Origin of the sequence: Corallococcus sp. AB032C (assembly GCF_003668935.1) — a bacterium.
GTDB lineage: Bacteria > Myxococcota > Myxococcia > Myxococcales > Myxococcaceae > Corallococcus > Corallococcus exiguus.
The window spans coordinates 1-54,860 of the sequence record NZ_RAWP01000032.1 but is presented as its reverse complement, the minus strand read 5'-3'; the positions used below and the strand labels follow the sequence as shown (position 1 = coordinate 54,860).

Sequence of the window (54,860 nt, the reverse complement as noted above, 5' to 3'; positions counted from 1 at the left end):
GTGCATGGCGGAGCCCATGACGGGGGTGAACGACAACTACTCGCCGGCGCTGCCCCTGGACGAGGTCCGCCGCTTCGTGGACGCCTGCCGTCCCATCTTCGCCTCGGTGAAGAAGCGCCCCCACCAGACAAGCGCCCCGGCCTCCAAGGAGCGCCCCAGCGACGAGGACCGGGAGGGGGAGGTGACGCTGGGAAGCGCCCTGCCCACCCAGGTCCGCGGCGCGGAGGGCATTCCCTTCCCGACCCGTCCGGCCCCCAACGAACCCCCTCCGGACGGGGCGCCAGGGCCCTCGCCGGAAGCGAACGCGGCGCCTGTCCCGGGGGACCCCGAGGGTTCCTCTTCCGGGAGCCCGTAGGCTTCTGATAGGTAAGCACCCCTTTGCTCCATTCCGGAGACCAGGAGCCACCCACATGGCCAACAGCAAGAGCAAGCACCGCCGCGTGCAGATGAAGATCCGTCAGCACTGGAAGAAGCGGATCAAGAAGCAGAAGGAAGCCGCCAAGACCGCAGCCGCCGAAGGCAAGAAGAAGTAGTTCTGCCGCCCTGGCGCCGCTCCCGGCGGCCCTGGCTTCACTGCCGGGTCGCCGTGAAGGGGCGCGCCACGTTGCATCTTTGGGCGCTGGTCCCCTGGACGCGTGAGAACTGGCCGCTGAAGTTCCCGGTCAGGTTGCTCTGGCCCAGGCCTCCGTCCTCGGCTCCGCCGGTGTGGGTCGCGGTGAGGGTGTAGGTGGCGCTCACCCCGCCGTCGCCGCTGGGCAGCGGCGTGCCGATCAGCGTCAGGTCGCCGGTCGCGTACACCTGACCCGTCAGCGCCACCCCCGCCAGTGAGGCCGTGAGCGCGTTGCCCCCGGTGCGCTGGATGTTCAGCACCTCGCCGTCCGCCAGCGGCTGGACGTTCAGGTTCACGCACTCGGCGGACAGGCCCGCGTCCCCCAGGAACGTCAGCGGATACGCGCCCTCCACGGCGGGGCAGTTGTCGGTGCATGCCACGCTCTGGCTCTCGTCGCAGCCAGCGGGAGCGAGCATCAGGAAGGTGCTGGACACCACTGCGGTGGCGACGGCTGCCAGGGGAACGAAACGTCCAGAAGTCATGGATGGCCTCTTGGTGAAGCGAGGAGCGGACTTCCTGGTGGGAATAACCATTCCTACGTTGTGTGCAGTCGTTCTGGGGGACGGGGTGGGGCGGTGACGGCGGGCGATTCGAAGCGGTGGTCCAATTTCATCTTCGCGGGGCTGTTCGCGCTCGCGCTGATTCTCTTTTCACGCATTCTGCTGCCGTTCCTGATGCCGGTGCTGCTGGGCGGCTTCCTGGTCGTCCTGTTCATGCCCATCCAGGACTCCTTGGACCGGCGGCTCCAGGGCCGCAAGTCCCTGACGGCCGGACTGTCCACCCTCGCGGTGTTCCTGCTGATTCTCGCCCCGCTGGCCCTGGTGGGCTGGATGGTGGCCCGGGAGGTGCTCCAGTTCGTGGGCCAGGCGCAGGACCTGTTGGATCAGGTGGACCTGCGTCACCATTTCCTCAACAGCCTGCCCCGGGGCCTTTCCCGCTACGTGCACTTCGATCCGGAGAGCTCGGAGACGGAGCGCCTGTTGATGACGGCGGTGTCGGGCGGCGCGGGGCTGCTCGCGGACGTGGTGGGCGCCGGCACGGAGCTCATCGTCAACATGTTCCTGATGACGGTCGCCATGTACTACTTCTTCCTGGACGGCCGTCGTCTGGTGAACGAGGTGGCGCGGCTGATTCCGCTGGAGCGCCGCTACTTCGACGCCTTCTCCCACGAGTTCACGGACGTCGCGTACGCCATCATCTACGGCAACACCGTCACCGCGCTGGTGCAGGGCGCGGTGGGCTTCGTGGGGTTGCTCATCGCGGGCGTGCCGCACGCAGGTGTGTGGGGGGCGGCCATGGTGCTGGTGGCGCTGGTTCCGGTGGGCGGCACCGCGCTCGTGTGGGGGCCCATTGGCGTCATCCTCGTCGCGGCGAACCGGGTGAGCGAGGGCGTGTTCCTGCTCGCGTGGGGCACGTTCCTGGTGGGCAGCATCGACAACGTCATCCGCCCCAGGCTGTGCGGTTCGCGCATGGCGCTGCACCCGCTGCTCGTCTTCCTGTCCATGTTCGGCGGGCTGGCGGTGTTCGGGATGATGGGCCTGCTGGTGGGGCCGCTCATCGCGTCCATCTTCATGGCCATGGTGCGCATCTACCGGCGCGACTTCCTGGGTCGTGCGCAGGAATCCCAGCCTGCACCCGTGGTGTCCCAGGATTCCTCGCCTTCGCTCACCCCGCAGCCCGCGCCGGTGCCCTCCGCGGCCAGCGTGGGTCACGTGATGAACGCCTGAGCCCCGAGCCTGGACTTCGCCCCGGCGCTGGGTGAACCTGACCGGAGCATGACGACCACCCGAAGCGCGAGGGTCCTCTCGGGACTGCCGCGGACCCTGGCCCTCGTCGGAGCCCTGTCGGCTCCGGCCGCGGTGGCCTCCGACGTCCTGACGCCGCCGGCCTTCCATGGCACCCGGGAGTCCCCCGCGTGGCTGTCGCTGCGGCTGGGCACCGGACCGTCAGGCAAGGCGCAGTCGAAGGCGGAGCCGGAGGTGGGCGCGCCCACCTGGGTGCGGCTCAACCTGTCCCTGACGGCGACGTGGCGGCGCTACTGCGCGCGGCCCGGCGTGGACAGCTGCGGCGCGTACGACAGGCTGCCGGAGGAGGATCAGCTCGGGGACACGTCGGACTTCACGTCTTCGTATCCGTACCTGGGGCTGGCGCTGGAGGTGGAGGTGCTGCCCCTGGCGCGCGCCACCCCGTCGGTGCTGCGCGGGCTGGGGTTCAAGCTGGGGGCGCAGCGGGGCTTTTCCAATTCCGACGTGACGCTCACCGGGGACGGCGGCCAGACGCCGGTGCGCGAGGTGTCCGCCACGGACACGGCCTTCACCGCGCAGGCGATGTATCGCTACTACTTCCGCTTTGGCACGACGCGGCCGCAGCAGGGTTACGTGGGCGCGCGCGCCGGCATCCAGACGCGCGCGTTCGACGTGGAGCAGTCCACGGACAACCCGCTGACCGGCACGCACCGCGTGTTCCCGTCCGTGGCGGTGGACCTGTCCGTGCCGCTGTTCAGCTCGGTGCGGCTGGACGCGTCGGGCGGGCTCCTGCTGTCGCCCAAGCCGGGGCACTCGCCGGACGCGGACGGGGGCCGGCGGGCGCTGGAGGTCCGCGACTACGGCACGTCCGTGTCCAGCTTCGGCTGGAGCGCGGAGCTGGGCGTGTCCGGGGACATCTGGGGACCGTTCGGCTACGAGGTGGCCTGGCACCTGGAGCACTTCAAGGACAGCTTCTCCGGGCCCGGCACGCTCACCGGTTGGAACAACGGAGGCGCGGCCGAGGAGACGTACTCCAGCCTGCACGCTGGCTTGATCGTGACGTACTGACGTTGACGCTGTCGGGCGTGCGACATCACCCTGAAGCGCGGGTGTCGGCACTCCGGAACGATGACTACCCCTTGCCTCCACGGCCTGTCACAGGCCCGTGACGCAAGGGGGACGCTGCTCGGTGCGAACAAGGCGATGGTGGACGCGGGGACTGGCGGGGCTGGCGTGCTTCGCTCTGGTGGCGTGCGGCGGCGGTGACACCCAGTCGCCCACGAACGACACGCCTTCCGGCACGGACTCCGACGCGGGCACGCACCCGCAATCCGACGCGGGCACGCACCCGCAATCCGACGCGGGAACGGGTTCGCAGTCCGACGCGGGCACCGGAACGCCGGACGCGGGAGCCGAGGATGCGGGCACGGCACCGCGGGCCTGCGCGCCCACCGCGGGCCACACGCGCTGGGTGCTGGAGGGCGAGGCCTTCACCGCGCAGGTGACGTGCGCGACGGGCCTCAAGGAGTCCGGGCTGCGCTTCGGGGTGAAGAACCTGCCTCAGGGCGCCACGTTCGACGAGTCCACCGCCACGCTGCGTTGGACGCCCGCGCTCAACCAGGGCGCGGTGTGGATGCTCACGCTGGAGGAGCGCACCACCGACGAGACGGGCACGCTCAAGGTGGGCGTGGCCAACAATGACAACGCGTCGGGCAAGGTCGACATCGTCGACCCCGCGGCCTACACGGAGGAGTACGGGCTGCCCGTGGTGCACCTGTTCTTCGACCCGGCCGTGGGCCTGACGTCCGGAGGCTACCGGCCCGCGGAGGTGGTGTACCGGGGCCACCGCTTCACGATGGAAGCGAAGTACCGCGGGGCCACGTCCAGCGTGTTCCCCAAGCGCAGCCTGACCTTCAAGTTCGCGGAGGACGACCTGTTCTCCGAGCCCGTCTTCGGCGACGGCTTCAAGGACCGCAAGCGCCTGGTGCTGATCACGCCGTTCAATGACAACTCATACCTGCGCTCGCGGCTGGCGTTCGACCTGTGGAACCGGCTGTCACCCGACGCCGTGCGCATCCGCACCTTCAGCGTGGTGGTGTACGCGAACAACAAGTACCGCGGCCTCTACACGGCGGCGGACCACGTGGACAAGCGGCTGATGGAGTGGAACGGCATCGACGACGACTCGGACCTCTTCAAGGGCGTGGACGCGGACGCCAACTTCTCCCGCCTCAAGCGCAATGGGCAGACGAAGGAGCACCTCCACGTCGGCTTCGAAAAGGACGAGGGCACGCCCGAGCAGAACCAGGCCCACGCCTTCGACACGCTGGACGCCTTCGTCGCGTGGGTGGCGGACTCCAGCGCGGATGGCTTCCGCCAGGAGTTCGGCACGAAGCTGAAGGCGCGGGACTACGAGGACTGGTGGATCTTCAATACGCTCATCCAGGGCAATGATTCGCAGGGGAAGAACGCCTATCACGCGTATGACCCCAAGGCGGGCGGACCGTGGCGCTTCATCCCGTGGGACCTGGACGCGAGCTTCGGGCAGAACTACGACACCACGCGCACCAGCGCCACGGCGCGGCCCACCTATGCGTATGACAACCTGCTCTTCAAGCGGATGCTGGCGGAGCCCACCATCGCGGGCCCCATGCGCGAGCGCTACCGCCAGGCCCTTAAGAACGAGCTGAGCGAGGCCGCGGTGCAGGCCATGATCGACGGCTACGTGCAGGAGCTGGGTCCGAACGCGCAGCGAGACGAGGCGCGGTGGGCAACGGAGTACCGCGACTTCGCGAAGCCGGAGGCGGGGAGCGACGGAGGGTACGGCAACTTCCCGGACTGGCACCTGCGCCAGGACTTCAAGACCCACGCGGAGGAGGTGGAGTACATCCGGCAGTGGGTGCACACGCGGTGGGGCGCGTTCCAGTCACAGCTGCCGTGAGGTTGGCGGCGCGGCGGGGGGAGGACCTCGCCGCGCCCACCGGGACTACCACTGCGAAGGGTCGGCGTCGGCGAACGTCGTGCCGGCGGCGATTTCGTCGAACCAGATGCTGCGGTTGGGCTGGGAGCCCTGCATGGAGCCGCTGTCGTGCCAGCCATTGGCGTAGAGGCCGACGCGGAACTGGAAGTAGCGGTCGTCAGCCACGGTGGTCGCCAGATTGAACTGCTCCAGGACCTTCACGCCGTCGAACCAGAGCTTGATGTAGCCGGTGCTGTCGCTTGCCCACTTCACCTGCATGATGACCTTGTGCCATTCCCCCGCGCTCACGGTGGCCAGACTGGGAAAGGTGACGGTCTTCTGGTTGCAGACGGTTCCCTGCTTGACGCGCGTGTAGAGCTGGTTGCCGGACAGCCACACCATGGTGGACGGCATGTAGTCGTCGCAGCCGGTGTTGGAGAAGTCCGCGATGAACTGCGCGATGTTGTAGGACTGGGGTTGGAACTGCCAGTCCTGCTGCAGGCGGAACGTGAAGCCATAGAAGCCCGTGTCGCCGCGGCGGTAGACGTTGTTCCTCACCACCTCCGAGTGGTACCGGCCCGTGTAGTTCGGGTCGTAGATCTGCGTGACCTTGATGGCGGTGGGGCCCTCATAGGTGACGTTGGTGACCTCGTTCACGGAGCCGTTGTGCTCCCGGTTGATGGAGTTCCATCCGGTGAGTGTTCCGGTGTTGCGGAAGATCTCCGCCGCCTGCGCGCTCAGCCCCAGCGCGAACAGCGACACGCTAGCGGCGACGGCGAAATGCTTGGGCTGCATTGAAAAGCCTCCACTGAAATTTTACGGCTTTGTCGCTATTGCTTGTTTTTCAAGCTTAGCAGGTTCGTGCCTCGTTTGTCTCGTTAGAGTGGAGCTCCCCTTTCCAGGAGGCTCCATGACAGCGATGCGATGGCTGCTGGGTGTCGTGATGATGTCCCTGGCGTGTGCCTCCGGGCCGCCCGTGCGGGGGCGTGAGCTGCATCAGGGCTCGCGAGTGAGCGCGGGTCTCGGGTGGCAGGGCCGGTCCAGGGGAGGAGAGACGGCGGCTCCCTTGGAGTTCCGGGCGGTCCGGAATGCCATCCAGGAGGTGTCGGACTCACTGGATGGCATCGCCCGGGGGCTCGCCAGGCTGGAGGACCGGGGCGCGGGCATCGGCGGGCACGGCGGTGTCTTCACGCGCTACCTCGAACACGGCTCGGGGCAGTTGGCCGGGATCCGCGGTCTGATCGAGGACGCCACGTTGCTTGAGGAGGCTTCGGAGGCGGTAACGGACGCGGAGCTGGCGCAGGGGCTCCTCCGGATGTCGGGCCAGCGAATCGAAGCCGCACTCGCCAGCGCGATGCTGTTGGCCGCGTGGCTCGACTTCCTCCAACTCGCGGATGCCGTGCTTGAGCAGTGCCCTTTCTACAGCGTCGAGCAGCTCTTCGTGGACCTGGCCCGTGTGCAGGGGCGGATCGATCCGAGCCTGAAGCGGCTCCAGTCATTGGATCCGGAGCAGGTGGAGTCCGCGTCGGTCGCGCTGCCAGGGCAGATGGGGGCCCTCACGCGTGAGTTCCAGTCCATCCGCGAAGGTGTCCGTGCATCGGCGGAGCTGGGCGGGAAGGTCGTGGCGGCGGCGCGGTTCCTGGAAATGCTCACGCTGGTGTCGTCCCTGAAGGCGTCACTGCCACGACTGCCGCCAGCGGCTCCCGCGACCATTGGCGTAGGGCTCGTGATGGGGTCGGGCGGCGTGATGATGGGCTCCCGGATTGTCGTCTCTGCGGAGTGGGTGGAGCGGATGCGGGCGCTCGTCCAGGCAGGTGTCCTCTCCGCGCCAGTCGTCAGCGCGGCGGTCCGCGTCCACGCCGGACAGCTGCTGATGTCGCAGGGCGGTCAGGACCTGCCCAAGGGCGTCCGCGAAGCGCTCGGTGATGGGCCAGAGGTCCGTGGCATGCGCGAGACCGGCAGGGCAGGGGCCGGAATGTCGGATGCGCCGCGGCACCACGTGATGCCGCGAGAGCACCGGGAGTGGTTCGAGAAGCGCGGCTTCAAAGGGGCGATGGACATCGACCAGTTCTGCGTCCGCCTGGAGCGTTCGCACCATGAGGCCATACATGGTGGCGGTGATTGGAGGCTGGGGCGCACCTGGCCCGGTGAATGGAATCAGCTGATCATGAAGGCGCTTCGCAAAGCTGAAGTCGAAGCGGGCAAGAGGTTGACCCGCAACGAGGTCCTGGACATCGTGGCGGACTGGATGAGGACCTACGACATCTCCATGAATTTCGTTCGAGGGAGCAGACGATGACGGACGGGCGTTCCTGGAATGGCAACTGGAAGGTTCGCATCCATGAGCGGCTTCAGGAGCGTGGTTTCAAGTCGCTCACCGCGTTCGCAGAGGCGCATCCGGCCATGCCGTTCGTGGAGCTGGCGGAGGAGCTTGGGAAGGACGATGTCGCGGGTGTCCAGGTCCTCCGTGGACTGCTTGTAGAGGCGGAGCGGAGCAAGCAGGTCACACGGTTCGTACGCGACGTGTTCGTTCGTCACTTCGCCTACAGCCTTCCGAAGGGATGGCCATCCGAGATGGATGATCAATCCCGATTTCAGCTCGCCAAGGCGCTCGCCTACTGGTCCACTGACGCTCCTGATAACTACGAGCAGCGGGTCGAGCGGGCCATTCGAGCCCTCCGCGCCAATCCACCCCCGCCAGGCTGGCGTCCCCTCGGTCCCAACGACGAGCTTCTCCTCACGTTGCTGCCTGACGAGCAAGCCTGAAGGAGTAGCGGTCGGCGACCATCCCGGTTAGCTTTCGAGTCGCGTGCGGAAGCCCCAGGGTGGGGCCTCTGAGCCCGGACGAGGTGCGCCGTACCCGGTCACGACAAGACGACGCCTTAACGGGAGTCGTGTGTCATGTCGCCGTCGTGGATCCTCCTCATCATCGCGGGCCTTCTCGAGGTCTGCTGGACGCTGGGCCTCAAGTACACGCAGGGCTTCACCCGGCCGCTGCCCAGCGTGCTCACGGTGGCCGCCATCATCGCGAGCATGGGCCTCCTGGGCATCGCGGTGAAGCAGCTCCCCATCGGCACGGCCTACGCGGTCTGGGTGGGCATCGGCGCGGCCGGCGCGGCCATCGCGGGCATGGTGCTCTTCCATGAGCCCGCCACGCCCTCGCGCCTGTTCTTCCTGGTCCTGATGATCGTCGCCATCATCGGGCTGAAGGTCACCAGCGGAACGCACTGACCTCAAGACCGTGGGGGAGTGAACCCTCCTCGTAGATGGGCTTCCAAAGCGCGCATCCCCCGAGCACAGGATGCGCGCCTGTTCCCATCACGCGAGGTGACGGCGATGAGCGACGCGAAGTTCGAGCTGTACTACTGGCCCGGCATTCCCGGCCGGGGCGAGTTCGTGCGGCTGGTGCTGGAGGAGGCGGGCGCGGACTGGGTCGACGTGGGCCTCCTGCCCGAAGCCCAGGGCGGCGGCGCCAGGGCCATCACGGCGATGATTTCCAAGGGCTCCGTGCCCGCGTACGCGCCGCCAGTCCTCAAGGTGGGCGACGTCGTCTTCTCCCAGGCGCCCAACATCTGCTCCTACCTGGGTGAGCGCTTCGGCCTGGTCCCCGCGGACGAAGCCTCGCGTCTCCATGCCCGTCAATTCCAGCTCACCGTCGCGGACGCGGTCGCGGAAGCACATGACACGCACCACCCGCTCGCCGTGATGAAGTACTACGACGAGCAGAAGGACGCCGCGAAGCAGCGCGCCGAGGATTTCCGCACCCAGCGCATCCCGAAGTTCCTGGGCTATTTCGAACGCGTGTTGAAGGCAAACACGCAGGGCGGCGGGAAGTACCTCCTGGGCCGCGACTTCTCCTATCCGGAACTGGCGCTATACCAACTGGTGGAAGGCCTGCTGTATGCCTTTCCCAATGCCATGCGCCGCGTCGCCCCGGAGGTTCCCGGCGTGATGGCCTTGCGTCAGCGCGTCGCGGAGCGCCCTCGCATCGCTGCCTACAAGAAATCCCCGCGCGCCCAGCCCTTCAACCCGCACGGCATCTTCCGGCACTACCCGGAGCTGGACGACCCGAACGCGACGAAGTGACCCTGGGGCACCTCGACGATCTCCCGGGCGAAGAACAGGTCCTCGCCCAGGCCGGCCACGCGCACCTGGATGAGCGGGTCGCTCGGGTACTGCATGGGCGGATCGTCGAATACCAGCGCCACGACGACGCCCACTCGGCCCAGGAAGCGCTCCGACACGGAGTCATCCGGCTCCGTGCGGACGATCATCACCGCCGCGCCCATGCGCACCGGCGCGCCGTCCACGTCTTCCATCAAGATGAGCGAGGGGTCGTGCTTCATGGTGCGTAGGTCCGGGGTTTGAGTCGTTTCGACAGCGCCCAGGTCACGAGCGTCAACAGCGCCCATGCCCCCAGGTGATAGGTGGCCACGTGGCCGGGGCCCTGCTCACACGCCAGCTCGCCCACGACCGCGCCCACCGTCCCCACCGCCAGCCCCGCCACCGCCGCGCGCAGCGGGTCGAACACCGCCGACCGCAACGCGACCAGCGCCACCACCAGGGGCACCAACGCCAGCGCCACGTGGCTCACGGTGCACACCCACTCGGGGAGGGTGGAAGGGCCCCGCGGGGTGGCCCGCGTCAGCACCAGCAGCGCGGCGCTCACCAGCGCCATGCCCACGCCCACCCAGCGCAGCCTGCGCCCGCGTGGGGACAGCGCCCCCCAGGAGCACACCGCGCTCGTGGACAGCAGCATCGCCAGCAGGGGCGCGCGGCCCATCAACATCGAGCCCGTGGTGCGCCCCAGCGCCAGGAACACGCCCATCACCGCGAGCGCCATGCCCGCGGACGCCGCGAACACGCCCAACGCCTGCGAACGCCACCCCCGCACCGGCCGCTTCAGGGCCAGCTCCGCGCGCGATGCCGCCAGCGCGCGCTCCATCGCCTTCGGGTCCAGGCGGGGCGGGGTGGACCGCCATGGGTCGTTCGGAGGGCTCATGACACGTCCTCCAGTCCGCCCAGCAACTCACGCAGCTTCTCGTAGCCCCGGTGTGCCCGGAGCCGGGCCGCGCCCGCGCGGATGCCGCGCATCTCGGCGATCTCCTCGAAGGACCAGCCCTCCATCTTGCTCAGCACCACGGCCTCACGCTGCTCCACGGGCAATTGCTGGAGCGCGTCCTCGATGCGCCGGCGCATGGCCGGGTCCCCGTCCGGCGCGGGCACCGACGTGGGTCCGTCCTGCGGCGCGTGCGCGTGCGCGTCCACGTGCTGCTGATGCCGCAGCGCGTCCCGGGCCGCGTTCGCCGCGATGGTGAGCAGCCAGGGGGTGAAGCGGGTGCCCCGCTCGTAGCGGCCCCGGGCGCGGATGACGGAAAGGAAGGTCGTCTGCATGAGGTCCTCCGCCAGCGGTCCGTCCCTCACCATGCGGGAAAGGAAGCCGTGCACACGCCCGGCATGCCGGGCGAACAGCGCCTCGAACGCCGGCTCGTCTCCCTGGCGAAACTGGTCCATGAGCACTTCGTCCGTAACGCCTTCCATCGTCTGGCTCACGGACGGCCCTGCTCGGAAATCGTTTCCAAGGGCGGTCGATTGCCTCCTTGGAGGCTCCAAAGCCTTGAAACGACAAGCGCTGGACGTGACATCGCCGGAGGGCTCGCTTCCAGGACCCGAACGGGTAGTGTCGCGCGCCTTACCGGTTTCAACGCGTTTCCCCAATTCGAGCGTCCATGTCCCCGGCCGAGGTCGTCATCCAGTCCACGCTGTTCGAATCGCTGCTGCGCTGCGTGCGGTTGGACAACGCGTTGCGCGAGCGGATGGCGGCGGCTGGCTATGACCCGGACCGGCCCAGGGCCAGCTATCCGGCGTCGGTGTTCCAGCGCTGCCAGAACCTGGTGCTGCAGGCCGCGTACGCGGGCCGGCCTCGCGAGGAGGCCCTGCGGCAGATGGGCCGGGACCTGGTGCGCGGCTACTTCGAGACGCTGGTGGGCAAGGTCGTGAACGTGGCCCTGAAGGTCGCGGGCCCGGACCGCGCGATGAAGCGGGTGGCGCTGAGCTTCCGCTCCGTGATGGAGCCGGTGGAGATCACCTCCACGGAGCTGGGCCCCAAGGACTGGCGGGTGACCTTCCAGGGCTATCCCTTCCCGGCGGAGGCCGCGGCGGGGTGTTGCGAGGAGGCACTGCGTCAGGCCGGGGCCGCCAATGCCAACGCGGTGCTGGAGTCCGACGACGGACACGGCCGCTTCGAGCTGCACATGCGCTGGTAGGACGTCCCTGTGCACGCCGTAACGGTGATCATCATCCTTCCACCGCGACATGACTGAATGCGCTATGAGGGCCCCATGAAAATCGGCAAGGACAGTGTTGTCGCCATTGACTACAAGCTGCACCTCGGCGACGGGAAGACCGTGGACGAGAGCGAGGCGGGCGAGCCGCTCGTCTACCTGCACGGCTACGAGGAGATCGTCCCCGGCCTGGAGAAGGCGCTGGAGGGCAAGTCCGCGGGCGAGTCGCTGAAGACGGTCGTCTCCGCGGCGGACGGCTACGGCGACTACGATCCGGAAGGCGTCGAGGAGGTCCCCCGGACCGAGTTCCCCGAGGACCTGGAGATCAAGGCCGGCGGCATCCTGAGCGCCACGGATCCGGAGGGCGACGAGGTCGACTTCCTGGTGAAGGAAGTTCGCAAGGACACGGTGCTGGTGGACTTCAACCACCCGTTCGCCGGCAAGGAACTGCACTTCGAGGTCTCCATCAAGGAAGTGCGCGCCGCCACGCCCGAGGAACTCGAGCACGGCCACGCGCACGGCCCCGACGACGACCACGATCACTGACCGCTGGGGCCCTTCGTCCGGCCCTTGCCGTGCGTCCGGGCATGCCGCCCGGGCGCCGCGCCCTCGGCCCGCTTGGAGGTCCCGTGGTCCGCCTGACGAGGCCCCGGGTCGCGCTGCTTCGCCGCGAAGGCCTGCATCTCCTGCTTGAAGAGGGGGTCGTTGCGCGGCACCTCCGTGCGGGGGAGCTCCTGCCGGATGATGCGCTCGATGTCCGTGAGCGTGCGGCGCTCCACTTCCAGCGCGAAGAGTGACGCCCGTCCACTGGCCGCCGCGCGAGCGGTGCGGCCAATGCGGTGCACGTAGTCCTCCGGCCCGTGCGGCACGTCCATGCTGATGACGTGGCCAATGTCATCCACGTCCAGTCCGCGCGCCGCCAGGTCGGTGGCCACGAGGCAGCGGTACTGCCCCCGGCGGAAGCCCTCCAACGCCTGACGCCGCTGCGCCTGCGTGCGGCCCGCGTGCAGGGCAGCGGACTTGTGGCCCGCGGCGGCGAGCAGCTCCTTCATCTTGTCCGCGCGCTGCTGGGTGCGCACGAACACGAGCGCGCTGGCCTGATCCTGTGAGAGCAGCGTGAGGAGCAGGGGCCACTTCTCCTCGGGCTTCACGATGTAGAGGTGCTGTTCGGCGCGGGGCGCGGGCGTACCGCTGGGAGTCACCTCCACGCGCACGGGCTTGTGCAGGGCGCGCTGTCCGAAGCGCGTCACGTCCGCGCCCAGGGTGGCGGAGAACAGCAGCGTCTGGCGCTGGCGGGGCAGCGCGTAGAGGATCTGGTTGATCTGCGGCAGGAAGCCCATGTCGAGCATCCGGTCCGCTTCATCCAGCACCAGGGTCTGGATGCGCGACAGGTTCACGGCCTTCACGCCCAGCAGGTCCACGAGCCGGCCCGGCGTGGCCACGATGAGGGTGGGACGTGAATTCAGCGCATCCACCTGCGCGTTCATGTCCTCGCCGCCGACGATGAGGACGGGCATGACGCCCAGGGGCTCGCCGAAGAAGCGGGCCTGCTCCTCCACCTGCTGCGCCAGCTCGCGCGTGGGGGCGAGGATGAGGCCCCGCGTGCCCTTCTCGCCCGCGAAGCGCTCAATCATGGGGAGCAGGTAGGCGGCCGTCTTGCCGGTGCCGGTGGCCGCGCAGCCGATGACGTCGCGACCGGACAGCGCGGGCGGGATGGCCTGCGCCTGGATGGGCGTGGGGGTACCGAAGCGGGCACGCTTCACGGCGCCCAGCGTTTCGGGGGACAGGCCCAGGGACTTGAAGGAAGCAGTCATGCCCCACGCCTCCCACGTTTCGGGCCAGGGAGGGAAGGGGATTGAGGGACAGGGCGCCCCGGACCGTGTAGGCCCGGGCGCGCCAGGGGCTGTTTTCAGCCCGCGTTCAACGCGGTTCCATGATGGCGCAGGTGGTCTTCCATGAACGTGGAGACGAAGTAGTAGCCGTGGTCGTACCCCTCCTGCATGCGCAGGGTGAGGGGCTGGCCCGCCGCCTCGCAGGCTTCCTTGAGGAAGTGCGGGTGCAGCTGGTCCGGCAGGAACTTGTCCTTCGTCCCCTGGTCCACGAGCAGCGCCGGCACGCGCCGGCCGGCCTTCAGCAGCTCCGTGGCGTCGTACTCGCGCCACGTCTGCTCATCCGGTCCCAGGTAGCCGCCAAAGGCCTTCTTGCCCCAGGGGCTGCGGATGGGCGCGCCAATGGGAGCGAACGCGGACACGGACTTGTACCGGCCCGGGTTGCGCAGCGCCGTCACCAGCGCGCCGTGCCCGCCCATGGAGTGCCCGAAGATGCCCTCGCGGTCCATTCGCGCGGGGAAGTGCGCGCCGATGATGCCGGGCAGCTCCTGCGTGATGTACGTGCCCATGCGGTAGCGCGCCTTCCACGGCTCCTGGGTGGCGTCCAGGTAGAAGCCCGCGCCGGTGCCGAAGTCCCAGTCCGCGTCCTCGCCCGGGATGCCCGCGCCGCGAGGACTGGTGTCCGGCGCCACGAGCATCAGCCCCAGCTCCGCCGCCACGCGCTGCGCGCCGCCCTTGGTGACGAAGGTCTCCTCCGTACAGGTGAGGCCCGCCAGGTAGTACAGCACGGGCACCTTGCCGTGCTTCGCCTGGGGCGGGGTGAAGACGCTGAAGCGCATCTCACCGCCGCAGGCCTCGGACGGGTGCTTCCAGAAGGACTGCGTCCCCCCGAAGCACGCGTGCTCGCTGACGAGCGTAGGCGTCACGGCGCTCATCCGTACTTCACCACGCTGCGGATGGACTTGCCCTCGTGCATCAGGTCGAAGCCGTGGTTGATCTCCTCCAGCTTCAGCGTGTGGGTGATCAGCGGGTCGACCTGGATCTTCCCGTCCATGTACCAGTCGACGATCTTCGGCACGTCCGTGCGGCCGCGGGCGCCGCCGAACGCGCTGCCCTTCCACACGCGGCCGGTGACGAGCTGGAACGGGCGGGTGCTGATCTCCTGCCCTGCGCCCGCCACGCCGATGATGATGCTCTCACCCCAGCCGCGGTGGCAGCACTCCAGGGCCTGGCGCATCGTCTTCACGTTGCCGATGCACTCGAAGCTGTAGTCCGCGCCGCCGCCGGTGAGGTTCACCAGGTACGGGACGAGGTCGCCTTCCACTTCCTTCGGGTTCACGAAGTGCGTCATCCCGAACTTCTCCGCGATCTCCTTGCGAGCGGGGTTCAGGTCCACGCCGACGATCATGTCCGCGCCCACCATGCGCGCGGCCTGCACGACGTTGAGGCCGATGCCGCCCAGGCCGAAGACGACGACCTTCGCGCCGGCCTCCACCTTCGCGGTGTAGACGACGGCGCCCACGCCCGTGGTGACGCCGCAGCCGATGTAGCAGACCTTGTCGAAGGGGGCGTCCTCGCGGATCTTCGCCACGGCGATCTCCGGCAGCACCGTGAAGTTCGCGAACGTGGAGCAGCCCATGTAGTGGTGGATGGCCTGCTTGCCCAGGCGGAAGCGGCTGGTGCTGTCCGGCATCAGGCCCTTGCCCTGCGTGGCGCGGATGGCCGTGCACAGGTTCGTCTTCTGGGACAGGCACGACTTACAGCCGCGGCACTCCGGCGTGTAGAGCGGGATGACGTGGTCGCCCTTCTTCACGCTGGTGACGCCCGGGCCCACGTCCACGACGATGCCCGCGCCCTCGTGGCCGAAGATGGCGGGGAACAGACCTTCCGGGTCCGCGCCAGAGCGGGTGAACTCGTCGGTGTGGCACAGGCCGGTGGCCTTCAGCTCGATCAGCACCTCGCCCGCCTTGGGGCCCTCCAGGTGCACGGTTTCGATGCTCAGGGGCTTGCCGGCCTCGAAGGCGACGGCGGCGCGGACGTCCATGGTGGGGCTCCTGTGAGTGGGGAACGAAGACTCCCCACCATAGAGGCCACGCACCGCGTCGTCCGTGAAAAGAAGCGGCCCGACCCATCAGGGCCCGCAACTAGACGGAGATCAGGCCCTTGCGGATGCCCTCGGTGACGGCCTCCACGCGGTTCGTCACTTCGAGTTTCCGGTAGATGTGCTCCAGGTGCGTGCGGATGGTCGCCTTGGAGAGCGACAGCAGCCGGGCCGCCTCGCTGTTGGACACGCCCTTGGCGATGAGCTGGAGGATTTCGCGCTCCCGGTCCGACAGCGGCTTGAGCAACGGCTCCTGCGCGGACGCCGGAGCAGCGGGCTCCGAGGCGGACGGCGCGACGGCCAGCGGTTCGGTGGGCACGGGCGCGGTGTCCGGCTCCACTCGGAAGTGTCGCAAGAGGCGCCGCGCCAGGTTCGGCTGGATGACCGTGCCGCCCGCGCGCACCTCCTTGATGGCCTCGACGATCTTGTCCACCGTCGCACCCTTGAGCAGGTAGCCGGACGCGCCCGCCTTCACGGCTTCGAGGACTTTGTCCTCCTCGTCGAAGATGGTGAAGATCAGGATCTCCACCTTGGGGAAGCGCGCCTTCACCTCGCGGGTGACGTCGATGCCGCTCATGCGCGGCAGCCCCAGGTCCAGCAGCAGCACGTCCGGCTGCTCGCGCTCCACCTCCACCAGCGCGGCCTCGCCTGACAGCGCGGTGCCCACGATGTCGATGTCCGGATGACCCTCGAAGAGGCGCAGCTGGTTCTTCAAGATCTTGGTCTGGTCCTCCACGACGAACACGCGGATGGGGAGGGCGGGGGCATTCGGTGTCGGGTCCACGGGGCGGGCTCCGGTGCGTGTCAGGCGGAAAGGCAGGGAAGGGAGAAGGCCACCTGGGCTCCGGCGCCGGGCGCCGAGTCCACCACGATGGAACCCCCGAGCTTCATGGCCCGCTCACGCATGTTGAGCAGGCCGTAGTGTCCGCGCGGCGTGCGGCCCGGGTCGAAGCCCTTGCCGTTGTCGCGGACCACCAGGTGCACGCCCTCCGCGCTGAAGTCCAAGCGCACCTGGACCTCCTTCGCCTCGGCGTGCTTCGCGGCGTTGGATAGACATTCCTGGAGGATGCGGAACAGCGCCAGCTGCGCGTCCGGGGGCAGCTTGCGCGTCAGGCCCGTGCGCTCGAAGCGGATGTCCTGCCCGGTGCGGTCGCGGAAGGTCTTGATGTAGTCCTCCAGGCCCTGCGCCAGCTCGAAGTCGTCGCGCATCATCCGCAGGTTGCGGCGCAGCTCCTCGATCGACTCCTCCGCGGTGGCCTTCATCTCGCGGATCTCCGTGCGCAGCCCGTCCTCGCGCGCGAGGTTCAGGATGTACTCCGCCTGGATGATCATCGAGGACAGGGACGCGCCCAGGCCGTCATGGATTTCGCGCGCCAGCCGGTTGCGCTCCTCCACCACCGCCAGCTCCTTCAGGTCGCCCTGCAGCGACACCACCTCGCGGTGCGCGGTGGCCTCGCGCTCGTTCAGGTACACGAGCACGTAGACGATGATGAAGTTGAGCCCCAGGTACCAGAGCAGCGTGAGCAGCTCCACCGCCGTCACGGAGCGGTTGAGCAGCAGATCCAACCGCGTGGTGATGGGCAGCGCCAGCAGCGGCGGCAGGATGGCCAGCGGCTTGGGGAAGAGGATGGCGAAGAGCGTGGTGAAGAGCAGCTGCGTCGCCAGCAGTGGACTCTGAAGGCCACCGCCCACCTGCGGCCGGGCGATGAGCACCACGGTGATCAGCAGGTCGCAGCACAGCGACAGGTAAGTCACCCACCGGCCCGCCTTCGGGTGGTCGATGACGAGCAGGTTCGCGACGCTGTAGAGGAGCATCGCGAAGTAGCCCAGGAACGAGATGGGCCCGTTGAAGCCGAAGTAGCCACTCCACGCGGGCACCGCGAGGATGAGCAGGCCCAACGTGAGGAACATCATCCGCGCGTAGAACAGCGCGCGGGCCCGGGCGACGAAGCGGTCCTGCTCCCAGGAGGCAGCCGCCTGCTCCGCGGACACGTTGTCCGTGAGGTTGCGGCGCTCCAGCACGGCGCGGACGCGGGCCTTCAGGTCATGGGCCGGATGGTCGTCGCCGGGTCGGAGGTCGCTGTCCATTCGAGCGGCAGCTTACGGGACCTTCCCGGGGAGCGGAATTCCCGGCAAGCCGCCAGGTCAGCGTCCTGGCGGGTGCGGAAGGGGAAACGCGCTACTTGGGGGCGCCTTCATCCACGCACGCCTTCTTGGCCTCCGGCTGGCGGGAGAGGACGAAGTCCAGGCGGTCCTTCGTCTCTCCGGTGCGCTCGTCGAACAGGGGCGTGCCGCCCGCGTACATGGTGCCCTTCTGGCTGCCGTACTTGTCCAGGTTGTGGGTCTTGAGCCAGCCGTCCACGCAGGCCTCCAGGGCCAGGCGGTCGCTGGCGCCCGAGTCATAGGTCACGGCGCTCGCGTCCTTCGTGCCAGCCTCGGCGGTGGCCTCCGGGGGAGCGGCCTCGCGGCCCGACTGGAGCTCCTCCTTGACGGTGCCGGTCTGCGTGGCCGCGTCCGGGCTCTCCCCGGTGTTCTTGTGGCAGCCGACAGCCAGGGACAGCAGGGTGGAAAACACGAGCGCGCCGGTCAGGTTTTTCATATGTCCTGGCTGGTGAGGGCCGCTTGTGACGGCGGCGGGTAGGGAAGGCTTCGGGAGCGTCCTGAAGTCAGGACGTGGAGTCGCCGCACCATATTCGTTCGTTCCTCACGGAGCACCAGTCCCATGCACGGTTCGCCGGATACCGACCATCACGCACGCATTCCCCACGCCACCCGCATCGAGCGCGCGCGGGTGCTGGTCGTGGGAGCGGGCGGCCTGGGCTGTCCGGCGTCGCTCGCGCTGGCGCAGGGCGGTGTGGGCCACCTGACGTTGGTGGATCCGGACCGGGTGGACGTGACGAACCTGCCCCGGCAGCTCTGGCACCGCACCCAGGATGTGGGCCGCTTCAAGGCGGAGTCCGCCGCCGCCGGCCTCCTGCGCGCCTTCCCCGGCTTGAGCGTGGAGGCCCTGCCGGAGCGGCTGGACGCGGGCAACGCCGAAGCGCTCTTCCGCGAGCACGACCTGGTGGTGGACGCCACCGACGGCGTCGCCACCAAGTTCTTCCTGTCGGACGTGGCGGTGCTCACCGGTGTGCCGCTCGTCTACGGCGGCGTGCTGCGCATGAACGGCCAGGCCCTGCGAATCGACCCCGGCGGCCCGTGCCTGCGGTGCCTCTATGAGGACGTGCCGCCCCCGGACGCGGTGCCCACCTGCGCGCAGGCGGGTGTGCTGGGCGCGATGGCGGGGCTCATCGGCGCGGTGCAGGCGCTGCTCGCGCTGGAGCTGCTGGCGGGCGCGGCCACGGGCCCCCGCGGCCAGGCCACGCTGCACGTGCTCGACGGCGAGACGCTGGAGGGGCGCACGGTGAAGGTGACGCGCGCGCCCGACTGCCCGGGGTGCGCCATCCAGACGCTGCCCCCGTTCCCTTCGTCCCAGGAGGACACCGCATGCCCGACGTGACGGCGACGTTGGACATCACCCGCGAGGTGTGTCCGATGACCTACGTGCGCACCAAGCTGAAGCTGGAGTCGCTGCCCGCGGACACGCTGCTGGAGGTGCTGCTCAAGGGCGACGAGCCCCTGAAGAACGTGCCCCGCAGCGCGAAGGACGAGGGCCACGACGTGGTGTCCCTGGATCCACGCGGGGACGGCACGCACCGGTTGATCATCCGCAAGCGGGGGAAATGAGCCAATGGCCACGATTCGCATTCCGACACCCATGAGGACGCTGACGGGCAACCAGTCCGAGGTCCAGGCCACCGGCGCCACCGTGGGCGACGTGCTGCGCGACCTGGAAGCGCGCTATCCCGGCATGGGCGCGCGCCTCTTCGACGACAAGGGCGCCGTGCGCCGGTACGTGAACGTCTTCCTCAACGACGAAGACGTGCGCGCGCTCAAGGCCCTGGACACGCCCGTGAAGGACGCGGACCGGATCACCCTCATCCCCGCGATGGCGGGGGGCTGACGGGGCCGTCATGGCGCTGCGCGAGGATCAGATTCTCCGCTACTCCCGGCAGATCCTCCTGAGGGACGTGGGCGGGCGCGGGCAGGAGGCCCTGCTGGCGGGCGGCGCGCGCGTGGACGGGCTGGGCGCGTCCGGCCTCACGGCCACGGCGTACCTGGCGGGCGGCGGCACTCCGGTGACGGGCGTGGGATCGCTGACCATGGGGCCCTGGTCGCCGGGGTTCCTGGCGTCCGCGCACGACGTGGGCCAGCCCGTGGCGGAGGTGCTGGCGCGCGTGGTGCCGGAGGTGAACCCGGACGCGGTGGGCACGCCCGGCGGCGGGCTGCTCGCGGAGCTGCCGGCGGCCTGGAGCGGAGAGGCCCCGTGGGTCGCGCTGGGGGGCGACGGCGCGCGTGGCGCGGTGGTGTTCCGGGGCGCGGACGGGTGCGTCTGGTGCTTCGGTGAAACGGTGCGCCACCTGGGCACGCCGCCGGACGGGGCCATGGGCGTGGCCCTGGGCGCCCTGGGCGCGCTCGTCTTCCAGCGGCTGCGGTTGGGACTGGGCCCGTCGCTGGGCGGCCGGTGGTTGAGTGCTCCGGGCTCGATGACGGACCTGGAGCTCCGCCGGTGCTCGCGCTGCGCCGCGGCGGAAGCGAAGCCCTGATCCAGCACGCCCCGCCGGAAGTCCTCGCCACGATGATCCGCCACCTGGAGGCCGCGTGGCCCCAGGAAGGCTGCGGCGTGATCCTCAGGAGTGGGGCGGGGGAGGGTGACTCCTGGCGGGTCGTCCCCCTAACCAACGCCTCCCCCACGCCGCACGTCGCCTACGCCTTCGCCCCAGAGGTGTGGCTCCAGGTGTGTCTGGACGCGGACGCGCGACAAGAGGAGGTGGTCTGCGTCTTCCACTCACACGTGGACGCGCCCGCCGTGTTCTCCTCCGAGGACCGACGCCAGGCCGCTCCCTCGGGAATCCCACTGCTGCCCCAGGTGTCCTACGTCGTGGTTGCCATACGCGGAGGCCGTGCCGCCTCCGCCTCCCGGTCTATTTGGAGCGCGGGCGATTTTCAGACTGTTCCGCTTGCATTGGCGGATTTCAGGTTTGAAAAAACCGTGTAAGGGCGGGAACTTGCCCTGCAGCCGACCCCACCTGCGGAAAGGTGGGTCCGAATTGTCAAGTGACTGGGTTTTCGTCTATAAAGCGGTGGTCTATTGGATCTGCCGCGTCCCACGCCGCGTGCAAGAAGCGCTCCGGACGCAGGGAGTTAGAACCCTTATGGCCACCAACAACGGATTCACCCTCTGGCTCACCGGCATGTCCGGAACTGGGAAGACCACGACGGCCGCCTACATCGCGGCCCGGCTCCGCCAGGTCGGACGTAACGTGGAGGTCCTCGACGAGGGCGAACTCCATAACGACCTGTGGGCTGGCATCGGCGACACCAAGGACGAGCGCAACATGATCGTGCGCCGCCTGGGCTTCGTCGCCGGCCTCATGGCCCGCAACGGCGTGGCGGTGCTCGTCCCCTGCGTGAGCCCCTACAAGTCGAGCCGCGAGGAAGTGCGCCGCGCGGTGGGCAAGTACGTGGAGGTCTACGTCGACTGCCCCACGGAGAAGCTCATCGAGCGTGACTCCACCGGCAAGTACAAGAAGGCGCTCAACGGGGAGATCCCCAACTTCATCGGCATCACGGAGCCGTACGAGCCGCCCACCTCACCCGAGGTGACCATCTACTCCGACTCGGAGTCGGTGGAGGACGGCGGGACGAAGATCTTCCAGGCGCTGCTGGACCTGGGGCTGATGTCCACGGACGAGCTGAAGACCATCACCGGCAAGAAGATGAAGGCCAACCCGCTGCCGCCGAAGAAGGCCCGCCGCGACGAAGAGGACCCGCCGGTCCGTGTCGCCGCCGTGAAGGTCGCCAAGGCCCCCAAGGCGGACAAGGGTTCCAAGGGCGCCAAGGCGCGTCCGGCCACCCGCGCCGCCCGCGTGGGCAAGCCGGCCCCGGCCGCGAAGAAGAAGGCCGCCAAGGGCAAGGCCCGGTAGTCCCCACCGCCGTCCTGACTGTCGAAGGGCTCCAGGTTGCCCGCGCGATGCGCGTGCAATCCGGGGCCCTTCCGTTTTAGGAGTCCCCCATGCTGAGCCCCGAGCGGATTGAAGCCCTCTGTGAAGCGTCCCGCCCCAAGCTGGAGGCGATGCGCGACGCCCTGCGCGCCCACGGCAGCGCGCTGGTGGCGTTCTCCGGCGGCGTGGACTCCACCTTCGTCCTCGCGATCGCGGCGGAGGTGCTGGGCGAGCGCGCCCTGGCGCTCACCGCGCTGTCCGCCTCCGTCGCCCCGGAGGAGGAGCGCGAGGCCCGCGAGCTGGCGGACCGCCTGGGCGCCCGGCACGTCGTCGTCTCCAGCAACGAGCTGGCGAACCCCAACTACGCCGCCAACCCCACCAACCGCTGCTACTTCTGCAAGACGGAGCTGTACGACCTCTGCGAGGCGAAGCGCGCGGAGCTGGGGCTGTCCGTGGTGCTGGACGGCTTCAACGCGGACGACTTCAAGGATCACCGGCCCGGCCACAAGGCCGCGAAGGAGCACCAGGTCGAATCTCCCCTGGCTCGGGCCGGGCTCACCAAGGATGAGATCCGCGCGTGGAGCCGCAAGCTGGGGCTGCCCACCTGGGACAAGCCGCAGATGGCGTGCCTGGCGTCGCGCATCCCCTACGGCACGTCCGTGACGCGCGACCGGCTCCTGCAGATCGCCGCCGCGGAGTCGGAGCTGCGAGCGCTGGACTTCAAGCAGTTCCGGGTCCGCTACCACCAGGACGTGGCGCGCATCGAGTTGGCCGGCGAGGAGTACCCGCGCTTCTTCGAGGCCGGCATCCGCGAGCGGATCAACGGCGCCTTCAAGTCCCTGGGCTTCAAGTTCGTGGCCCTGGATCTGGAGCCCTTCCGCTCCGGCCGCCTCAACGAGGCCGCCGGCATCGCCCCCGCGGCCGGGGCAGGGCAGGGGAGCGCCGAGGGCTTCAAGCTCCCGGTGGTGGGGTGAAGGGTCTCCCCTCGGGTTTCCTGATCGCGCTGGGCCTGGCGCTGGCCACCCCCGCCGCCGCCGTGGAGTACCTGGATGACGGGCCGTACGCGCGCCGGCGCTCGCTGATCCTCACGGTGGGGCCCGGGGCCACGTACTCCGAACGGATCAGCGGGGACTCCGCCGTGTCCGGACTCGCCGGGCACCTGGACCTGGGGGCCGCGATCACCGTGGGCTACGGAGGGGACGAGGTGTTTCTCCTCGCGCGCGGCAGCACCGGCCGCCCGGGGGAGGATCTGACGCTGATCACCGGGTACCGCAGCGTCTTCGGATCCGAGTCGTGGCGGACCTTCTTCGACCTGGGCGTTTCCGTGCGTCCGATTTCTGGGCCGTGGCTGGGGCCTCGCATAGGGTTCGGCGCCAGACACACCCTCTCGGATCATTTCGCGCTGTACGGCGGGCTCGGCTTCACGTTCGGGTTCGGCTCCGGACTGCGCGCGGACACCGAGCTCTTCACCGGGCTGCAGTGGATCATCCCGGTGGGTTCAGCCTCGTAGGTTGTTTTCTTGAGGTTGTCCGACATTGTGAGAGGGTGTGTGCATCTGTCGGAGGTTGCGCACTTGGACATGAATCCCCGCCTCACCTCGGTCGTGTTTCGTCTCAATCGCGAGAAGCTGGACGCCCTGAAGGAGCTGTCGCGCACCACGCGCATCCGTCAGAGCGAGTACCTCCGGGAGGCCATCTCGGATCTGCTGGCGAAGTACGAAGCGCGCTTCGTGGACTGAAGCGCCACGTCAGCCCGGCGGCGCTCCCGTGAAGGGTGGCGCGTCGGGCAGACCGGGCGGGTGGAGGCGCTCGCCGGGCCCGAAAGGGTCCACCGCGGAAGGATAGCGGACCTCCCACAACACCAGCCCATGCGCCGGGGCCTTGAAGCCGGGCAGGGCGGTTCCCGAATCCAGCGCCGCGTGCCACTGCTCCTCGGACAGGAGCCCCGCGGCCACCTTCAGCGCGCTGCCCACCAGGTACCGCACCTGGTAGCGCGCGAAGCCGTCTCCCTCCAGCCGCGCCTCGAAGAGCCCTCCGCCCAGCTCACGCAGGGTGGCGGACTGGAGCGTGCGCGGCTTCTGGGGACTGGAGCGCTCGTGGAACGCGGTGAAGTCCCGCGTGCCCACGGCGCGGGCGAGCAGCGCCTCCAGTCTCTCCGGCGTCACCCGGTGGCCTGCCTGGAGGGTGACGTCCGCCGCCACATCCAGCGCGTACGGCCTCCAGGCTTCCGGGGGCGGGGTGCCCAGTGTCAGGTGGTAGCGGTACTCCTTGCCGCTCGCGCTCCACTGCGCGTGAAAGGCGCCCGGCGGCCGCTTCGCGATGCACAGCCCCACGTCCGGGGACAGGTGCGGCGCCAGCCGCGCGGGCAGCGACTCCAAAGGCACGTCCTCATTGAGGCGCAGGCTGATGACCTGCATCCGCGCGTGTACGCCCCGGTCGGTGCGCCCGGACGGCATCACCGTGGCCGGTGAGCCTGCCTGCTCCAGGGCGTTTTCGAGCGCGTCCTGGACCGTGGGACCTTCCACCTGGCGCTGGAAACCGCGGAAGTTTCCACCGCGATACCAAGTCCACAGTACGGCGGGAATTCGTCTGAGGGAGGTCCGTGCCACGGCGTTGCGGTGTCGATGGGAGAAACACGATACTCCCGCGCGAATGCTGGCCGCTCAAGAACTCGCGATGGACAGTGATGGGCAGTGGCTTTTCCGACAGGGCGACCTGGTGCTGGGGCCCATCACCGCGTCCCAGGTGGTGGAGAAGCTCTACACGGGGGAGCTGACCCCGGACAGCCAGGTGGCTCCGGCCGGAGAGCGGGAGTTCCGCAACCTCCGGGACACCGCCACCTTCCAGGTGCACATCGCGCGCTTCGAGGCGCAGGGCCGCGTCGCCCAGACGATGCTCGTCGAGCAGGCCCGCAACCAGAAGCGGGTGAAGGTGCTGGCCGGCGTCGCCGCGGGCGTGGCGCTCCTGCTGGGCGTCACCGGCTGGTACCTGGCGCGCAACGCCGCCGTGTACGGCCTGTTCGGCGCGACCGAGGAAGGCGACGGCATCACCATGGACCCGCCCACCATCCGCCTGGCCCAGGCGCGCGGGGATGACGAAGACCTCTTCGCCTATCCGTCCAACGACCCCCGCCGCCCGGATCGCCCCGCGGGGCAGGGCAGCACCCCCGGCAAGCCCGCGGGAAGTGGCGCGGTGGCCAGCGCCGCCGTCGCGGGCAACCGGCCGCCGCCCCGCACGGGCAGCGTCTCCACGGATCCGGACGGCCTGGAGATGGCCCAGCAGTTTGATCAGGGCGCCATCAACCGCGTCGTCGCGGGCAACCAGTCCAAGCTCTTCCGCTGCTTCAAGGAAGAGGCCGAGCGCACGCCCGGTCTGGCCGCGAAGATCCCCATGGAGTTCGTCATCGGGAACGACGGGCGCGTGAACAAGCTGTGGGTGGACAACCCCCAGTTCAAGCAGGGCCCACTCTTCGAGTGCCTCTTCGCCGAGCTGAAGAAGTGGCCCTTCAAGGCCTACGACGGCGAGCGCGCCACCGTGGGACTTTCGTTCAATATCGGCAAGCGGGGGTAGGGCGACTTTCTTGCCCACCCTCCGGACGTGCCCGATACAACAGGCATGTCCGCCTCTGTCGCCGAAGTCGAAATTGCCAAGAAGGCCATGAGCGTCCCCCCGGGGACGTTCCGCCACACCGTCCTGCTCGCCGCCAAGCGCTTCAAGTCCACCTGGGCAGAGCTGGGCAAGCTGCTCGTCCAGGTCCGGGACGAAGCGAAGTACGAGGAGTGGGGCCACGCCTCCTTCGAGGCCTACTGCCTCAAGGAGCTGCACATCAAGAAGCAGACGGCGCTCAAGCTCACGCGCTCGTTCAGCTTCCTGGCCAAGCACGAGGCCCCGGAAGAGCTCCAGCAGCACGAGTTCCCGGAGAAGGCCCCCGCCTTCGAGGTGGTGGAAGTCCTGGCCGACGCCGAGGAGCGGGGTCAGCTGTCTCCCACGGAATACAAGTCGCTGCGCGACAGCATCTGGAGCCCGGAGAAGTCCCCCACGGAGCTCAAGAAGGAATTCGCCGAGCGCTTCCCCCGGCCCCCGCCCGAGCCGCCCCCGGAGAGCCTTCAGGTACGGAAACTGGCGCAGCTGGCGCGAAAGCTCGCCTCCGAGCTGGCGGGAAGCCGTCGAGTCCCCAACGCAGTCGCCGAGCGGGCGGCCTCCCTGGCGGACGATGTCGAAGAACTCGCGTCGAGCGTGACGGACGCCTGAGTCGCTGTTATCCAAGACCGACCCGTTGACCTGGGCTGAACGCTCGGAAGGAAAGGGCGCTTCCACCGGGCTTCCTGCCCGAAGGGGAGGGCCCTATAGTGGGTTCAGGGCCTGTAGGTGGGCTTGAAGCCGTCGAAAGACGTGGGCGGCTTCGCGGGGTGATGGAGTGTGGTGGTCGGTGGAGAAGGTCCCGAACCGGGACCGGCGAACTCGGAGGCGGCAGTGAAGAAGGAGCACCACGTCAACCTGTCCTGCTCGTTCTGCGGAAAGTCGCAGCGCGAGGTCCGCAAGCTCATTGCCGGACCCACGGTCTACATCTGCGACGAGTGCATCAAGCTGTGTAACGACATCATCGCGGACGAGAACGAACGCGAGGAAGGCAAGCCGCAGGTCAGCCTGCCCACGCCGCTGGAGATCAAGGCGTTCCTCGACGACTACGTCATCGGCCAGGACCAGGCGAAGAAGGTCCTCTCGGTCGCGGTGTACAACCACTACAAGCGCATCTATCAGAAGAAGCCGACCGCCCGGCCGCGCCCCGGGGTGAAGGCCCCTGGCGGCGAGGACGTGGAGCTGCAGAAGAGCAACATCCTGCTCATCGGCCCTACGGGCTCTGGCAAGACGCTGCTCGCGCAGTCCCTGGCGCGCTTCCTCAACGTCCCCTTCACCATCGCGGATGCCACCAGCCTCACCGAGGCCGGCTACGTGGGTGAGGACGTCGAGAACATCATCCAGAACCTCCTCCACAACGCCGACTACGACGTGGAGAAGGCCGCGCGCGGCATCGTCTACATCGACGAGATCGACAAGATCGCGCGCAAGGGCGACATGCCCAGCGCCACCCGCGACGTGGGCGGCGAGGGCGTGCAGCAGGCCCTGCTGAAGATCATCGAAGGCACCCGCGCCAACGTCACCCCGCGCGGCGGCAAGAAGTACAACCAGCAGGAGTACGTCCAGGTCGACACGACCAACATCCTCTTCATCTGCGGCGGTGCCTTCCACGGCATCGACGGCGTGATCAAACGCCGCGTGGGTGAGAAGGGCCTGGGCTTCGGCGCGAAGATCACCCACAAGGAAGAGCGCAGCGTGGGTGAGCTGCTGGCGATGACCGAGCCGGAAGACCTGATGAAGTTCGGAATGATTCCGGAGTTCATCGGCCGTCTGCCGATGATCGCGACGCTCAACGACCTGAAGGAGGATGACCTCGTCACCATCCTCACGATCCCGAAGAACGCCCTGGTGAAGCAGTACCAGAAGATGTTCGAGATCGAGAAGGTGAAGCTCACCTTCACCAAGGAAGCGCTGCGCGCCATCGCTCGCGAGGCGATGCGCCGTCACTCCGGAGCGCGAGGCCTGCGCGCCATCATGGAGGACGCCATGCTGGAGATCATGTACGACGTGCCGTTCCGCGAGGGCGTCAAGGAGTGCAAGATCACCGAACAGGTGATCACCAAGCACGAGCCTCCGCAGATCGTCATGGAGAAGGAAAAGAAGACCGCCTGAGGTTTCCCCCAGACGGTCTGTGATTCCATCCGGCGCCCCTCGCCTCACGCAGGCAGGGGCGCCGTGGTGTTTCTGGCGCCAGGTGCTTCAGTTCTGCGTGACGCGCACCGTGGTCTTCATCTCGCGGCCGGTGGCGGGGTCCTTCGCGCGCATGGTGAGGATGCCCTCCACGCTCACGTCGAAGATGATCTCCACGTTCACCGTGCCGGCCTTGGCGGGCATGATCCCGGAGAAGGTGAACTCGCCCAGCAGGTCGTTGCGCGCCACCGTGTCGTGGTCGCCCTGGTAGATGCGCATCGCCAGTTCGGTCTGGTTGTCGATGCTCGTCGTGGCCAGCAGCTGCTTGGCGTTGGGGATGGACGCGTTGCGCGGGAAGACGACGTGGAAGCCGCCGTCGCCGCGCTCCAGGCCAATGGCCATGGGAATCACGTCCAACAGCTGGATGCGCAGGTTGGTGTTGTCCTCGAGCGAGTGCGCGTAGAGCGCCGCGCCAATGGCCACCGCCTCGTCCGGGTGCACGCCCTTGCTGGGCGGCTTGCCGAAGAACTTGGTGAGCCGGTCCTGCACGACGGGCATGCGCGTCTGGCCGCCCACCAGCATCACTTCGTCGATGTCCTTGGTGGACAGGCCCGAGTCCACCAGCACGCGCGCCACCATCTGCAGGGTGCGGTCCACCAGCTGGTTCGTCAGCTGCTCCAGCATCTTGCGCGTGAACTTCATCTCGATGTTCAGCGGCTGGCCCTGCGCCGTCATCGTGATGAAGGGGATGTTGAAGGGCACTTCCTCGCGCGCGGACAAGTCAATCTTCGTGCGCTCGGCCAGGTCCTTGATGCGCTGCATGGCCACCGGATCCGTGGCCAGGTCGATGCCCGTCTTGGCCGCGAAGTCCTTGAGGACGTGGTGGATGATGGCGTTGTCGAAGTCGATGCCGCCCAGGAACACGTCGCCGCCGGTGGCCTTCACCTCGAAGACGCGGTCGCGGATTTCGATGATGGAGACGTCGAAGGTGCCGCCGCCCAGGTCGTAGATGACGACCTTCTCCTTCAACGTCTTGCCCACGCCGTAGGCGAGCGCCGCCGCGGTGGGCTCGTTGATGATGCGCACCACCTCCAGGTCGATCAGCTTGCCGGCGTCCTTCACCGACTGGCGCTGCCGGTCGTTGAAGTACGCGGGCACCGTCACCACCGCGCGCTTGATGGGCGTCTTCAGGTAGTTGGCGGCGACGTCGCGGATCTTCCCCAGGATCTTGGCGCTGATCTCCTGGAGCGTGAACTCCTTCTTGCCGACGTCCAGGGTGACGTCGTTCTTGGTGCCGGCGCGCATGTTGTACGCGACGGCCTTCTTCATCGTGCCGACGACGTCGCTGCTGAAGTTGACCCCGACCAGGCGCTTGGAGCCGTAGACGGTGTTGCGCGGGTTGAGCTGCCACTGGCGCTTCGCCTCGAAGCCGATGAGCTCGTTGCCCTTGTCGTCGATGGCGAAGATGGAGGGGATGGTGTACTCGCCGCCCTTGTAGGGGATGAGCTTGACGTTCCCGCTGTCCTCGACGATCGCCGCGCACGAGTTCGTCGTGCCGAGGTCGATGCCGATGATGGGCTCCTTGTGCATCGCGTGTGGGCTCCGGGTGAGGCGTTGCGGCGGATGGGGTGTGGCTTGCCGGGACCGTATCTCACCCGTCCCGGGTCCGCGAATCGCGAACCATCCGTCATCCGACGGACGTCCTCAAACTTCCAGCGCGCCTGGACCTTCCACCCCGGGCCGCCCGCCTGGTCGGGTGGGACACGGCCGGCATCCAAGCGCGCGACCCCGAACACACCGCCCGCGAGGGCAGGGCGGGTCGCTTTACATCCCAAGGGCCGGGAACGAAGGTCAGCCCCAGGGGTTCACATGCGACGGCGAAGCGCCGTGGCTACATCCGAGAGACCACCCATCCACAGAGGGGAGCCGCCGTGGAAGCGAAGGGCTATCTGCAGGAGGTGGGCGCACAGGTCAGCGCCGACTTCGTCAAGAACCGGTCCATCCTGTCCTTCGAGGAGTACCTGTCGCTCTTCTTCACGGACCCGAAGGGCCAGTCGCGCAACGCGGCGCAGTACCTGCGGGACGTGATGGACCACTACGGCACGGAGATGGTGCCGCACCCCACCGGCACCATCCGGCGCTTCAAGGTCTTCGACGTCCCGTCCGCGGAACATGACGGCCGCGTCGCCGGGCAGGAGGAGGTGCAGAACGCCCTCTACCGCATCCTGGGCAACTTCGTGCGCGCCGGCCGCATCAACAAGCTCATCATGCTGCACGGCCCCAACGGCAGCGCGAAGTCCAGCCTGGTCAACGCGCTGAAGCAGGGCATGGAGGACTACTCCCGTCAGCCTCAAGGGGCCCTCTACCGCATCGCGTGGGTCTTCCCGTCGGAGAAGCTGATCAAGGGCTCCATCGGCTTCGGCGAGCGCGCGGGCGCGAAGACCGCCGAGGGTGAGCTCACCACGTACGCCCACCTGGACGCGGAGGCCCTGGACCTGCGCATGCCCTGTGAGCTGCGCGACCATCCGCTGTTCGCGGTGCCCCCCACGGAGCGCAAGGCGCTGCTGGAGGGTGCGCTCAAGAAGAAGGGGCTGGGCAACGGTGACGGGTCGACGGGGGATTTCATCCTGTCCGACTACGTGCGCGACGGCGAGCTGTGCGCCAAGTGCCGCCGCATCTACACCGCGCTGCTCAACTCCTACGGTGGGGACTACCTCAAGGTCCTGCGCCACGTGCAGGTGGAGCGCTTCTACGTGTCACGCCGCTACCAGGTGGGCACGGTGACGGTGGAGCCGCAGATGAGCGTGGACGCCGCCGCGCAGCAGATCTCCGCGGACCGCACCCAGCTCAACATGCCGGCCGCGCTGCACAGCACGGTGCTCTTCGAGCCGCACGGTCCGCTGGTGCACGCCAACCGCGGCCTCATCGAGTACGCGGACCTGCTCAAGCGCCCGCTGGAGGCCTTCAAGTACCTGCTGGGCTTCAGTGAGACGGGCGAGGTGCCCCTGGAGCCCTTCGTGCTCCAGCTGGACGAGGTGCTCATCGCGTCCTCCAACGAGAAGCACCTGAACGCGTTCAAGGAGCTGCCGGACTTCGCGTCGTTCAAGGGCCGCATCGAGCTGGTGCGCGTGCCGTACCTGCGCCGCTACAAGGTCGAGCAGGAGATCTACGACGCGCAGATCACCGCGACATCCGTGGGCAAGCACGTGGCGCCGCACGCCACGGAGGTGGCCGCGATGTGGGCGGTGCTCACGCGCCTGAAGAAGCCCATCCCGGACCGCTACCCGGCCAACGTGAAGCCGCTGGTGGAGCAGGTGGCGCCGGTGGAGAAGCTGCACCTGTACCAGGACGCGGGCGTGCCCGCGCGGCTGTCCTCCGCGAACACCAAGGAGCTGCTCAAGCTGCGCGAGGAGATGTACGAGGAGTCCGACGCGTACCCCAACTACGAGGGGCGCTCCGGCGCGAGCGCGCGCGAAATCAAGACGGCCCTCTTCAACGCCGCGCAGAACCCCGACTTCAAGTGCCTCCACGCGTTGGCGGTGTTGGAGGAACTGCACGCGCTCTGCAAGGACAAGAGCGTCTACGAGTTCCTCCTCCAGGAGGTGATGGACGGCTACCACGATCACGAAACGTTCGTGCGCGTGGTGGAGGGCACGTACCTGGACCGCGTGGACTCGGAGGTGCGCGACTCCATGGGTCTGGTGTCGGAAGGCCAGTACCGCGAGCTGGTGGAGCGCTACATCCAGAGCGTCAGCCACTGGGTGCGCGGGGAGAAGATGCGCAACCGCGTGACGGGCGAATCGGAGAAGCCGGACGAGGCGCGCATGGCGGAGGTGGAGGCCATCGTGATGCCGCAGGGCGAGGCCCCCGCGGACTTCCGCCGCGGGCTGATTGCAAGCATTGGCGCGCACCGGCTGGACAACCCGGACGGCGCCATGGACTACCCGCGCATCTTCCCGGACATGTTCAAGCGCCTGCGCGACCACTACTTCGAGGAGCGCAAGCGCGTGCTGCGCAAGAACAAGGAGAACGTCCTCAAGTACCTCTCCGAGGACCGCAACCAGCTCTCCTCGCGCGAGCAGACTCAGGTGCAGGACACGCTGAAGACGATGGCGGAGCGCTACGGCTACTGCGAGTTCTGCGCGAAGGACGCCATCCTGTTCCTGATGCGTCAGCGCTACACCTGACGGGTGGCGGAGGGCAGGCATCCAGGAAGCCGATGCCTGCTCGTCTGCTTCCCAATCCGGGCCAGGGCTCGGGATGATGCGGCTTCGCACCGAGTTGCGCGTGTGTCGTCGTCTTTTCGTCCCTCCTCATCCTTGCGCCTGGAGTGTTGATGAACCGGTTGCTGTTGGGCACCCCCCTCCTGTGGGCCCTCGTGTCGTGCGCTGGTGCCCCGTCGCAGTCCTCCGAGGACACTCCGGTCGCGACGCACACGCAGGCTCCGCTCCGGGTGGAGCGGGCGCTGTCCCGGCCCGAGCCCACGCCGCAGCCCACGCGCAAGGCGATGGTGCGGCGCATCCTCCCGCTCAACGTGCGGCTGGTGACGACGGAGGACGGCAAGGTGCGCCGCTCGGCGTCGGGCGTCGTCATTGGCACGGAGGCCGGTGAGGCCGGGCCCGTCAGCTATGTCCTCACCAACGCGCACGCGGTGGAGCAGGGCGACCTGAAGGACCCCGTGCTCAAGGTCGTGTTGGACCGGCGCGCGGAGACGCACGAGTACCTGGCGGAGGTGGTGGCCACGGGCCAGGTGCCGGACGTGGACCTGGCGCTGCTGCGCGTGACGGGCGTGACGTGGCCCGTGGCGGAGCTGGCCGCGGACGACGAACCGGAGCCGGGCGAGGACGTGGTGGTGGCGGCGTCCCCGTACGGCCGCGCGCTGTCCATCTCCGGAGGCATGGTGTCCCAGGTGGAGTGGGACAAGGAGACGAAGCACCCGCGCATGCTGAAGACGGACGCGCCCATCGGCTACGGGGCCTCCGGCGGTGGCATCTTCAGCATCGAGACGGGGAGGCTGTTGGCCATCGTGGAGGGCTACCGCACCGCGAAGGTGGACTTCGAGGTCGCCTCCCAGAACTTCAGCTTCGACGTGCCCATGCCCGGCGAGACGTTCGCCGCGCCCAGCGCCAAGGTGCGCGGCTTCCTCCAGGCGAAGGGCTTCGGCCGGCTGCTGGAGCGCTCCGCGGACGCGGAGGGTGCGGGGCCTCAGAAGACGGCGAGTCGCTGATCCAACGGCCCCGGACCGAGAAATTGGTGCGGGCTTGATCCAGCGTTAGAGCTGCGGGCTCTTTCGCTGGAGGGTTCACGCGCATGTCCGCTCGGGGCAATTGGGATCAGTACTTCATGGACATCGCCCAGCAGGTGGCCACGCGCGCCACCTGCGACCGCAAGCACGTGGGCGCGGTGCTGGTGAGGGACAAGACCATCCTGTCCACCGGCTACAACGGCGCCATCCGCGGCCTGCCCCACTGCGATGAAGTGGGCCACATGATGGAGAACGGCCACTGCGTGGCCACCGTCCACGCGGAGGCCAACGCCATCATCCAGGCCGCCAAGAACGGCGTCGGAATCGACGGGGCGACCATCTACACGACCGCCAGCCCCTGCTGGCCGTGCTTCAAGCTGATCGCCAACAGCGGCTGCACCCGCATCGTCTTTGGCGAGTTCTACCGGGACCCGCGCATCTTCGAGTACGCGGCCCGGCTGGGCCTCCAGCTCGTGGGCGTGGGCGCCGCCGCTCAGCCGCCCTCGCCCGCCACCGGGACCTGAGGGCCGACGCGCTGTCCGGGGGTGGACAACCCCTGGACACGCTGATCGCCCGGGATGGGGTTCCCGTTCGTTGAATGACACTTGCGAGAGGTCGTAAGTGGCTGTTCCGACACGGGAATTTTAGAACTCCGGCAAGAATTACCGACCCAGGGTTGACGATCCCTGGGGTGCTCCCTAAATCCTGGCTCGGTAGGGCGGCGGCGGGGGTGGGGCGACGGAAATTCCTAGGAGTTCCAGGTGGTTAACTCATCTCTCATGGCTATCAGTGTGCCTTCTGTCCAGGAAGTGTCGGACCCGGTGGTGGGCGCGGCCCGCTACGACGCGGTTCCGCCCTTGATGGACAGCTTGCTGCACGACGTGCGCAACCCGCTCAACGCGCTCGCCATCCATCTCGAGGTGCTCTCCGAGAAGCTCAAGGGCGAGTCCGGCCAGGTGCCGGCCACCCAGGAGAAGAACCTCAAGGCGATGCGCGAGCAGATCGCCCGCGTGGACGGCCTGCTCAAGCTCTTCTCGGACTTCATCGTGTTTCGCGGAGCGGGCCCCTCCGGGGACGCGCCGCTGTCGGACGCCACCGGCAAGGCCCTGGACGTGCTGGGCCATGAAAGCCGCCGGCGCCGCCTCCAGGTCCAGCGCGACATAGAGCCGGACGTGCAGGCCCACCTGGAGGACACCACCGAGCTGGGCTTCTTCCTGGTGCAGGTGCTGATGCGCGCCTTCCATCGCGCGGAGTCCGGCTCCACGGTGGTCGTCTCGGTCCGCGCGGAAGGGCCGAACGCGGTGCTGGAGGTCGCGGACGGCTCCTCGGCGCCCGAGCGAGCGTCGGACACCGTGGCCGCGCTGACGCTCCGCGCGGCCCAGCTGGGCATCGAGTTCTTCGTGGAGGCGGGAACGTGCCGCCTCGTGTTCCCGCGCACCTGAGGTTCTCCCCTTCGGGCGCGGTCGGTCTTCCATCCGGTTTCATCACGCTTCATCGCAGTGGAGGTTTTCACCTTGGGCAGCGCACGAATCCTGGCCGTGGATGACGAACGTGAGACCTGCGAGGCCCTGGCGGAGATGCTGTCCGCCTGGGGTCACAAGGTCGAGACCGCGTTCGACGGGCATGACGCCCTCCGCAAGGCCGGTGAGTTCCGGCCCGACGTCGTCCTGTCGGACCTCGCCATGCCGGAGACGGATGGCCTGTGGCTCTTGCGCAACCTGCGCGAGGAGCTGCCGGACTGCCCGGTCGTGTTCCTCACCGGCCGCGGCACCATCGACACCGCCGTGGAGTCCATCCGCGAGGGCGCCTACGACTTCATCGTGAAGCCGCTGGACACCGCGCGGCTCAAGGTCTGCATCGACCGCGCGCTGGAGAAGAAGGAGACCATGCGCGAGGTGCAGACGCTCCGGCGCCGCCTCAAGCAGCTGGGCTCCACGGACCTCATCGCCGGCTCCACCGGGATGCGCAAGGTCATCGAGATGATGGAGAAGGTGGCCCCTTCCAAGGCCAGCGTCTCCATCAGCGGCGAGTCCGGCACGGGCAAGGAAGTGGTCGCTCGCACGGTGCACAACCTGTCCCTGCGCCGCGACAAGCCCTTCATCGCCATCAACTGCGCGTCCATCCCCGCGACGCTGATTGAGTCCGAGCTCTTCGGCCACGAGCGCGGCGCCTTCACCGGCGCGGATCAGCGCCGCCCGGGCGTGTTCGAGATGGCCCACGGCGGCACGCTCTTCCTGGACGAGTTGGGTGAGATCCCCATCGACCTGCAGGCCAAGCTGCTGCGCGTGCTGGAAGAGGGCCGCCTGCGCCGCCTGGGTGGCAAGGTGGAGATCGAAGTGGACGTGCGCGTGCTGTCCGCCACGAACCGCGACCTGAAGCAGGAGATCAAGAACCAGCGCTTCCGCGAGGATCTCTACTTCCGCCTCAACGTGTTCCAGCTGCACCTGCCGCCCCTGCGCGAGCGCCGGGACGACGTGCCCATCCTGGTCCAGCACTTCGTGGACAAGTTCCGCGGGGACTCCGCCAAGCGCGTCTCCGGCGTGCACCCGGAAGCGATGGAGGTGCTCAAGAACTACGACTGGCCGGGCAACATCCGCGAGCTGCGCAACGCCGTGGAGCGCGCCGTCATCCTCTGCGACGGGGAGCTGATCACCCGCGAGCACCTGCCGCCCGACATGGCAGGCAAGAGCCCGGAGCGCCACACGTTCAAGCTGCCGTTCGGCCTGAGCCTGGACGCCGTGGAGCGCGAGTACATCCTGGGCAGCCTCCAGCGGAACGGGAACAACAAGGCCCGCACGGCGGAGGTGCTGGGGGTGAGCGAGAAGACGCTCTACAACAAGCTCAACCGCTACGCGGCGGAGAACCGTGCCCAGGGCACCCCGGGTGGCGGCAGCCCTCTGGGTGGACAGGGCAACGACGGCCCCATGAGCGCCAGCAGCTTCCTGACCCGCTGATCCGCGCCCCGTCGGGGCCTGGCGGCTGCCTGCCGCTGACCTGATGGGTAGGCAAGAAGGCCCGGATTCCGGGCCCTTGGCAGGGCTCCTGGAGAGCGCGCACGGGGCCTCCCCAAGCCGGCTTAAGCGGGCGGGGGAGGTCTCGAAAACCCCTGTCAATTCTTGACTTTTCCCCCCTGGACGGGGGATCATCCGGCCTCTCCCACCCGTTGGTGAGGGCCCGGCCGGGACGTTTCATTTCGGGCCACGTCCGCCCCCCATGGTGCGGTCGTCCGACGTGAGTCATCTGGGGTGCCGCCGGGGGGGCACAAGGAAGGCCACAACGCAATGAGCGACGCGAGAGTACTTCACTTCTTCGGCGGCAAGGGCGGGGTCGGCAAGACCACGCTTGCGGCAGCGTACGCGGTGAGGCTCTCCGAAGAAGTGCCCAAGCACCGGGTGCTGGTCGTCTCGTTGGATCCGGTCCAGTCCCTGTCGGACCTCGTGAAGAAGAAGCTGCCGGCGAAGCCCACCAAGCTCCAGGCGGGCAAGGGCGAGGGCGGCCTCTTCGGCGCGGAGCTGAACCCGCCCGCGCTGCTCAAGCCGTTCCTGGCGGAGTACCTGCCGGCGCTGGCGAAGGCGGCGGTGAAGGGCACGCACCTGTCGGACGAGGAGATGGGCAAGCTCTACCAGCAGGCGGTGCCTGGGCTGGAGGAGCTGGTGGCCCTCTTCCACGTGGTGGAGCTCCTGGATTCCGGCGACTACGATCGCATCGTGGTGGACACGGCGCCCACCAGCCACACGCTGCGCCTGTTCGACATGCCGGCGCAGTTGCGCAAGTTCCTGGGCTTCGTGAAGGCGGGCCAGGACCGCGCCGCCCCGGCCCCCAGCGGAAAGGGCAAGAAGGCCGCCGCCGCGGCGGAGGCGACTCCCGCCGGCTTCCTGGATCAGGTGGGCCAGAAGGCGGAGAAGCTGCTGGCGCTGCTGAAGGACCCCGCGCGCACGGCCTTCCACCTGGTGACGCTCGCTGAGCCGGTGCCGGAAGCGCAGACGCGCATGTACTTCACCCAGCTGCGCGAGCGCGGTCTGCCGGTGACGGAGGTGGTGGTCAATCAGGTGGAGGACCACGAGGGCTGTCCGGCGTGTCAGGGCCGCCGGGGTCTGCAGGCCCCCCACGTGCGCAAGTACCAGGCGCTGGACAAGACCGTGCCCGTGAACCTGCTGGGCCGCCGCGAGGTGGCGCCCCGGGGGTTGGACGGGCTGAAGGAGTTCGCCAAGGAGTGGGCGGCGGGCAAGGAGACCAAGGCGCTGGAGTTCAGCGCGGCTGAAGGGCCTCCGGCGCTGGTGCGCGCCCCGTCCATGCCTCCCATCGCGGCGCCTCCGCTGCCGCCCACGCGGCTCATCTTCTTCGTGGGGCAGGGCGGGGTGGGCAAGTCCTCCTGCGCGGCCGCCGCGGCGGTGACGCTGACGGAGAAGGAGGGGCCGGTGCTCCTCATCTCCACGGATCCCGCGCACTCGCTGTCGGACGTGCTGCAGAGCCGCCTGACGGACACCGAGACGCAGGTGAAGGGCACCAAGGGCCTGTACGCGCGCGAGCTGGACATGGCGGGTTGGTTCAACGCCCTGCGCAAGCGGCTGAAGGAGAAGGCGGAGAAGGCCTTCGAGGGCGCGCCCAAGGCGGGCAACGACGTGCCGGCGGACCTGCTCTATCTGCGCAACCTGCTGGAGTGCGCGCCCCCGGGCATCGACGAGCTGGCGGCCATGTCCGTGCTGACGGACGCGCTGGTGCAGGAGCGGTTCAAGCGCATCGTGGTGGACTCGTCGCCGCAGGTGACGAACGTGCGCGTGGTGGAGCTGGCGGACACGGCGAAGACGTGGCTGGGCGCGCTGCACGGCATCCTCAACAAGCACCGCGCCAAGGGCCTGGGCGAGCTGGCGGATGACCTGGCGGCGATGCTCAAGCACGTGAAGCGCTTCGAGGACGCGCTGGCGTCCCCCAGCGAGTCGCGCTTCGTGGTCGTCACGCGCGGCGAGGACCTGGCGTCGACCCGCACGGAGCGGCTGGTGGAGTACCTCAAGGAGCGCAAGCTCCAGGTGGAGCGGGTGCTCGTCAACCGCGTGGGCCCCAAGTCCACCTGCGAGAAGTGCGAGAACCGCCGCAAGCTGGAGCTGAACGCGGCCAAGGCCATGGAGAAGAAGATTGGCCTGCCCGTGACGATGGCGCCCGCGCTGGGCCGTCACCCCGCGGGGCTGCGCGAGCTGAAGGCGTTCCGCACCGCCTGGTACGCGCTGTCCGCGCCGCCGGCGAAGGTCAAGGCGGCCTGAGTCTTCCGCCGCGCCGGGCTCCTCAGCGGGGGCCCGGCAGGAGCAGGGACAGGGGCAGCCGGTGGGGATTCGCCCGGCGCGCCTGGCCCAGCAGGTCCACGGCGGTCGCCTCGAGTGAGCGCACCGTCCGGGCCGCCGGCACCTGAAGGTGCTGATGGAGCACCCAGCCCGGACCCAGGAGCATCAGCGCCACCGCTGGCACGATGCACAGGGCCACCACCACGCTGGCGCCGCCCACCGTGCCCAGCACCCGCAGCACCGGCGATGCCTGGATGCGCGGGCGCTGCAGCGCCGCGAGGATGCGCGCGAAGAGGGCACCGCCCACGAGTCCCAACACCGTGGCCAGTCCCCAGCTCAGCCCACCCACCGGCGTGCCGAGCACCGGCTCCAGCAGCTGGGGCGCCGAGGCTCCCAGCACGAAGGCGAGGATGAAGGGCGCGACCGCGATGATGGCGGCCAGCCCCCAGTGTCTGGCGTTGAGTCGATGCACGGCTTCCCCCCTCGGCTACAGGAGCAAGGTGCTCACCGGCAGGCAGGCGCGCCAGGGCGGTGTCCCCTGGACGCGGGTAGGCGTGCACGGGACGTCACTTGGCCTCAGGCGTCGCACTCCGACGGGCTGTCGGTGAAGCCGCCCAGGGGCTCCGGGAAGGTGAGGGCGCCCGCCTCGCTGAGGGTTCCGGTGACGGGCGCGGCGTTAGGGAGCTTCACCTCCACCGTGCGGCCCTTGACGGTGTACGTGCCCGGGGTCCGGGACTCGCGGGGCGTGCCGGAGTCGTCCACGTCCCGCTTCCACAGCTCCACGCGGCCCCCGTCCTGGAACTTCAGGGCACGGACGGTGCCGTAGACGCCCACGCCGGGGCCGTACCAGGACACCGCCCGCAGGAGGGCCGGCACGTCGGCCTCCTTCTGGGGCGTGCGCCCCAGCAGCTTCTGCCAGCCGAGCGTGTCCCGGATGACGTCCAGGTCCCGGTCCTCCTTCGCCCGCTGGAGGCGGCGCGCGTCCAGGCGCACGGCGGTGGCCAGCTTCTCCACGATGACGTCGCGGTGGGCGCTGTACTCGCACACCTTGCCCTGCTTGCGCAGGAGGCCCAGGGTGGCCGCGGCGTTGTAGTGGGCCAGGGCGTAGTCCGGGGTGGCCTGGGCAGCGGCCTGGAACTTCTCCAGGGCCTCTGGATAACGGCCGGACTGGTACAGCCGGAACCCCTGCGTGTTGAGGGCCCGGCCGGAAGGAGGCGCGGCCGGAGCGGCGGACAGCGTCAGGGCCAGCAGGGAGAGGGCGAGGACCATGTGGCTCCAGACGGGCGGACCTCCTGGACATTCCAGGGGGGTGCGTAACCGCTTGCGCGTTGAAAGGCCTGAACCCTGGTGCTAGTTCGGCGCCATGGCAACCGGCATTGGCTACGCGCTCGACTTCGAGCGCCCGCTCATCGAGCTGGAGAAGAAGATCGAGGAGCTGAAGGTCCTCTCCACCAGCGGCACCGTGGATTTCTCCTCCGAAATCTCCAAGCTGGAGAAGAAGGCGAAGAAGCTCCAGACCGAGATCTTCAGCGACCTGACCCGCTGGCAGGTGGTGCAGCTGTCGCGCCACAGCGCGCGCCCGTACTTCCTGGACTACGTCCACTACCTCTTCACGGACTTCTTCGAGATGTGCGGCGACCGCCACTTCGGCGAGGACCCGTCCATCGTCGGTGGCTTCGCGCGCTTCGATGGCAAGACGGTGATGCTCATCGGCCACCAGAAGGGGCGCAACACCAAGGAGAACATGGCGCGCAACTTCGGCATGCCGCGCCCGGAGGGCTACCGCAAGGCGCGCCGGCTGATGGAGCTGGCCGAGCGGATGGAGAAGCCCATCCTCACCTTCGTGGACACGCCGGGCGCGTATCCGGGCATCGGCGCGGAGGAGCGCGGCCAGGCGGAGGCCATCGCCATGAACCTGGAGGTCATGAGCCGGCTGCGCGTGCCCATCATCTCCACCGTGGTGGGCGAGGGCGGCTCCGGCGGCGCGCTGGCCATCGGCGTGGGCAACCGCGTGCTGATGTTCCAGAACAGCGTCTACTCCGTCATCTCCCCGGAGGGCTGCGCCTCCATCCTCTTCCGCGACGCGACCAAGGCGGACAAGGCCGCGGACGCGATGCGCCCCACGGCGCCGGACCTGCTGGAGATGAAGATCATCGACGAGGTGATTCCGGAGCCTCCGGGCGGCGCGCATCGCGACCCGGCCAAGGCGGCGGAAGCGCTGGGCAAGACGCTGCGCAAGCACCTGGGCCAGCTGGCGGAGCTGAATCCGGACGCGCTGGTGCGCGACCGCTACGACAAGTTCCGCGCACTCGGCATGTACTCCGGCAAGTAGAGGTTCACACTCCATGCGACCGCTCGTTCCTCCCTACGTCGAGACGCTCAAGGCCTACGTTCCGGGCAAGCCCATCGAGGAGACCGAGCGGGAGTACGGCCTCAAAGGCGTCATCAAGCTGGCCTCCAACGAGAACCCGCTGGGCCCGTCGCCCCGCGCGGTGGAGGCCATGCGCAACGCCGCCGCGCAGGTGCACCTGTACCCGGACGCCACCAGCTTCCACCTGGTGCGCAAGCTGGCCGCGCACCTGGGCGTGAAGCCGGAGGAAGTGGTGCTGGGCAGCGGCTCCAACGAGCTCATCGAGCTGTTGATGCGCACGTTCACGACGCCCGAGGAGGAGATCCTCCTGTGCAAGGGCTCGTTCCCCGCGTACCGCATCTCCGCGCAGGCGCACGGCCGTGCGTTCGTGGAGGTGCCCATGCGCGAGGGCTTCCGCTACGACCTGGAGGCCATGGCCCGCGCCGTCACGCCGCGCACGCGGATGGTGTTCCTGGCCAACCCGGACAACCCCACGGGCACCACGTTCGGGCGCAAGGACCTGGAGAAGTTCCTGGCGGCGGTGCCGAAGGACGTGTTCGTCATCCACGACGAGGCCTACGCGGAGTTCGTGGACTGGCCCGACTACGCGAGCGCCGTGGAGTTGTTCCACTCGCACCCGAACCTGGTGGGGCTGCGCACCTTCAGCAAGATCCACGGGCTGGCCGGCATCCGCCTGGGCAGCGCGGTGATGGACGCGAAGCTCGCGGGCTACGTGCACCGCACGCGCATGCCGTTCAACCTGACGACGGTGGCGCAGGCGGCGGGCATGGCGGCGCTGGAGGACTCGGAGCACGTGAAGCGCACGCGTGAGAACAACCGCGTGGGCCTGCGCTTCTACGGAGAAGCGCTGCCGAAGCTGGGGCTCACGCTGACGGACAGCCACGCGAACTTCGTCTTCGTGGACTGCCACCGTCCGTCCGCCGAGGTGTACGAGCAGCTCTTGCGCCGGGGCGTCATCGTGAGGCCCATGGCGGGCAACGGCCACCCGAACTGCCTGCGCATCTCCGTGGGTTCGCCCGAGGAGAATGCCCGGTGTGTGGCGGCGCTGAAGGAGGTCCTGTCATGAGCACGCGTCCGTTCATCGTCGCCATCGACGGGCCGGCAGGGGCGGGCAAGTCCTCCGTGTCCAAGCTGCTCGCGCGGAGGCTGGAGTTCGCGCTGGTGGACACCGGCGCCATCTACCGCTGCGTGGCGCTGATGGCCTCGCGCGAGGGCATCGCGTTCGACGACGACGCGAAGCTGGGCGAGCTGCTCGGGCGCGTGCGCATCCACTTCCAGGTGGTGGGTGAGGAGAACCACGTCTTCCTGGGCGGCGAGGACGTGTCGTCGGAGATCCGCACGCCGCCCATCTCCATGGGCGCGTCGCAGGTGTCCGGGCGGCCGGTGGTGCGCGCGGGGCTGCTCGCGCTCCAGCGGCGGCTGGCCCTGGAGGCATCGTCGGGCGCCATCCTGGAGGGCCGGGACATCGGCACGGTGGTGTTCCCGGACGCGGACGTGAAGTTCTTCCTCCAGGCGAACCCGGAAGTGCGCGCGCGCCGCCGCTTCGAGGAGCTGTTCCAGAAGGGCGTGGACAGCAGCCTGGAGGGCGTTCTCCAGGACCAGACGCGCCGCGACGCCGCGGACACCGGTCGCGAGGTCGCGCCCCTGAAGCCCGCCGACGACGCGGTGCACGTGGACTCCAGCAGCCTGCCGCTGTCGGAAGTGGTCCAGTCGCTGGAGCACGAAATCGAGCGCCGCCGGGCAACGCGCGGCGCCTGACGTCCGCACGCTGCGCGTCCGTCGGAAGCCGTCCGCCCGGGCCGGAGCATCCGCGCCGCCGGTCCTCGCGCGGCACCTGACGTCCGCACGCTCCACGTCCATCGGAAGCCGTCCTCCCAGGCCGGAGCGTCCGAGCCGCCGGGCCTCGCGCGGCACCTGACGTCCGTACCCTCCGCGTCCGTCGGAAAGCCGTCCGCCCGGGCCGGAGCGTCCACGCCGCCAGTGCTGGCGCGGCGCCTGAGCCGTCAACGGCCTTCTGTCAGAAGCTGACGCCGTCCGTGCTGGGGGCGGGCACCGTCATGGCCAGCCGGGCCTGGGTGCCGTCCTTCTCGTAGAAGCGGTGGTAGAGGTACAGGTCCGCCACCACCTGCTTCACGTAGCCGCGCGTCTCCCGGTACGGGATGGACTCCACGAACAGGTCCAGGGGCAGGGTGCCGCGCTCCTGCGTCCAGCGCACCGCCGCCTTGGGGCCCGCGTTGTAGGCCGCCGCCGCGAGCGCCGGATGCGCGAAGCGCTTCATCAGCTGCGCCAGGTACCATGCGCCGTAGCGGATGTTGCGCTCCGGGGCGAACAGGTCCGCCGGCGCGGGCGCGGGCTCCGCCATCTTCTGCGCGATCTCCGTCGCCGTGGGCGGGATGATCTGCATCAGGCCGCGCGCGTCCGCCGCGCTCATGACCTCCGGGCGGAAGGCGCTCTCCCGCCGCATGATGGCCCACACGAGGAACGGATCCAGCGCCTGCCGCGTGGCCTCCGTCTCCACCGCCTGGGCGAACGCGCGCGGGTAGAACGCGGCCAGCGCGTCCGGTGCCTTCGCCCCGAAGGCACGGCCCCACAGGTAGCGCGCCGCCACGACGTGCGCGTGGCCGAACTCGCCCAACTGCAGCAGTGCGTGCGCGAACGGCAGCGCCTGGTCCGCGCCGCGCAGGCCTGACACGCGCGATTGCACCTCGTCCGCCGCATCGCGGAAGAGGCCCGCGCGCGTCAGCGCCACCGCCAGCTCCAGCTCCGGAGGGCGGGGCAGGGTGAGCTGCTTCGGAGGCTGCGGGAAGGCCGCGGGCGGCGTGCGTCCCAGCTCGCGCAGCCGCTCCGTGGCGAGCAGCGCGTAGAATGAAGCGGGCGCCGCGCTGATGACGGCTTCATAGGCAGGCCCCAACGTCGCCGGCTTGCCGCCGCCCAGCTCCTCCGTGCGCGCCTGCCAGTAGCGCGCCTGCGGTGCCATGCTCGTCTTCGGGTAGGCCGTCACCAGGTCGTCCAGCGCCTGGCGCGCCTTGGCGTACTGCTCCAGCCGGATGTGCGAGAGGGCGCGGAACCACATCGCCTCGTCACGGCGGCGCGAACCCTTGTAGCGCTTCTCGTAGTCAGCGAAGGACTTCGTCGCGTCCTCGAAGCGGCCGCCCTGCAAATCCAACCACGCGGCGAAGAACGCGCCTTCCTCACCAGCCGCTTGAGAGGGATAGGCCTTGTCCAGCGCCGCCATCAGCTTGCGCGCCTTCTCGTTGTCGTCCGAGCGCAGCGCCCGGCGCGCCACCACCAGCGCGGCCTCCGCGGCGATGGCCGGCGGCCCTTTGCGTGCCACCGCGAGCGCCTTCTCCGCCTCCTCGCGCTTGCCTCGCGCGAAGAGCACCTGCGCGCGCAGGAGCGCCACCTGTGCCTGGGCAGGAGCGCCCTTCACCAGCCCCCGCTTCTCCGCGGTCAGGAGCTCGTCCTCGGCCCGCGCCGCCGCGCCGTCGGAGAGAAAGCCCCGGGCTCGCTGGAGGTGTTCGGGCAGGGTGAGCTTCACCGCGGGCTTCAGCGTGGCCAGCTGCTCCAGCGCCTCGTCCGCGTAGGGGTGGGTGGGGAAGCGCAGCGCCACCGTCTTCAGGTCCGCCCGCAGGCCCGCCGCGTTGCCGGTGGCCGCGCGCGTCAGGGCGCGCTGGAAGAGCAGCTCCGGGGTGGGCTGCGCCGCCGCCGCGGACTCCAGCACCGGGGACGCGTCCTTGGGACGGTGTGCGTCCAGGAGCGACTCACCCAGGCGGGCGCGGGCGCGCACGGCGAGGGCCGGGGAGGCCTTCTCCAGGGCCCGCTCGAAGTCCTTCGCCGCGCCGTTGGGGTCGCCCGCGTAGAAGCGCGCCTGGCCCAGGTAGAAGGCGTGGAAGGCCTCCAGGGGCGCGGGCGGCGCGTGGCGGGTGAGCAGGTCCCGCGCCTGAACGGCGTCCCCGTCCGAAAGTACTAGAGTCCCGGCGAGCAGGCCCAGGCGGCCCGCGTCCGGGCACTTCGCCTGCTCACACGCGGCGAGCTCCGCCCGGGCGAGCGCCGCCGCGTCGGACCGGTGCAGGCGGACGGCCTCCAGCGTCGCCGGGGACTGCCCCAGCGCCACCCCCGTCACCCAACCCGCCACCCAGCCGGTCCAACTCATGTGGTTCTTCCTTTCACTTCGCGGCCTTGCGGCTTCGGAACGAGAGGTTTGCAGTCGACATTCCCCACCAGGTGGGCGGGGGTCGGTTTGACAGTCGGCCCGACAAGCCCTAGATCCCGCGCCCACGGGCTGGTCCCGCGGGGTTGTCGGCCCGTTGCGCTGTCCGGAGGGAATCCTTACGTTGCGCCGCCGTTGAGCGCTACTCCGGACCGCCGTCGTGTCAGGAAGACCTGTTGTCGCAGGAAGACCTGTCGTCGGTAGCACTGCTCGTACACAGACCTCGGGGGGGGAAACAGCTCATAGGGGAGGCTCCATGAAGCCGTGTCCATCCGATCTGCAGCAGACCATCAATCCCGAAGCCGGCCCGAAGCGGGCAGGCGTCGAGACGCATCGCAACCTGAACTGCAACCACTACGACAACTGCCTCGATGAGGCCGTCCGTCGTGGCTGGCAGTCGTTCACGTGCATGAAGTGCCCGATGTACGCCAACCTCGCGCCTCCGCAGATGGGGCTTGAGGCGTACGCCACGCAGCGCCGTCCTGTCTAACCGGGACGTCTGACATGGGGCCCGTTCCACCGGGCCCGCGCGAGCTTGCACCCGGTCACGCCCGAAGCCCGGTCGTGGCCGGCGTCCGCGTCGACGTTCCCTTCCGAAGCCTCCGCTTCAGGGGACCGCGGCGTAGATGACTGCCACCCAGTACTGGCCCTGGCCGAAGCGCTTGGAGTCGCCCCGCACCAGCCCCACACCCACCCGGGTGTAGGTGGCCGTGGCCAGGCTACGTGACTCCGGCACGGCGCCCGGGTCTCCCACGACGAAGAAGTCCACTGACGCGGTGCCCGCGTCCGGCAGCGCGGAGAACACCCGCTCGTGCAGCGGGGACGGGTCGCCGTCTCCCGCGGTGGGCTCGTCCTGCGCCTGCGCACGGCGGGCGTGGTCGCGCGCCAGCCGCTCCAGCGCCTCGCTGCGCACCAGGGGCGGCAGCTTGAGCGTGGCGCGGTGCCGGGACAGCGCGTCGTAGACATCCGACACCGGGTCCGCTGGAAGCGCCGCGCCGGGCGAGGCCGCGGTGAAGACCTCCGTGACGATGGCCTGGTCGCGGCCGTCCACCTTCTGGAAGGCCACGCCCACGCCCATGAAGCGGAACGCGGGGTCCATCAGGTTCTTGCGGTGGCCGGGGCTGTGCTCGATGCCGAAGTGCGCCGCGAGCGGGCCCGCCGCCAGCCCCAGGTTCTCTCCGGCGCGCACGTAGCGCGTGCCCTCCGGGAGGCGGCGGGTGAGCGTGGAGCCGTCCGGCGCGATGTGCGCGAAGAAGCCCTCCGTCGCCATGCGCGTGCTGTAGCGCAGCGACACGTCCTCCAGCGTGGAGTCGGGCGTGAGCTCCGGCAGCTGGTACGCGCGGCGCAGGGTGTTGATTCGCTCGTAGAGGGCGGTGCGGGCCTCGGCCAGCGTGGTGGGTTCGCGCTGGGACTCCTGACCGCCGCGCGCGGAACGAGCCCCCACCTGCACTTGGAACAGCGACGTCACCTCCGGCCCCGCGTTCGCCTGGCCCACCACCTCCACGGTGTAGCTGCCGGGGGTGTCGAAGCCCACCAGGGCGCAGAAGCCATTCGTGCCGGAGGGCGCGCGGCTCAGGGCCACGGCCTCCACCTCGCCATCCGGCCGGGTGACGAAGACCTGCGGGCTCAACAGCGGCGGCACGAGCCGGCCGCACACGCGCTTCTCCGTCCCGGCCTTGGCGATGGTCCGGGGGAAGGGGAGCACCTCCGCCTTGCGGTCCGCGACGAGCAGCACCAGCGCGGCGCGCTCGCCCAGGAAGGCCACGCCCACGCCGAAGTGGCTCACGCGTTCGTCGTTGAAGTCCGTGCGGGCGAGGAATGTCTCGATGGCGTGCGAGTGCACCCAGGCGCGGATGACCAGCACCTTCGGGGACGGATCCGCGGCGCCCGAGTCGCTGACCGCCTCCGTCAACGTGAGCAGGTCCGGGGCGCCGGTGGTGAACTCGGTCAGGGCCTCGCGCGCGAGCCTCCGGGCCGCGGCCTCCAGCGCCTTGTCGTTCGTGGGGGCGCGGCGGCCCACGCGTTCGAACTCGCGCAGCACGTGCAGCCGGGCCCGGGCCTCCTGGGCCCGGGGCGTCTCCTCCGAGACAGGGGGCGGACTGTCCTGTCCCTCCTGAGAGGGAACGGACACGGAGGCCACCGCCGGGGACGGCGGCGCGGCGGATGCGGGGAGGACGGCGGCGCCCGCGAGCAGCAGGCCCAAGAGCGCGCGCCTCATCGCGACTCCAGTTGGAAGACGAGCGCCTTCACGGTGCCAGCGCCCAGCTTCTCGTTGAACCGCTCACGCAGGGAGTCGGCTTGACGGGAGAGGACCTGGGCCCACTCGGCGCTCTCCACGGTGATGATCAGCGTGCTTCCGTCCAACTGGTGCGGCCGGCTGTGGCGCGCGATGTTCTCTCCCACCGCGGCGGTCCAGAGCGGCATCAGCGACGACGCGCGGCCTGACTCTCCCGCCAGGCGCGCCAGCACCCGGGGCAGCAGGCTCTCCAAGGTCTTCGGTTCAGCGCGTGCCATCGTCGGTCCGATTCTGGAACCCCTGGCGACGGAAGCCAACTGACACTTGCCTGCCCGCCCGTCTGATTTTCCCAGGACCCCGGTTCCGCCCCGGTTCCATGCTTCCAGCGAAAGCGGTCGCGGTGCCATCGCCGGTCGCGTCGCGGGCCTTCCCCCTGTAAGGTCGGGGCAAGGCCGGTCCCCCTCGGAGTTCCCATGCGTTCCATCCCCCATCCGGTCCGGTCCCCCGGCCTCGTGCTCGCATGCCTGCTGGCGTGCGCCATGGGCTGCGCGATGTCCGACATGGAGGCGCCGTTCATCCACGGGGGCTGGGCGGACGCGTTCTGCACGGTGGATCAGGACTGCGGGGATCCGGCGCTGTTCTTCTGCAACACCGCCCTGTCGCGCTGTGAGCCCTCGTGCCGGACGGACCTCGACTGTGCGGTGAGGCGCCGCGGAGAGGTGAACGCCATCGCCGCCTGTGAGTCGCAGGCGCTGGGCTGCCGCTGTGACGCCAGCCGCTGCGTTCCCGCCCTCTGCACCGGAGACAGTGACTGCGAGGACGGGGAGCTGTGCCGCGACGGCGCCTGTAGGCCGCCCCCGCCGTCGTCCACCGTAGCGGCTTGCCGCGTGGTGCCCGAGCGCATCATCGCGACCGTGGGCACCACCCTGCGCTTCGAGGCCTGGATGTCCGATGTCACGGGCCAGCCCTTCGTCCCTCGGAACGGGCTCGCCTGGTCCGCCGTGTCCGCGCGCGTGAAGGGCGGAGGCACCGGTTCCGGGGCCACGTTCACGCTGGAGTCGGCGGGCGCGGAGGTGGAGGCGGTGGAGGCCCGGCTGGGCAACGTCACGTGCCGTGCGCGCGTCACCGTGCTGCCTCCGCACACGGCCTCGGGGCAGGTGCGGGTGGTGGTGACGGACGCGCTCACGGGCTACCCCGTGGAAGGGGCCTCGGTGGTGGTGGCGGACGCGCTGGGCGGCGCGACGGCGCGCGAGTCCACGGATGCGCTGGGCGTGGCCGTGCTGGCGTCCCGGAGCGATTCGACGGTGTCCGTCTTCCATCCGGACTTCGGCTACCTCACCGTGGCGAACTACGACATGACCGGCACGCGGGACCTGCGCTTGCCATTGCGCCGCAATCCGGCGGACCGCGTGGGCGGAGTGCGCGCCCGGTTCACCCACCTGGCGCCCGTGGGCGTAGGCGGCGCGCTGTCCCTGGGCATGGCGGGGCTGTCCGTGCCGGGGCTCCTGTCCGAGTCGGCCTCCGCCCAGGTGCAGGGGCCCGACCGGGATGTGGACCTCACGCTCCGTGGGGTGACGCGCCAGTTCCAGTTGCCCGCCAGCGTCTGGGTGAACGGGCTCGGCGTCCTGCCACCGGAGTCCGTGGAGGTGCCGGGCATCTCCGGGGTGTGCGACACGGCCCTCGCGGACGGAACGGATCCGGAGACGGCCACGCGCTCGGGGACCTGTGGCACTCGCACTGCCTGGGCCCTCACCGCGCAGGTGCCGTCCGGCGAGCTTCCGGCGGGGATGATGGATCCGGGCGCGGATCCGCTGCTGCTCCTGGCGCGCGCGCTGCCGCAGTCCGGGCGGTTCTCCTCCGCCGTCCAGCGCGATGTGCGCTTCCCCCTCCATGCGCCCATCGAGGGGAAGATTCCTCCCAGCGGGCCGCTCACGTCGCTGGACTTCCAGCAGGTGCCGCTGGCCTTCCCGTTCGTGGTGCGCGTCCCGCCGCTTCCGCGCTTCCGCGACAGCTACCTGTCGCGCGCGCTGGTGGTGGGCTCGGTGACCGCGCCCGGACAGGGCACGGTGCCGCTGGGCCTGGGCGCCGCCGTCAACGCCAACCCGGTGGATCCGAACACGGACACGCAGCCCTTGTTGTCCTCGCCGGGCCTCGTGCGCGTGCGCATGGCTCCGGCTCATCACGGCCTGGAGGGACAGGCGTACCGGCTGGTCGCGGTCGCGTCGTCGGGAGCGCTGGGCGGTGAGGAGCCCGTGGGCCGCGCCACCAGCGCGGTGATGACCCCGCTGGATGCGCCCCACTTCGATCCAGAGGGCACGACGCCGGTGACGCTCGCGGACGCGTTCCTCGGCATCCCGGAGGGCGCCCGCTACAACCCGGACGCATCGCCGTGGCACGGCCTGCTGCCGCGCGAGTGGCGCATGGACACCTCCTTGCTGGGTGCGACGCTCGTGCGCGCGACCTTCACCAACGCGGCTGGCCGGCGCTGGACGGTCTGGGTGGACAGCCGCCGCTCCGTGACTGGCGTGCGCCTGCCCCTGCCTCCCTCGGGCCTGGAGGACCGCACCTTCCAGGGCGACACGGAGGGTTCGCGCGCATCGCTGTCGGTGGAGGCGTTGAACGTGGCCATGTCCGAGGGCCGTGTGATGAACCTCTCCGCGCTGGCGGAGTCCGGGGGCATGGCGCCCGAACTGCTCGCCGAGTCGGTGCGCGCCGCGTCCACGCTGAACTACGGCCGGCCCCAGGTGACGTGGCTTGCGCCCGCCGAGGGCGCGTCGCTGGCTCGCGGCGCCACCGTGCGCGTGCGGGTGGGCGGCTTCCAGGTGGGGACGGACGCAGCCAATGGCGACGAGGGTGGGGTGCTGCTCACCGTGCGCGATGGCGGCCTGGGCTGCGACCTCTCGGGGGTGCGCGGCGACGTGGCCACGCGGTCGGGCGAGGTGGCGCTCTCCCTGCCCACCGCCTGCTCCGGGATGGAGGTCACGCTGGTGGCGTCGCTGGTGGACGGGCTCGGGTTGCCGCTGCGGCCCGCCGTCAGCGCCGCTCGCACGGTGCGGGTGCCCTGACGTGCTGGGGTGTCAGTGCGTCTGCGACCTGGCGGGGCACTCGTTCCGGCCGTGAATTCGCTTTCGCGAATTGCGCGGTGATACGTTTGGCTTCATGGGCCAGAAGGAGACGGTGGTCACCGTCATCTCGAAGATCTCCGAGCGCCCCGTCAACCTGGACGCGGCGCTGGTGGTCATCTACGGCCTGGACCTGGGGCGTAAGTACGACCTGGCGCGCAAGGAGACGCTGATCGGCCGGTCGTCCAAGGCGGACATCCAGATTGATCAGGAAGCCGTGAGCCGCAACCACGCGCGCATCACCAACACCACCAAGGGCGTGCGCATCGAGGACCTGGGGTCCACCAACGGCACGTTCGTCAACGACGACGTCGCGTCGTCGGCGCGGTCGCTGCAGAACGGCGACCTGGTGAAGATTGGCCGCACCATCTTCAAGTTCATCGCGGGCGGCAACATCGAGGCGGCGTACCACGACGAGATCTACCGGCTGACCACCATGGACGGCCTCACGCAGATCTACAACCGCCGCTACTTCGACGAGCAGCTGGACCGCGAAATCTCCCGCAGCCGCCGCTACGAGCGCACGCTGTCGCTGGTGATGTTCGACCTGGATCACTTCAAGGACGTGAACGACACGTACGGGCACCTGGCGGGCGACTCGGTGCTCAAGCAGCTGGCGTCCACGGTGCGCACGCGCATCCGGCGCGAGGACGTCTTCGCCCGCTACGGCGGTGAGGAGTTCGCGCTGCTCCTGCCGGAGATCAACCTGGCCGGCGCCCGTCAGCTCGCGGAGAAGGTGCGCAAGCTGGTGGAGCGGCAGCGCTTCGAGTTCGACAAGCAGGTCATCCCCGTCACGCTGTCGATGGGCGTGGCCGCGCTGGAGCCGCACCACCGCGAGCCCGCGGAGATGGTGCGCACGGCGGACGAGCACCTCTTCGCCGCGAAGAGCCAGGGGCGCAACCGCGTCTGCGGCTGACGCCCCCGGGTGTCTCGCCTTCAGCCCGTGAACACGGAGCGGCGCTCGCGCAGCAGGGCCTGGAGCATGCCCTGGATGGACTCGCGGGTGCGCTCGGTGAGCCGCTGCACTTCGCCCAGGTCGTCCGCGTCCTCCGGGGACAGGCCCTCCATGGTCAGCGGCTCGCCGAAGCGGATGGTCCACTTGGCGGGCAGCGGGCCCGGCGCGGTGAGCGGCAGCGACGGGAACCCGAGGAAGCCACCCGGGAGGCGGCCCAGCAGCGGAGACGTCTCCTCCGCGCCGACGATGGCCACCGGGACGATGGGCGCGCCGGTGCGCAGGGCCAGCTTCACGAAGCCGCCGCGGCCGAAGCGCTTGAGGCGGTAGCGCTCCGCGAACGGCTTGCTCGCGCCCTGGTAGCCCTCCGGGAAGACGACGAGCGGCCGGTGCTCGTCGAGCAGCCGCAGCGCGTTCTCCGGCGAGGCGCGCACGGCGCCCAGGCGGTTGAAGAGCGTGCCGAGCATGGGCGCGTGGAAGACCTGATCCTCCACCAGCCAGCGCGTCTCTAGCAGATCCGGGCGTTCGCGCAGGAGCGCCTGCGCCATCACCAGGCCGTCGTAGGGCAGGGCGCCGGAGTGGTTGGCGACGAGGATGGAGGCGCCGCGCGGCACCCCATCCACGCCCTCCACGGAGACGCGCCAGTACTGCTCGTAGAGGAAGTCGAGGACGGGCTGGAGGCTCTCCACCAGCCCCTCGTCCTTGCCGTAGTCGTCCAGCCGGCTGCCGCCGCCAGCGCCCAGGCTGGTGCGCACGGCCTCCATCAGGCCGTGCATGGCGCCCACGGCGCGACCCAGTCCTTCGCTCGCGAGCGCCTGGCCGGCGATCTCCTTCGCCAGGGAGAACATGCCCGCGGCGCGGCCCGCGAAGCCGGACGGCGGGGCCGATTCCTCCGGACGGTCGAAGGCCTGCGCATCCCGCTCCGCTTCCTCCGGGAGGGGCACCTCGCCGGGGTCGCTCACGAGCGACAGGGGCCGGCGGCTGGGAGGCAGCTCGTCGTGGGTCTCGTCGGGCAGCTCCACCTCCGGCTCCACGTCCGTGGGGGCGGCGCCCTCGATGATGGAGACGGAGATGTGCACGCCGTCCTCCTCGACGCGCTCGACGCCGGTGACCAGGTCGTCGACCTCGTCGGGGTCCTCCGGCGCGGACATGCCCTCCGGGTCGCGGCGCCAGGCGTCCGCGGTCCAGAGGTCCTCGGTGTCCTCGGGAGGAGGCACGTCCTTCGGGTCGCGGATCCAGGCGTCGCCGGGCCAGGCCTCCTCGCCGTCTTCGCCCTCTTCCTGCGCATCGCCGCCGCCAGCGGAGGACAGGGCTCGCTCCTCGGGGCCATTGGCGTGGCGGTCCATCACCTCGTCCACGGCGACGCCCGCGGTGGCCTCGGCCACCTGGGTCGCGACGGCGGTGGCGACCTCCCGCTCGGAGGCGTCGCCGTTGCCGTCGTCCAGCACCTGCCGCACGGCGGACTCGGCCACCTCGGCGACGAGCTCCGTCGCGAGGACGCGCTCGATGTCGCGGTCCGGCTCCTTGCGCCCCTCGAACAGCCCGTCCACGGCCGTCTTCGCCGCGGCCTCCGCCGCGTCCGAGGCGAGGGCTTCCGTCAGCGCGCGGTCCACCTTGCGCTCCTGGGGACGCGAGCCGCGCACCTCGTCCGCGAGCACCTGGGGACGCGACGGCCGGGGCTCGGAGGCTGGGGCCGGCACGGAGGGCTCGCGCAGGGGCGAGACCTCCTCGCCAGCGGGAAGCTGTCCCGAAGCGTGCGGGTCCTTCGCGGACGAACGCCCGTGCTTCGCTTCCGAGGCATGCTCCACGTCGCGCGCGTCCTGCTCGTACCTCGGGCTCCCGCGTCCGTCCGTCCGTGCCTCGAACATGTGGACCTTGGCGGCGGGCGTCTTCGGCGTCGCGGTGGCCTGCTTCGCCTCCGCGGACTTGCCGCCCTTGGGCGTCTTCGCCTGGGCGCCGGACGTCTTCGCCTGGGCGCCGGACTTCGACGCGCCACCCTTGGCGCTCTTCGCCTTGCCCGCTGACTTCGAGCCCTTCGCGGATTTCGACGCCGCGGACTTGGACGCCGCGGACTTCTTCGCGGCCTTCGGGTCGGCCGCGTCGTCCTTCACCTCGCCCGTGCGAGGCGCGGCGCCCCGCTGGAAGGGATCATTCCCGAGGACACCCTTGGTCATGACTGGCTCCTTCTGAGCGCCGAGGCGGCGTCCCTGACATGGTGGAGGGGCACGAACCCCAACGCGGACTCGGCGCGCTCCCCGTCCGCGACCCAGGAGTAATGCATGTAGTCGAGCAGGGCCACCGGCAACGTGCCCGCCCCCACCACCCCGAGCGCGCGAAGTGCTCCACGAAACAACGGCCCCGGCAAGGGGAGCGGTTGCGCGCCCGCCTGGCGGATGAGCCCCGACAAGGGCAGCACCCCGCGCCCCACGACGTTGAACTCTCCCGCGGCTTCCGCCCGCAGGGCCAGGTGCAGCGCCCGGCCCGCGTCGTCCTCATGAATCGCCTGCCAGAGCGGGTCGAATCCCAGGAGCGTGGGCACCACCGCGTGCGACAGCAACCGCGTCGCCGGATTGTCCAGGCTTGGGCCGAGCAGGGGAGCGAACCGCAACACGAGCGTGCGGGTGTCGGGATTGCGCTCGCGGAACGCCCGCACCTGTCCCTCCACCTCCACCTTGTCGTTCACGAAGCGGCTGTGCGGACAGCCGAACAACGGCGAGCCCTCGCGCAGGAGCGCCGGGTTGTTGCCCCGCGCGCCGTACGTCACCGTCAGCGACGGCACCACCAGCCGGGGCAGCCGGGCGCGGCCCACCGCCGTCAGCACGTTCATGGTGCCAATGACTTCCAGTTCGTGCGCCAGCGAGCCGTTGAGGATGGGCCCGAAGAGGAACGCCAGGTGGAAGAGGGCGTCCACGGGGCGCTCGGTGAGCGCGTCCGTCAGCTCACCTTCCGCGTCGTAGCGGGTGAGGTCCACGCGGTGGAACTCCACCTTGCTCATCGGCTGGGGCTCCTTCGTGTCCAGCACGAGGATGCTCTCCACGCCGGGGTCCGCTTCCAGCCTCGGCAGGAGCAGCTTGCCGTAGTCGCCACTGGCGCCTGTCACCGCGATACGCATCGGGCCCTTGCCTGCTCGGATCACTTCCATTCGCAGGGGCGGGTGTTAGCCCAGCCGTCCAGGAATGTCAGCCGCGTGTGCCCGTGATGTTCTGGACAACGTCATCCAGGTGGCGGAGGGTGGTCGATCGCCATGTCCCGAATCGCGCGCCTGAGCGACGTGCTCATCAACAAGATCGCCGCCGGTGAGGTGGTGGAGCGTCCCGCCTCCGTGGTGAAGGAGCTGTGCGAGAACTCGCTCGACGCCGGGGCCCGCACCGTGCGCGTGGAGCTGGAGGCGGGCGGCGTGGGCCGCATCACCATCTCCGACGACGGCCACGGCATGAGCCGCGAGGACGCCACGCTCTGCCTGGAGCGCCACGCCACCAGCAAGCTGCGCGAACTGGACGACCTCTTCCACATCGACTCCATGGGGTTCCGGGGCGAGGCCATCCCCGCCATCGCCTCCGTGTCCCGCTTCACGCTGCACACCGCGGAGCCGGACGCGCACGAGGGCACCAAGGTCACGGTGGAGGGCGGGGGCCCGCCGACGGTGGAGGACGCGCCGCCCCGCGTGGGCACGGTCATCACCATCGAGGACCTGTTCTTCAACGTGCCCGCGCGCCGCAAGTTCATGCGCCAGGGCGCCACCGAGCTCAAGCACTGCGAGGAGGCCGTGGTGCGCCTGGCGCTCGCGCACCCGGAGGTCGGCTTCTTCGCCTCGCACGAGGGCAACGAGCTCTTCTCCAGTCCCGCCGCCGAACATGATCCGCGCGAGCGCATCGCCGCGGCCCTGGGCCCCGCGTCCTTCCCGCACCTGTTCCCGGTGGAGGAGCGCCGGCTGGGCGTCGTCGTCACGGGCTACCTCGCGTCGCCGGAGTACACGCTGCCCAACGCGCGCGGCCTCTACACCTTCGTCAACCGCCGCTACATCCGTGACCGCGGGCTCATCAGCACCGTGCAGCGCGCGTTCCAGGACTTCCTGCCCGCGGGCCGTCAGCCGGTGGTGGTGCTGCAC

The 54,860-nt window shown here is 69.5% G+C and carries 56 protein-coding genes and 1 riboswitch (1 of these 57 running past the window's edge); of the genes, 36 read left to right on the top strand and 20 right to left on the bottom strand.

The genetic code is table 11. The features are described from left to right. Positions 1 to 355: the end of a P1 family peptidase gene (locus tag D7X99_RS16590; protein ID WP_120594956.1), read on the top strand. The gene continues 1,028 nt to the left of window position 1, outside the view; 355 of the gene's 1,383 nt are visible here — the last part of the coding sequence; the start codon falls outside the window, past its left edge; its stop codon occupies positions 353 to 355. Between the two features lie 55 nt (positions 356 to 410). Next, positions 411 to 533, top strand: coding sequence for an aminopeptidase (locus tag D7X99_RS16585; RefSeq protein WP_120560766.1), 123 nt, complete (start codon positions 411 to 413; stop codon positions 531 to 533). Positions 534 to 570: 37 nt separating this feature from the next. Here D7X99_RS16585 and D7X99_RS16580 read toward each other — a convergent pair whose 3' ends face one another. After that, the gene (locus D7X99_RS16580) at positions 571 to 1,092 is read right to left on the bottom strand and encodes a hypothetical protein (RefSeq protein ID WP_121752695.1); all 522 of its coding nucleotides are present in this window, start codon (positions 1,090 to 1,092) and stop codon (positions 571 to 573) included. Between the two features lie 93 nt (positions 1,093 to 1,185). Here D7X99_RS16580 and D7X99_RS16575 point away from each other — a divergent pair, with 93 nt between their 5' ends. The 3 genes from D7X99_RS16575 (at position 1,186) to D7X99_RS16565 (ending at position 5,296) form a co-directional block, all read left to right on the top strand. Beyond that, positions 1,186 to 2,337 (top strand): AI-2E family transporter, encoded by a 1,152-nt coding sequence (locus D7X99_RS16575; RefSeq protein ID WP_121778656.1) that lies wholly within the window; start codon positions 1,186 to 1,188, stop codon positions 2,335 to 2,337. Between the two features lie 48 nt (positions 2,338 to 2,385). Then, entirely contained in the window at positions 2,386 to 3,423 is a 1,038-nt protein-coding gene (locus D7X99_RS16570) for a hypothetical protein (protein WP_121778655.1), read from the top strand. Between the two features lie 121 nt (positions 3,424 to 3,544). Further along, entirely contained in the window at positions 3,545 to 5,296 is a 1,752-nt protein-coding gene (locus tag D7X99_RS16565; RefSeq protein ID WP_121778654.1) for a CotH kinase family protein, read from the top strand. Positions 5,297 to 5,341: 45 nt separating this feature from the next. Here D7X99_RS16565 and D7X99_RS16560 read toward each other — a convergent pair whose 3' ends face one another. After that, positions 5,342 to 6,109, bottom strand: coding sequence for a polysaccharide lyase (locus D7X99_RS16560; RefSeq protein ID WP_120575502.1), 768 nt, complete (start codon positions 6,107 to 6,109; stop codon positions 5,342 to 5,344). Between the two features lie 115 nt (positions 6,110 to 6,224). Here D7X99_RS16560 and D7X99_RS16555 point away from each other — a divergent pair, with 115 nt between their 5' ends. The 4 genes from D7X99_RS16555 to D7X99_RS16540 all read left to right on the top strand — a co-directional run bounded on the left by D7X99_RS16555 (position 6,225) and on the right by D7X99_RS16540 (position 9,400). Then, complete coding sequence (locus D7X99_RS16555; RefSeq protein ID WP_121778653.1) at positions 6,225 to 7,613, top strand: DUF2380 domain-containing protein; 1,389 nt, start codon at positions 6,225 to 6,227, stop codon at positions 7,611 to 7,613. Then, on the top strand, positions 7,610 to 8,080 hold the full coding sequence (locus tag D7X99_RS16550) for an NUDIX hydrolase (protein WP_120575500.1): 471 nt from the start codon (positions 7,610 to 7,612) through the stop codon (positions 8,078 to 8,080). The genes D7X99_RS16555 and D7X99_RS16550 overlap by 4 nt, the downstream gene beginning before the upstream one ends. A gap of 48 nt (positions 8,081 to 8,128) precedes the next feature. Next, positions 8,129 to 8,198: riboswitch (guanidine-III (ykkC-III) riboswitch) on the top strand. 17 nt (positions 8,199 to 8,215) lie between these two features. Continuing rightward, a complete protein-coding gene (sugE, locus tag D7X99_RS16545; protein ID WP_121778652.1) occupies positions 8,216 to 8,545 on the top strand; it encodes a quaternary ammonium compound efflux SMR transporter SugE in 330 nt (109 codons plus the stop codon). Between the two features lie 105 nt (positions 8,546 to 8,650). After that, on the top strand, positions 8,651 to 9,400 hold the full coding sequence (locus D7X99_RS16540; RefSeq protein ID WP_121778651.1) for a glutathione S-transferase: 750 nt from the start codon (positions 8,651 to 8,653) through the stop codon (positions 9,398 to 9,400). On the opposite strand, the gene D7X99_RS16535 is transcribed toward D7X99_RS16540, so the two are convergent. Genes D7X99_RS16535 through D7X99_RS16525 form a run of 3 tightly spaced genes read right to left on the bottom strand, consistent with a single transcriptional unit; the run spans position 9,364 to position 10,855 of the window. Further along, positions 9,364 to 9,660, bottom strand: coding sequence for a Carotenogenesis protein CarS (locus D7X99_RS16535; protein ID WP_121778650.1), 297 nt, complete (start codon positions 9,658 to 9,660; stop codon positions 9,364 to 9,366). The two genes, D7X99_RS16540 and D7X99_RS16535, sit on opposite strands and share 37 nt — an antisense overlap. Beyond that, entirely contained in the window at positions 9,657 to 10,316 is a 660-nt protein-coding gene (locus D7X99_RS16530; protein WP_121778649.1) for an NrsF family protein, read from the bottom strand. The genes D7X99_RS16535 and D7X99_RS16530 overlap by 4 nt, the downstream gene beginning before the upstream one ends. Further along, entirely contained in the window at positions 10,313 to 10,855 is a 543-nt protein-coding gene (locus D7X99_RS16525; RefSeq protein ID WP_120581331.1) for an RNA polymerase sigma factor, read from the bottom strand. The genes D7X99_RS16530 and D7X99_RS16525 overlap by 4 nt, the downstream gene beginning before the upstream one ends. Positions 10,856 to 11,043: 188 nt before the next feature. On the opposite strand from D7X99_RS16525, the gene D7X99_RS16520 reads away from it, so the two are divergent. Both D7X99_RS16520 and D7X99_RS16515 read left to right on the top strand, forming a co-directional pair. Further along, complete coding sequence (locus D7X99_RS16520; RefSeq protein WP_120581330.1) at positions 11,044 to 11,580, top strand: DUF2378 family protein; 537 nt, start codon at positions 11,044 to 11,046, stop codon at positions 11,578 to 11,580. A 75-nt stretch (positions 11,581 to 11,655) separates the two neighbouring features. Then, positions 11,656 to 12,144: a peptidylprolyl isomerase gene (locus tag D7X99_RS16515; protein WP_120581329.1), complete on the top strand. Its 489-nt coding sequence runs from the start codon at positions 11,656 to 11,658 to the stop codon at positions 12,142 to 12,144. On the opposite strand, the gene D7X99_RS16510 is transcribed toward D7X99_RS16515, so the two are convergent. From D7X99_RS16510 to D7X99_RS16485, 6 genes are all read right to left on the bottom strand, one after another. Then, positions 12,138 to 13,412: a DEAD/DEAH box helicase gene (locus D7X99_RS16510; RefSeq protein ID WP_121778648.1), complete on the bottom strand. Its 1,275-nt coding sequence runs from the start codon at positions 13,410 to 13,412 to the stop codon at positions 12,138 to 12,140. The genes D7X99_RS16515 and D7X99_RS16510 overlap by 7 nt on opposite strands. 95 nt (positions 13,413 to 13,507) lie before the next feature. Beyond that, entirely contained in the window at positions 13,508 to 14,362 is an 855-nt protein-coding gene (gene fghA / locus D7X99_RS16505) for an S-formylglutathione hydrolase (protein WP_121778647.1), read from the bottom strand. Next, the gene (locus D7X99_RS16500) at positions 14,359 to 15,471 is read right to left on the bottom strand and encodes an S-(hydroxymethyl)glutathione dehydrogenase/class III alcohol dehydrogenase (RefSeq protein ID WP_121778646.1); all 1,113 of its coding nucleotides are present in this window, start codon (positions 15,469 to 15,471) and stop codon (positions 14,359 to 14,361) included. Before D7X99_RS16500 ends, fghA begins: the two co-directional genes overlap by 4 nt. Positions 15,472 to 15,571: 100 nt before the next feature. Further along, positions 15,572 to 16,312, bottom strand: coding sequence for a response regulator transcription factor (locus D7X99_RS16495; RefSeq protein WP_121752685.1), 741 nt, complete (start codon positions 16,310 to 16,312; stop codon positions 15,572 to 15,574). Positions 16,313 to 16,332: 20 nt separating this feature from the next. After that, the gene (locus D7X99_RS16490; protein ID WP_120581056.1) at positions 16,333 to 17,616 is read right to left on the bottom strand and encodes a sensor histidine kinase; all 1,284 of its coding nucleotides are present in this window, start codon (positions 17,614 to 17,616) and stop codon (positions 16,333 to 16,335) included. A 91-nt stretch (positions 17,617 to 17,707) separates the two neighbouring features. Continuing rightward, positions 17,708 to 18,127 (bottom strand): hypothetical protein, encoded by a 420-nt coding sequence (locus tag D7X99_RS16485; protein ID WP_120581055.1) that lies wholly within the window; start codon positions 18,125 to 18,127, stop codon positions 17,708 to 17,710. 123 nt (positions 18,128 to 18,250) lie between these two features. On the opposite strand from D7X99_RS16485, the gene D7X99_RS16480 reads away from it, so the two are divergent. From D7X99_RS16480 to D7X99_RS16440, 9 genes are all read left to right on the top strand, one after another. Continuing rightward, entirely contained in the window at positions 18,251 to 19,027 is a 777-nt protein-coding gene (locus D7X99_RS16480) for a HesA/MoeB/ThiF family protein (protein WP_120581054.1), read from the top strand. Next, positions 19,015 to 19,254, top strand: a complete 240-nt coding sequence (locus tag D7X99_RS16475; RefSeq protein WP_121778645.1) for a sulfurtransferase TusA family protein — start codon at positions 19,015 to 19,017, stop codon at positions 19,252 to 19,254. The genes D7X99_RS16480 and D7X99_RS16475 overlap by 13 nt, the downstream gene beginning before the upstream one ends. 4 nt (positions 19,255 to 19,258) lie before the next feature. After that, a complete protein-coding gene (locus D7X99_RS16470; protein ID WP_121778644.1) occupies positions 19,259 to 19,531 on the top strand; it encodes a ubiquitin-like small modifier protein 1 in 273 nt (90 codons plus the stop codon). A 10-nt stretch (positions 19,532 to 19,541) separates the two neighbouring features. After that, positions 19,542 to 20,174 (top strand): ThiF family adenylyltransferase, encoded by a 633-nt coding sequence (locus D7X99_RS16465; protein WP_121778643.1) that lies wholly within the window; start codon positions 19,542 to 19,544, stop codon positions 20,172 to 20,174. Then, complete coding sequence (locus tag D7X99_RS16460; protein WP_121778642.1) at positions 20,138 to 20,626, top strand: Mov34/MPN/PAD-1 family protein; 489 nt, start codon at positions 20,138 to 20,140, stop codon at positions 20,624 to 20,626. The genes D7X99_RS16465 and D7X99_RS16460 overlap by 37 nt, the downstream gene beginning before the upstream one ends. A gap of 157 nt (positions 20,627 to 20,783) precedes the next feature. Next, positions 20,784 to 21,554: an adenylyl-sulfate kinase gene (cysC, locus tag D7X99_RS16455; protein WP_121778641.1), complete on the top strand. Its 771-nt coding sequence runs from the start codon at positions 20,784 to 20,786 to the stop codon at positions 21,552 to 21,554. A gap of 89 nt (positions 21,555 to 21,643) precedes the next feature. Then, positions 21,644 to 22,546 carry an ATP-dependent sacrificial sulfur transferase LarE gene (larE, locus tag D7X99_RS16450; RefSeq protein WP_121778640.1) on the top strand — a complete coding sequence of 301 codons (903 nt, stop codon included), beginning with the start codon at positions 21,644 to 21,646 and terminating at the stop codon, positions 22,544 to 22,546. After that, positions 22,543 to 23,082 (top strand): hypothetical protein, encoded by a 540-nt coding sequence (locus D7X99_RS16445; protein WP_233613452.1) that lies wholly within the window; start codon positions 22,543 to 22,545, stop codon positions 23,080 to 23,082. Before larE ends, D7X99_RS16445 begins: the two co-directional genes overlap by 4 nt. A 63-nt stretch (positions 23,083 to 23,145) precedes the next feature. After that, a complete protein-coding gene (locus tag D7X99_RS16440; RefSeq protein ID WP_014396701.1) occupies positions 23,146 to 23,310 on the top strand; it encodes a ribbon-helix-helix domain-containing protein in 165 nt (54 codons plus the stop codon). Positions 23,311 to 23,319: 9 nt separating this feature from the next. Here D7X99_RS16440 and D7X99_RS16435 read toward each other — a convergent pair whose 3' ends face one another. Further along, positions 23,320 to 24,180 (bottom strand): tRNA pseudouridine(38-40) synthase TruA, encoded by an 861-nt coding sequence (locus D7X99_RS16435; RefSeq protein ID WP_121778639.1) that lies wholly within the window; start codon positions 24,178 to 24,180, stop codon positions 23,320 to 23,322. Positions 24,181 to 24,223: 43 nt separating this feature from the next. Between D7X99_RS16435 and D7X99_RS16430 the strand changes: the two genes are divergently transcribed. The 3 genes from D7X99_RS16430 to clpX all read left to right on the top strand — a co-directional run bounded on the left by D7X99_RS16430 (position 24,224) and on the right by clpX (position 27,322). After that, entirely contained in the window at positions 24,224 to 25,141 is a 918-nt protein-coding gene (locus D7X99_RS16430) for an AgmX/PglI C-terminal domain-containing protein (RefSeq protein WP_121778638.1), read from the top strand. A 27-nt stretch (positions 25,142 to 25,168) separates the two neighbouring features. Continuing rightward, positions 25,169 to 25,822: a hypothetical protein gene (locus D7X99_RS16425; protein ID WP_169826248.1), complete on the top strand. Its 654-nt coding sequence runs from the start codon at positions 25,169 to 25,171 to the stop codon at positions 25,820 to 25,822. 222 nt (positions 25,823 to 26,044) lie between these two features. Beyond that, the gene (gene clpX, locus D7X99_RS16420; protein ID WP_120577682.1) at positions 26,045 to 27,322 is read left to right on the top strand and encodes an ATP-dependent Clp protease ATP-binding subunit ClpX; all 1,278 of its coding nucleotides are present in this window, start codon (positions 26,045 to 26,047) and stop codon (positions 27,320 to 27,322) included. A gap of 87 nt (positions 27,323 to 27,409) precedes the next feature. On the opposite strand, the gene D7X99_RS16415 is transcribed toward clpX, so the two are convergent. After that, complete coding sequence (locus tag D7X99_RS16415; RefSeq protein ID WP_121778637.1) at positions 27,410 to 28,930, bottom strand: Hsp70 family protein; 1,521 nt, start codon at positions 28,928 to 28,930, stop codon at positions 27,410 to 27,412. A 341-nt stretch (positions 28,931 to 29,271) separates the two neighbouring features. Here D7X99_RS16415 and D7X99_RS16410 point away from each other — a divergent pair, with 341 nt between their 5' ends. The 6 genes from D7X99_RS16410 to D7X99_RS16385 all read left to right on the top strand — a co-directional run bounded on the left by D7X99_RS16410 (position 29,272) and on the right by D7X99_RS16385 (position 37,843). Continuing rightward, positions 29,272 to 31,527, top strand: a complete 2,256-nt coding sequence (locus tag D7X99_RS16410; protein ID WP_121778636.1) for a PrkA family serine protein kinase — start codon at positions 29,272 to 29,274, stop codon at positions 31,525 to 31,527. Between the two features lie 149 nt (positions 31,528 to 31,676). Beyond that, positions 31,677 to 32,567, top strand: a complete 891-nt coding sequence (locus tag D7X99_RS16405; RefSeq protein ID WP_121778635.1) for a serine protease — start codon at positions 31,677 to 31,679, stop codon at positions 32,565 to 32,567. 83 nt (positions 32,568 to 32,650) lie between these two features. Then, positions 32,651 to 33,109, top strand: a complete 459-nt coding sequence (locus D7X99_RS16400; protein ID WP_120563017.1) for a cytidine/deoxycytidylate deaminase family protein — start codon at positions 32,651 to 32,653, stop codon at positions 33,107 to 33,109. A gap of 255 nt (positions 33,110 to 33,364) precedes the next feature. Further along, on the top strand, positions 33,365 to 34,027 hold the full coding sequence (locus D7X99_RS16395) for a HAMP domain-containing histidine kinase (protein WP_169822133.1): 663 nt from the start codon (positions 33,365 to 33,367) through the stop codon (positions 34,025 to 34,027). Positions 34,028 to 34,099: 72 nt separating this feature from the next. Then, entirely contained in the window at positions 34,100 to 35,539 is a 1,440-nt protein-coding gene (locus D7X99_RS16390) for a sigma-54 dependent transcriptional regulator (protein WP_120563019.1), read from the top strand. 327 nt (positions 35,540 to 35,866) lie between these two features. After that, a complete protein-coding gene (locus D7X99_RS16385) occupies positions 35,867 to 37,843 on the top strand; it encodes an ArsA family ATPase (RefSeq protein ID WP_121778634.1) in 1,977 nt (658 codons plus the stop codon). Between the two features lie 22 nt (positions 37,844 to 37,865). Here D7X99_RS16385 and D7X99_RS16380 read toward each other — a convergent pair whose 3' ends face one another. Both D7X99_RS16380 and D7X99_RS16375 read right to left on the bottom strand, forming a co-directional pair. Continuing rightward, on the bottom strand, positions 37,866 to 38,333 hold the full coding sequence (locus tag D7X99_RS16380; RefSeq protein ID WP_121778633.1) for a hypothetical protein: 468 nt from the start codon (positions 38,331 to 38,333) through the stop codon (positions 37,866 to 37,868). A 104-nt stretch (positions 38,334 to 38,437) separates the two neighbouring features. Continuing rightward, on the bottom strand, positions 38,438 to 39,130 hold the full coding sequence (locus D7X99_RS16375) for a tetratricopeptide repeat protein (protein WP_121778632.1): 693 nt from the start codon (positions 39,128 to 39,130) through the stop codon (positions 38,438 to 38,440). 94 nt (positions 39,131 to 39,224) lie between these two features. Between D7X99_RS16375 and D7X99_RS16370 the strand changes: the two genes are divergently transcribed. The 3 genes from D7X99_RS16370 to cmk are packed head-to-tail and all read left to right on the top strand — an operon-like array spanning position 39,225 to position 41,990. Next, positions 39,225 to 40,193, top strand: coding sequence for an acetyl-CoA carboxylase carboxyltransferase subunit alpha (locus D7X99_RS16370; RefSeq protein ID WP_120577691.1), 969 nt, complete (start codon positions 39,225 to 39,227; stop codon positions 40,191 to 40,193). 13 nt (positions 40,194 to 40,206) lie between these two features. Then, the gene (hisC, locus tag D7X99_RS16365) at positions 40,207 to 41,298 is read left to right on the top strand and encodes a histidinol-phosphate transaminase (protein WP_121778631.1); all 1,092 of its coding nucleotides are present in this window, start codon (positions 40,207 to 40,209) and stop codon (positions 41,296 to 41,298) included. Further along, positions 41,295 to 41,990: a (d)CMP kinase gene (gene cmk / locus D7X99_RS16360; RefSeq protein ID WP_121778630.1), complete on the top strand. Its 696-nt coding sequence runs from the start codon at positions 41,295 to 41,297 to the stop codon at positions 41,988 to 41,990. The genes hisC and cmk overlap by 4 nt, the downstream gene beginning before the upstream one ends. A gap of 259 nt (positions 41,991 to 42,249) precedes the next feature. Here the strand turns inward: cmk and D7X99_RS16355 are convergent, their stop codons facing one another. Then, positions 42,250 to 44,385, bottom strand: coding sequence for a transglycosylase SLT domain-containing protein (locus D7X99_RS16355; protein WP_121778629.1), 2,136 nt, complete (start codon positions 44,383 to 44,385; stop codon positions 42,250 to 42,252). Between the two features lie 313 nt (positions 44,386 to 44,698). Here D7X99_RS16355 and D7X99_RS16350 point away from each other — a divergent pair, with 313 nt between their 5' ends. Next, positions 44,699 to 44,932 carry a hypothetical protein gene (locus D7X99_RS16350; RefSeq protein WP_120577695.1) on the top strand — a complete coding sequence of 78 codons (234 nt, stop codon included), beginning with the start codon at positions 44,699 to 44,701 and terminating at the stop codon, positions 44,930 to 44,932. Between the two features lie 117 nt (positions 44,933 to 45,049). Here the strand turns inward: D7X99_RS16350 and D7X99_RS16345 are convergent, their stop codons facing one another. Continuing rightward, positions 45,050 to 46,660, bottom strand: a complete 1,611-nt coding sequence (locus D7X99_RS16345) for a CAP domain-containing protein (protein ID WP_171805195.1) — start codon at positions 46,658 to 46,660, stop codon at positions 45,050 to 45,052. Then, complete coding sequence (locus D7X99_RS16340) at positions 46,657 to 46,956, bottom strand: DciA family protein (protein ID WP_121778628.1); 300 nt, start codon at positions 46,954 to 46,956, stop codon at positions 46,657 to 46,659. Before D7X99_RS16340 ends, D7X99_RS16345 begins: the two co-directional genes overlap by 4 nt. A 195-nt stretch (positions 46,957 to 47,151) precedes the next feature. On the opposite strand from D7X99_RS16340, the gene D7X99_RS16335 reads away from it, so the two are divergent. Together D7X99_RS16335 and D7X99_RS16330 are read left to right on the top strand one after the other, a co-directional pair. After that, positions 47,152 to 49,743 carry a carboxypeptidase regulatory-like domain-containing protein gene (locus D7X99_RS16335; protein WP_121778627.1) on the top strand — a complete coding sequence of 864 codons (2,592 nt, stop codon included), beginning with the start codon at positions 47,152 to 47,154 and terminating at the stop codon, positions 49,741 to 49,743. 94 nt (positions 49,744 to 49,837) lie between these two features. Next, positions 49,838 to 50,716 carry a GGDEF domain-containing protein gene (locus D7X99_RS16330; protein WP_121778626.1) on the top strand — a complete coding sequence of 293 codons (879 nt, stop codon included), beginning with the start codon at positions 49,838 to 49,840 and terminating at the stop codon, positions 50,714 to 50,716. A gap of 20 nt (positions 50,717 to 50,736) precedes the next feature. On the opposite strand, the gene D7X99_RS16325 is transcribed toward D7X99_RS16330, so the two are convergent. Next, positions 50,737 to 52,926: a lysophospholipid acyltransferase family protein gene (locus D7X99_RS16325; RefSeq protein WP_121778625.1), complete on the bottom strand. Its 2,190-nt coding sequence runs from the start codon at positions 52,924 to 52,926 to the stop codon at positions 50,737 to 50,739. Next, on the bottom strand, positions 52,923 to 53,894 hold the full coding sequence (locus D7X99_RS16320; RefSeq protein WP_120593850.1) for an SDR family oxidoreductase: 972 nt from the start codon (positions 53,892 to 53,894) through the stop codon (positions 52,923 to 52,925). The genes D7X99_RS16325 and D7X99_RS16320 overlap by 4 nt, the downstream gene beginning before the upstream one ends. A gap of 102 nt (positions 53,895 to 53,996) precedes the next feature. On the opposite strand from D7X99_RS16320, the gene mutL reads away from it, so the two are divergent. Next, positions 53,997 to 54,860 (top strand): DNA mismatch repair endonuclease MutL (mutL, locus tag D7X99_RS16315; RefSeq protein WP_121778624.1); only part of this gene is annotated, 864 nt, incomplete at its 3' end.

Coding starts and splice junctions, on each gene's coding strand:
- larE (WP_121778640.1), top strand. CDS start 21,644: ATGCTGAGCCCCGAGCGGATTGAAGCCCTCTGTGAAGCGTCCCGCCCC.
- D7X99_RS16415 (WP_121778637.1), bottom strand. CDS start 28,930: ATGCACAAGGAGCCCATCATCGGCATCGACCTCGGCACGACGAACTCG.
- D7X99_RS16500 (WP_121778646.1), bottom strand. CDS start 15,471: ATGGACGTCCGCGCCGCCGTCGCCTTCGAGGCCGGCAAGCCCCTGAGC.
- D7X99_RS16320 (WP_120593850.1), bottom strand. CDS start 53,894: ATGGAAGTGATCCGAGCAGGCAAGGGCCCGATGCGTATCGCGGTGACA.
- D7X99_RS16375 (WP_121778632.1), bottom strand. CDS start 39,130: ATGGTCCTCGCCCTCTCCCTGCTGGCCCTGACGCTGTCCGCCGCTCCG.
- D7X99_RS16510 (WP_121778648.1), bottom strand. CDS start 13,412: ATGACTGCTTCCTTCAAGTCCCTGGGCCTGTCCCCCGAAACGCTGGGC.
- D7X99_RS16535 (WP_121778650.1), bottom strand. CDS start 9,660: ATGAAGCACGACCCCTCGCTCATCTTGATGGAAGACGTGGACGGCGCG.
- D7X99_RS16475 (WP_121778645.1), top strand. CDS start 19,015: ATGCCCGACGTGACGGCGACGTTGGACATCACCCGCGAGGTGTGTCCG.
- sugE (WP_121778652.1), top strand. CDS start 8,216: ATGTCGCCGTCGTGGATCCTCCTCATCATCGCGGGCCTTCTCGAGGTC.
- D7X99_RS16480 (WP_120581054.1), top strand. CDS start 18,251: ATGCACGGTTCGCCGGATACCGACCATCACGCACGCATTCCCCACGCC.
- cysC (WP_121778641.1), top strand. CDS start 20,784: ATGGCCACCAACAACGGATTCACCCTCTGGCTCACCGGCATGTCCGGA.
- D7X99_RS16580 (WP_121752695.1), bottom strand. CDS start 1,092: ATGACTTCTGGACGTTTCGTTCCCCTGGCAGCCGTCGCCACCGCAGTG.
- D7X99_RS16520 (WP_120581330.1), top strand. CDS start 11,044: ATGTCCCCGGCCGAGGTCGTCATCCAGTCCACGCTGTTCGAATCGCTG.
- D7X99_RS16395 (WP_169822133.1), top strand. CDS start 33,365: ATGGCTATCAGTGTGCCTTCTGTCCAGGAAGTGTCGGACCCGGTGGTG.
- D7X99_RS16325 (WP_121778625.1), bottom strand. CDS start 52,926: ATGACCAAGGGTGTCCTCGGGAATGATCCCTTCCAGCGGGGCGCCGCG.
- D7X99_RS16560 (WP_120575502.1), bottom strand. CDS start 6,109: ATGCAGCCCAAGCATTTCGCCGTCGCCGCTAGCGTGTCGCTGTTCGCG.
- D7X99_RS16405 (WP_121778635.1), top strand. CDS start 31,677: ATGAACCGGTTGCTGTTGGGCACCCCCCTCCTGTGGGCCCTCGTGTCG.
- D7X99_RS16345 (WP_171805195.1), bottom strand. CDS start 46,660: ATGAGGCGCGCGCTCTTGGGCCTGCTGCTCGCGGGCGCCGCCGTCCTC.
- cmk (WP_121778630.1), top strand. CDS start 41,295: ATGAGCACGCGTCCGTTCATCGTCGCCATCGACGGGCCGGCAGGGGCG.
- D7X99_RS16340 (WP_121778628.1), bottom strand. CDS start 46,956: ATGGCACGCGCTGAACCGAAGACCTTGGAGAGCCTGCTGCCCCGGGTG.
- fghA (WP_121778647.1), bottom strand. CDS start 14,362: ATGAGCGCCGTGACGCCTACGCTCGTCAGCGAGCACGCGTGCTTCGGG.
- D7X99_RS16430 (WP_121778638.1), top strand. CDS start 24,224: ATGCTGGCCGCTCAAGAACTCGCGATGGACAGTGATGGGCAGTGGCTT.
- D7X99_RS16470 (WP_121778644.1), top strand. CDS start 19,259: ATGGCCACGATTCGCATTCCGACACCCATGAGGACGCTGACGGGCAAC.
- hisC (WP_121778631.1), top strand. CDS start 40,207: ATGCGACCGCTCGTTCCTCCCTACGTCGAGACGCTCAAGGCCTACGTT.
- D7X99_RS16385 (WP_121778634.1), top strand. CDS start 35,867: ATGAGCGACGCGAGAGTACTTCACTTCTTCGGCGGCAAGGGCGGGGTC.
- D7X99_RS16350 (WP_120577695.1), top strand. CDS start 44,699: ATGAAGCCGTGTCCATCCGATCTGCAGCAGACCATCAATCCCGAAGCC.
- D7X99_RS16555 (WP_121778653.1), top strand. CDS start 6,225: ATGACAGCGATGCGATGGCTGCTGGGTGTCGTGATGATGTCCCTGGCG.
- D7X99_RS16540 (WP_121778651.1), top strand. CDS start 8,651: ATGAGCGACGCGAAGTTCGAGCTGTACTACTGGCCCGGCATTCCCGGC.
- D7X99_RS16465 (WP_121778643.1), top strand. CDS start 19,542: ATGGCGCTGCGCGAGGATCAGATTCTCCGCTACTCCCGGCAGATCCTC.
- D7X99_RS16530 (WP_121778649.1), bottom strand. CDS start 10,316: ATGAGCCCTCCGAACGACCCATGGCGGTCCACCCCGCCCCGCCTGGAC.
- D7X99_RS16585 (WP_120560766.1), top strand. CDS start 411: ATGGCCAACAGCAAGAGCAAGCACCGCCGCGTGCAGATGAAGATCCGT.
- D7X99_RS16370 (WP_120577691.1), top strand. CDS start 39,225: ATGGCAACCGGCATTGGCTACGCGCTCGACTTCGAGCGCCCGCTCATC.
- D7X99_RS16330 (WP_121778626.1), top strand. CDS start 49,838: ATGGGCCAGAAGGAGACGGTGGTCACCGTCATCTCGAAGATCTCCGAG.
- D7X99_RS16570 (WP_121778655.1), top strand. CDS start 2,386: ATGACGACCACCCGAAGCGCGAGGGTCCTCTCGGGACTGCCGCGGACC.
- D7X99_RS16355 (WP_121778629.1), bottom strand. CDS start 44,385: ATGAGTTGGACCGGCTGGGTGGCGGGTTGGGTGACGGGGGTGGCGCTG.
- D7X99_RS16490 (WP_120581056.1), bottom strand. CDS start 17,616: ATGGACAGCGACCTCCGACCCGGCGACGACCATCCGGCCCATGACCTG.
- D7X99_RS16515 (WP_120581329.1), top strand. CDS start 11,656: ATGAAAATCGGCAAGGACAGTGTTGTCGCCATTGACTACAAGCTGCAC.
- D7X99_RS16335 (WP_121778627.1), top strand. CDS start 47,152: ATGCGTTCCATCCCCCATCCGGTCCGGTCCCCCGGCCTCGTGCTCGCA.
- D7X99_RS16485 (WP_120581055.1), bottom strand. CDS start 18,127: ATGAAAAACCTGACCGGCGCGCTCGTGTTTTCCACCCTGCTGTCCCTG.
- D7X99_RS16400 (WP_120563017.1), top strand. CDS start 32,651: ATGTCCGCTCGGGGCAATTGGGATCAGTACTTCATGGACATCGCCCAG.
- D7X99_RS16550 (WP_120575500.1), top strand. CDS start 7,610: ATGACGGACGGGCGTTCCTGGAATGGCAACTGGAAGGTTCGCATCCAT.
- D7X99_RS16525 (WP_120581331.1), bottom strand. CDS start 10,855: ATGGAAGGCGTTACGGACGAAGTGCTCATGGACCAGTTTCGCCAGGGA.